52 protein-coding genes, 1 pseudogene and 1 riboswitch (2 of these 54 cut by a window edge) are annotated in these 56285 nt (G+C 69.0%); of the genes and pseudogenes, 25 read left to right on the top strand and 28 right to left on the bottom strand.

Translation table 11 applies throughout. From position 1 onward, the window contains the following. Positions 1-39, bottom strand: partial view of a TerC family protein gene (locus ACFSXZ_RS39805; RefSeq protein WP_378271580.1) — the beginning only. The gene continues 924 nt to the left of window position 1, outside the view; 39 of the gene's 963 nt are visible here — the first part of the coding sequence; the start codon lies at positions 37-39; its stop codon lies off the left edge, out of view. A 241-nt stretch (positions 40-280) separates the two neighbouring features. Here ACFSXZ_RS39805 and ACFSXZ_RS39810 point away from each other — a divergent pair, with 241 nt between their 5' ends. From ACFSXZ_RS39810 to ACFSXZ_RS39840, 7 genes are all read left to right on the top strand, one after another. Beyond that, positions 281-3073 (top strand): alpha/beta fold hydrolase, encoded by a 2793-nt coding sequence (locus tag ACFSXZ_RS39810; RefSeq protein WP_378271582.1) that lies wholly within the window; start codon positions 281-283, stop codon positions 3071-3073. Positions 3074-3221: 148 nt separating this feature from the next. After that, positions 3222-4178 (top strand): ABC transporter permease, encoded by a 957-nt coding sequence (locus ACFSXZ_RS39815; RefSeq protein ID WP_378271583.1) that lies wholly within the window; start codon positions 3222-3224, stop codon positions 4176-4178. 73 nt (positions 4179-4251) lie between these two features. Then, a complete protein-coding gene (locus ACFSXZ_RS39820) occupies positions 4252-5160 on the top strand; it encodes a hypothetical protein (protein WP_378271585.1) in 909 nt (302 codons plus the stop codon). Further along, the gene (locus tag ACFSXZ_RS39825) at positions 5157-5771 is read left to right on the top strand and encodes an AAA family ATPase (RefSeq protein ID WP_378271586.1); all 615 of its coding nucleotides are present in this window, start codon (positions 5157-5159) and stop codon (positions 5769-5771) included. The genes ACFSXZ_RS39820 and ACFSXZ_RS39825 overlap by 4 nt, the downstream gene beginning before the upstream one ends. A 23-nt stretch (positions 5772-5794) precedes the next feature. Beyond that, complete coding sequence (locus tag ACFSXZ_RS39830) at positions 5795-7294, top strand: ASCH domain-containing protein (RefSeq protein ID WP_378271588.1); 1500 nt, start codon at positions 5795-5797, stop codon at positions 7292-7294. After that, the gene (locus tag ACFSXZ_RS39835; RefSeq protein ID WP_378271590.1) at positions 7291-7773 is read left to right on the top strand and encodes a hypothetical protein; all 483 of its coding nucleotides are present in this window, start codon (positions 7291-7293) and stop codon (positions 7771-7773) included. Before ACFSXZ_RS39830 ends, ACFSXZ_RS39835 begins: the two co-directional genes overlap by 4 nt. Before the next feature lie 57 nt (positions 7774-7830). Next, positions 7831-8211 (top strand): VOC family protein, encoded by a 381-nt coding sequence (locus tag ACFSXZ_RS39840; RefSeq protein WP_378271592.1) that lies wholly within the window; start codon positions 7831-7833, stop codon positions 8209-8211. Between the two features lie 93 nt (positions 8212-8304). Here the strand turns inward: ACFSXZ_RS39840 and uvrB are convergent, their stop codons facing one another. The 3 genes from uvrB to ACFSXZ_RS39855 all read right to left on the bottom strand — a co-directional run bounded on the left by uvrB (position 8305) and on the right by ACFSXZ_RS39855 (position 12204). Further along, complete coding sequence (gene uvrB, locus ACFSXZ_RS39845) at positions 8305-10464, bottom strand: excinuclease ABC subunit UvrB (protein WP_378271594.1); 2160 nt, start codon at positions 10462-10464, stop codon at positions 8305-8307. Positions 10465-10545: 81 nt separating this feature from the next. Next, complete coding sequence (locus ACFSXZ_RS39850; RefSeq protein ID WP_378271596.1) at positions 10546-10806, bottom strand: hypothetical protein; 261 nt, start codon at positions 10804-10806, stop codon at positions 10546-10548. Between the two features lie 129 nt (positions 10807-10935). After that, the gene (locus tag ACFSXZ_RS39855) at positions 10936-12204 is read right to left on the bottom strand and encodes a PucR family transcriptional regulator (protein ID WP_378271598.1); all 1269 of its coding nucleotides are present in this window, start codon (positions 12202-12204) and stop codon (positions 10936-10938) included. Positions 12205-12263: 59 nt separating this feature from the next. Here ACFSXZ_RS39855 and ACFSXZ_RS39860 point away from each other — a divergent pair, with 59 nt between their 5' ends. Beyond that, a complete protein-coding gene (locus ACFSXZ_RS39860; RefSeq protein WP_378271600.1) occupies positions 12264-12779 on the top strand; it encodes a DUF402 domain-containing protein in 516 nt (171 codons plus the stop codon). A 65-nt stretch (positions 12780-12844) separates the two neighbouring features. Next, positions 12845-13633 (top strand): class I SAM-dependent methyltransferase, encoded by a 789-nt coding sequence (locus ACFSXZ_RS39865; protein ID WP_378271602.1) that lies wholly within the window; start codon positions 12845-12847, stop codon positions 13631-13633. 195 nt (positions 13634-13828) lie between these two features. On the opposite strand, the gene coaE is transcribed toward ACFSXZ_RS39865, so the two are convergent. The 4 genes from coaE to ACFSXZ_RS39885 all read right to left on the bottom strand — a co-directional run bounded on the left by coaE (position 13829) and on the right by ACFSXZ_RS39885 (position 19788). Beyond that, a complete protein-coding gene (gene coaE, locus ACFSXZ_RS39870) occupies positions 13829-15016 on the bottom strand; it encodes a dephospho-CoA kinase (protein WP_378271854.1) in 1188 nt (395 codons plus the stop codon). Positions 15017-15792: 776 nt separating this feature from the next. Continuing rightward, positions 15793-18111, bottom strand: a complete 2319-nt coding sequence (locus tag ACFSXZ_RS39875) for an ATP-binding protein (RefSeq protein WP_378271604.1) — start codon at positions 18109-18111, stop codon at positions 15793-15795. 51 nt (positions 18112-18162) lie between these two features. Continuing rightward, complete coding sequence (locus ACFSXZ_RS39880) at positions 18163-19011, bottom strand: SMP-30/gluconolactonase/LRE family protein (protein ID WP_378271606.1); 849 nt, start codon at positions 19009-19011, stop codon at positions 18163-18165. Between the two features lie 36 nt (positions 19012-19047). Further along, positions 19048-19788 (bottom strand): FadR/GntR family transcriptional regulator, encoded by a 741-nt coding sequence (locus tag ACFSXZ_RS39885; RefSeq protein ID WP_378271607.1) that lies wholly within the window; start codon positions 19786-19788, stop codon positions 19048-19050. A 168-nt stretch (positions 19789-19956) separates the two neighbouring features. On the opposite strand from ACFSXZ_RS39885, the gene ACFSXZ_RS39890 reads away from it, so the two are divergent. Genes ACFSXZ_RS39890 through ACFSXZ_RS39905 form a run of 4 tightly spaced genes read left to right on the top strand, consistent with a single transcriptional unit; the run spans position 19957 to position 24138 of the window. Beyond that, on the top strand, positions 19957-21081 hold the full coding sequence (locus tag ACFSXZ_RS39890) for a substrate-binding domain-containing protein (protein ID WP_378271609.1): 1125 nt from the start codon (positions 19957-19959) through the stop codon (positions 21079-21081). Positions 21082-21091: 10 nt separating this feature from the next. After that, positions 21092-22126 (top strand): ABC transporter permease, encoded by a 1035-nt coding sequence (locus tag ACFSXZ_RS39895; protein ID WP_378271611.1) that lies wholly within the window; start codon positions 21092-21094, stop codon positions 22124-22126. After that, positions 22123-22884 (top strand): ATP-binding cassette domain-containing protein, encoded by a 762-nt coding sequence (locus ACFSXZ_RS39900; RefSeq protein WP_378271613.1) that lies wholly within the window; start codon positions 22123-22125, stop codon positions 22882-22884. The genes ACFSXZ_RS39895 and ACFSXZ_RS39900 overlap by 4 nt, the downstream gene beginning before the upstream one ends. Before the next feature lie 60 nt (positions 22885-22944). Further along, a complete protein-coding gene (locus tag ACFSXZ_RS39905; RefSeq protein WP_378271615.1) occupies positions 22945-24138 on the top strand; it encodes an aldose epimerase family protein in 1194 nt (397 codons plus the stop codon). Positions 24139-24208: 70 nt separating this feature from the next. Here ACFSXZ_RS39905 and ACFSXZ_RS39910 read toward each other — a convergent pair whose 3' ends face one another. Beyond that, positions 24209-24805: a hypothetical protein gene (locus ACFSXZ_RS39910; protein WP_378271617.1), complete on the bottom strand. Its 597-nt coding sequence runs from the start codon at positions 24803-24805 to the stop codon at positions 24209-24211. Positions 24806-24812: 7 nt separating this feature from the next. Then, complete coding sequence (locus ACFSXZ_RS39915; protein ID WP_378271619.1) at positions 24813-25586, bottom strand: bestrophin-like domain; 774 nt, start codon at positions 25584-25586, stop codon at positions 24813-24815. 721 nt (positions 25587-26307) lie between these two features. Here ACFSXZ_RS39915 and ispH point away from each other — a divergent pair. Next, positions 26308-27576, top strand: coding sequence for a 4-hydroxy-3-methylbut-2-enyl diphosphate reductase (gene ispH, locus ACFSXZ_RS39920; RefSeq protein WP_378271620.1), 1269 nt, complete (start codon positions 26308-26310; stop codon positions 27574-27576). A gap of 60 nt (positions 27577-27636) precedes the next feature. Here the strand turns inward: ispH and ACFSXZ_RS39925 are convergent, their stop codons facing one another. Genes ACFSXZ_RS39925 through ctaD form a run of 3 tightly spaced genes read right to left on the bottom strand, consistent with a single transcriptional unit; the run spans position 27637 to position 30046 of the window. Continuing rightward, positions 27637-27843 (bottom strand): DUF3618 domain-containing protein, encoded by a 207-nt coding sequence (locus ACFSXZ_RS39925; RefSeq protein ID WP_378271622.1) that lies wholly within the window; start codon positions 27841-27843, stop codon positions 27637-27639. Further along, positions 27836-28231: a phage holin family protein gene (locus tag ACFSXZ_RS39930; protein WP_378271624.1), complete on the bottom strand. Its 396-nt coding sequence runs from the start codon at positions 28229-28231 to the stop codon at positions 27836-27838. Before ACFSXZ_RS39930 ends, ACFSXZ_RS39925 begins: the two co-directional genes overlap by 8 nt. Before the next feature lie 48 nt (positions 28232-28279). Further along, complete coding sequence (ctaD, locus tag ACFSXZ_RS39935; RefSeq protein WP_378271625.1) at positions 28280-30046, bottom strand: aa3-type cytochrome oxidase subunit I; 1767 nt, start codon at positions 30044-30046, stop codon at positions 28280-28282. Positions 30047-30339: 293 nt separating this feature from the next. Here ctaD and ACFSXZ_RS39940 point away from each other — a divergent pair, with 293 nt between their 5' ends. Further along, entirely contained in the window at positions 30340-30741 is a 402-nt protein-coding gene (locus ACFSXZ_RS39940; RefSeq protein ID WP_378271627.1) for an ATP-binding protein, read from the top strand. A gap of 150 nt (positions 30742-30891) precedes the next feature. Beyond that, positions 30892-31296, top strand: a complete 405-nt coding sequence (locus ACFSXZ_RS39945) for an STAS domain-containing protein (RefSeq protein ID WP_378271628.1) — start codon at positions 30892-30894, stop codon at positions 31294-31296. 3 nt (positions 31297-31299) lie between these two features. On the opposite strand, the gene ACFSXZ_RS39950 is transcribed toward ACFSXZ_RS39945, so the two are convergent. Further along, positions 31300-31893 (bottom strand): TetR/AcrR family transcriptional regulator, encoded by a 594-nt coding sequence (locus ACFSXZ_RS39950; protein WP_378271630.1) that lies wholly within the window; start codon positions 31891-31893, stop codon positions 31300-31302. A gap of 85 nt (positions 31894-31978) precedes the next feature. On the opposite strand from ACFSXZ_RS39950, the gene ACFSXZ_RS39955 reads away from it, so the two are divergent. Beyond that, positions 31979-33622 carry a tannase/feruloyl esterase family alpha/beta hydrolase gene (locus ACFSXZ_RS39955; protein WP_378271631.1) on the top strand — a complete coding sequence of 548 codons (1644 nt, stop codon included), beginning with the start codon at positions 31979-31981 and terminating at the stop codon, positions 33620-33622. A gap of 5 nt (positions 33623-33627) precedes the next feature. Here the strand turns inward: ACFSXZ_RS39955 and ACFSXZ_RS39960 are convergent, their stop codons facing one another. Further along, positions 33628-34845 (bottom strand): glycosyltransferase, encoded by a 1218-nt coding sequence (locus tag ACFSXZ_RS39960; RefSeq protein WP_378271633.1) that lies wholly within the window; start codon positions 34843-34845, stop codon positions 33628-33630. 209 nt (positions 34846-35054) lie between these two features. On the opposite strand from ACFSXZ_RS39960, the gene ACFSXZ_RS39965 reads away from it, so the two are divergent. After that, on the top strand, positions 35055-35828 hold the full coding sequence (locus tag ACFSXZ_RS39965; RefSeq protein ID WP_378271635.1) for a SigB/SigF/SigG family RNA polymerase sigma factor: 774 nt from the start codon (positions 35055-35057) through the stop codon (positions 35826-35828). Between the two features lie 38 nt (positions 35829-35866). Then, positions 35867-37963: a catalase gene (locus tag ACFSXZ_RS39970; protein WP_378271636.1), complete on the top strand. Its 2097-nt coding sequence runs from the start codon at positions 35867-35869 to the stop codon at positions 37961-37963. Between the two features lie 258 nt (positions 37964-38221). Here ACFSXZ_RS39970 and ACFSXZ_RS39975 read toward each other — a convergent pair whose 3' ends face one another. Further along, positions 38222-39058: a dihydrodipicolinate synthase family protein gene (locus tag ACFSXZ_RS39975; RefSeq protein WP_378271638.1), complete on the bottom strand. Its 837-nt coding sequence runs from the start codon at positions 39056-39058 to the stop codon at positions 38222-38224. Positions 39059-39118: 60 nt separating this feature from the next. On the opposite strand from ACFSXZ_RS39975, the gene ACFSXZ_RS39980 reads away from it, so the two are divergent. The 3 genes from ACFSXZ_RS39980 to ACFSXZ_RS39990 are packed head-to-tail and all read left to right on the top strand — an operon-like array spanning position 39119 to position 42613. Next, positions 39119-39469 (top strand): ArsR/SmtB family transcription factor, encoded by a 351-nt coding sequence (locus tag ACFSXZ_RS39980; protein WP_378271640.1) that lies wholly within the window; start codon positions 39119-39121, stop codon positions 39467-39469. Positions 39470-39515: 46 nt separating this feature from the next. Next, on the top strand, positions 39516-40247 hold the full coding sequence (locus ACFSXZ_RS39985) for an HAD family hydrolase (RefSeq protein ID WP_378271641.1): 732 nt from the start codon (positions 39516-39518) through the stop codon (positions 40245-40247). After that, complete coding sequence (locus tag ACFSXZ_RS39990; protein ID WP_378271643.1) at positions 40247-42613, top strand: glycoside hydrolase family 65 protein; 2367 nt, start codon at positions 40247-40249, stop codon at positions 42611-42613. The genes ACFSXZ_RS39985 and ACFSXZ_RS39990 overlap by 1 nt, the downstream gene beginning before the upstream one ends. A 16-nt stretch (positions 42614-42629) precedes the next feature. Here ACFSXZ_RS39990 and ACFSXZ_RS39995 read toward each other — a convergent pair whose 3' ends face one another. Both ACFSXZ_RS39995 and ACFSXZ_RS40000 read right to left on the bottom strand, forming a co-directional pair. Beyond that, on the bottom strand, positions 42630-42977 hold the full coding sequence (locus ACFSXZ_RS39995; RefSeq protein ID WP_378271644.1) for a DoxX family protein: 348 nt from the start codon (positions 42975-42977) through the stop codon (positions 42630-42632). Positions 42978-43225: 248 nt separating this feature from the next. Further along, positions 43226-43399 (bottom strand): hypothetical protein, encoded by a 174-nt coding sequence (locus ACFSXZ_RS40000; RefSeq protein WP_378271645.1) that lies wholly within the window; start codon positions 43397-43399, stop codon positions 43226-43228. A gap of 70 nt (positions 43400-43469) precedes the next feature. On the opposite strand from ACFSXZ_RS40000, the gene ACFSXZ_RS40005 reads away from it, so the two are divergent. Further along, a complete protein-coding gene (locus ACFSXZ_RS40005; protein WP_378271646.1) occupies positions 43470-43847 on the top strand; it encodes a nitroreductase family deazaflavin-dependent oxidoreductase in 378 nt (125 codons plus the stop codon). Positions 43848-43879: 32 nt separating this feature from the next. On the opposite strand, the gene ACFSXZ_RS40010 is transcribed toward ACFSXZ_RS40005, so the two are convergent. The 3 genes and pseudogenes from ACFSXZ_RS40010 to ACFSXZ_RS40020 all read right to left on the bottom strand — a co-directional run bounded on the left by ACFSXZ_RS40010 (position 43880) and on the right by ACFSXZ_RS40020 (position 47177). Beyond that, positions 43880-44920 carry an LLM class F420-dependent oxidoreductase gene (locus tag ACFSXZ_RS40010; RefSeq protein ID WP_378271648.1) on the bottom strand — a complete coding sequence of 347 codons (1041 nt, stop codon included), beginning with the start codon at positions 44918-44920 and terminating at the stop codon, positions 43880-43882. 70 nt (positions 44921-44990) lie between these two features. Then, a pseudogene (locus ACFSXZ_RS40015) lies at positions 44991-45403 on the bottom strand (DUF885 family protein); the annotation flags it as partial. 121 nt (positions 45404-45524) lie between these two features. Beyond that, the gene (locus ACFSXZ_RS40020; protein WP_378271649.1) at positions 45525-47177 is read right to left on the bottom strand and encodes a DUF885 domain-containing protein; all 1653 of its coding nucleotides are present in this window, start codon (positions 47175-47177) and stop codon (positions 45525-45527) included. Between the two features lie 61 nt (positions 47178-47238). Between ACFSXZ_RS40020 and ACFSXZ_RS40025 the strand changes: the two genes are divergently transcribed. Further along, positions 47239-48231, top strand: coding sequence for an AsnC family protein (locus ACFSXZ_RS40025; RefSeq protein ID WP_378271651.1), 993 nt, complete (start codon positions 47239-47241; stop codon positions 48229-48231). A gap of 54 nt (positions 48232-48285) precedes the next feature. Here ACFSXZ_RS40025 and ACFSXZ_RS40030 read toward each other — a convergent pair whose 3' ends face one another. From ACFSXZ_RS40030 to ACFSXZ_RS40055, 6 genes are all read right to left on the bottom strand, one after another. Beyond that, positions 48286-49209 carry an RluA family pseudouridine synthase gene (locus ACFSXZ_RS40030; RefSeq protein WP_378271653.1) on the bottom strand — a complete coding sequence of 308 codons (924 nt, stop codon included), beginning with the start codon at positions 49207-49209 and terminating at the stop codon, positions 48286-48288. After that, entirely contained in the window at positions 49206-49763 is a 558-nt protein-coding gene (gene lspA, locus ACFSXZ_RS40035) for a signal peptidase II (RefSeq protein ID WP_378271655.1), read from the bottom strand. The genes ACFSXZ_RS40030 and lspA overlap by 4 nt, the downstream gene beginning before the upstream one ends. 64 nt (positions 49764-49827) lie before the next feature. Further along, positions 49828-51165, bottom strand: a complete 1338-nt coding sequence (locus tag ACFSXZ_RS40040) for an aminotransferase class V-fold PLP-dependent enzyme (RefSeq protein WP_378271656.1) — start codon at positions 51163-51165, stop codon at positions 49828-49830. Positions 51166-51199: 34 nt separating this feature from the next. After that, a riboswitch (SAM riboswitch) is annotated at positions 51200-51314 on the bottom strand. Between the two features lie 27 nt (positions 51315-51341). After that, positions 51342-52820, bottom strand: coding sequence for a potassium/proton antiporter (locus tag ACFSXZ_RS40045; RefSeq protein ID WP_378271658.1), 1479 nt, complete (start codon positions 52818-52820; stop codon positions 51342-51344). Between the two features lie 69 nt (positions 52821-52889). Next, positions 52890-53159, bottom strand: a complete 270-nt coding sequence (locus ACFSXZ_RS40050; protein WP_449224305.1) for a DUF167 domain-containing protein — start codon at positions 53157-53159, stop codon at positions 52890-52892. Then, positions 53156-53845 carry an ArsR/SmtB family transcription factor gene (locus ACFSXZ_RS40055; protein WP_378271659.1) on the bottom strand — a complete coding sequence of 230 codons (690 nt, stop codon included), beginning with the start codon at positions 53843-53845 and terminating at the stop codon, positions 53156-53158. The genes ACFSXZ_RS40050 and ACFSXZ_RS40055 overlap by 4 nt, the downstream gene beginning before the upstream one ends. A 65-nt stretch (positions 53846-53910) precedes the next feature. On the opposite strand from ACFSXZ_RS40055, the gene ACFSXZ_RS40060 reads away from it, so the two are divergent. Further along, the gene (locus tag ACFSXZ_RS40060; RefSeq protein WP_378271660.1) at positions 53911-55305 is read left to right on the top strand and encodes an MFS transporter; all 1395 of its coding nucleotides are present in this window, start codon (positions 53911-53913) and stop codon (positions 55303-55305) included. On the opposite strand, the gene ACFSXZ_RS40065 is transcribed toward ACFSXZ_RS40060, so the two are convergent. After that, positions 55215-56285: the 3' portion of a penicillin-binding transpeptidase domain-containing protein gene (locus tag ACFSXZ_RS40065; RefSeq protein WP_378271661.1), read on the bottom strand. It continues 480 nt past the right edge of the window; 1071 of the gene's 1551 nt are visible here — the last part of the coding sequence; the start codon falls outside the window, past its right edge; the stop codon is at positions 55215-55217. The genes ACFSXZ_RS40060 and ACFSXZ_RS40065 overlap by 91 nt on opposite strands.

The following is a 56285-nucleotide window of genomic DNA, read 5'->3' on the forward strand; positions in this document are numbered from 1 at the left end:
TCCGACGGTGGCGGCCCACAACCACAGCGGCACAGTCATCGAGTGCGATACCTCCGGTTAGCGCGCATGGCGACTAGCCGGAGGTCTCTTCCGCCGGTTCACCGGCCGCCGGTGCCGGGCCCCTGCTGGAGAAGCCGTGCTGACGACACCGACGCGAAGGAATACTCCCCTCCACGTACCCCCTCATGATTCCCCATGAGCGAGTAAAGATCCAGCTTAGGTAAGCCTTATCACCCCGCGCCATCGCGAACTCTCAGGAAAGGTCACCTAGGGTCATAGGGTGCCACGCATTCCCCTTCCGCACACCCGCCGCGCGCGCGTCCTCACGCTCGCCGCCGTGGTGGTGGTGCTCGCCGCCGCAGGGCTCTTCTGGGTTTCCTCCGGCCGCCAGAGCGCTCCCGTCGCCACCCAGGACGCCGTGCTCGACGTGCCGGCGGCTCCCGGTTCGGCCGCCCGCGTGCACCTGGACACGACGCTGTACCTCCCGTCGCGGACCCCGGCTCCGGCGATCCTGCTGGCCCACGGGTTCGGCGCCGACAAGACCAGCGTTGCCGACCAGGCCCAGGAACTGACGCGGAGCGGTTTCGTGGTGCTCACCTACTCCGCGCGCGGATTCGGTCACAGCAGTGGCCAGATTTCGCTCAACGATCCGGATTTCGAGGTGGCCGACGCCTCGCGCCTCATCGACTATCTCGGCACCCGGCCCGAGGTCCGCCAGGACGGGCCTGATGATCCGCGCGTCGGCGTGACCGGTGCCTCCTACGGTGGCGCGCTGGCGCTGATGGTGGCCGGCGCGGACCGCCGGGTCGACGCGATCGCCCCCGTGATCACCTACAACGACCTGGCGCAAAGCCTCGTGCCGAACGGTGTCTTCAAACGGAACTGGGCGGCGTTGCTGTTCTCGGCGGGCGCCTCCGTCTCCGCGGGTTCCTCCGGTGGCAACCCGGCCCTCGGCAACGACGCGCCCGAACCCGGACAGGAGACCACCGGCAGTGGCTCGGGAGGTGCGGGGGGCGGCGGTTCGTCGACGGCGGGAGCCGCGGCGGGCGCGCCTGCTCAGGCACCCCCGGATCAGCCGGCGGCAGGCGGCGGATGCGGCCGGTTCACCGCCGAGATCTGCCAGGCCTACGTCGAACTGGCGACCACGGGCGCGGCGAGTCCGCGCACGCTCGCCCTCCTGCACCGCCTCTCCCCCGACTCGGTCACCGGGAACATCAAGGTGCCCACCCTGCTCGTGCAGGGTGAGAACGACACGCTCTTCGGGCTGGACCAGGCGGAGGCCAACGCGCGGCAGATCAGCGCGGCGGGCGGCCGGGTCCAGCAGATCTGGTACGCGGGCGGGCACGACGGCGGCAAGCCGGGCCCGCAGTTGCGCGGCAAGATCGGCGACTGGCTGCGCTACCAGCTCACCGCCGAGGGCACCGACCCGGTCAGCGGTTTTCCTTATGACGTCCAAGGAACACTGCGCGCTTCGGGCACACCGTCGGTCCGCGTCGTCGAGGCCTCCGACGCCACGCCGAAGCCCGAATCGCTGTTGCTCGCCGGAAACGAGCAGACGATCATGAACCCACCCGGCGGGGTCCCGGCCGCGGTGAGCGGGCTTCCCGGCCTCAACTGGCTGGCCGGTTCCTCACGGGTGACCGGTCTGTTCGGTGTCGACCCGCCGGGCCAGACAGCGCGGTTCACGTCGGCACCACTCGGCTCGCAGGTCCTGGTGGCCGGGGCGCCGTCCCTCCGCCTGCGGGTGTCCGGGTCGGCTCCCGAGGCCGTGCTGTTCGTCAAGTTCTACGACGTGAGCCCGGATCGGAACCTGAGCCTGCCGGCGAACCAGGTCATGCCGGTCCGCGTCGCACTGCCCCCGGGCGGCGGCGCGGTGGAGGTCCCGGTGACGCTGGCCGGCATCGTGCGGCCGGTCGAGTCGGGGCACATGGTGCAGATCGCGGTCACCACCACCGACCAGGGCTACGCGACGCCCACGGCACCGGCGTCGTACCGGGTGTCCCTCGTCGGTGACCTGACCGTCCCGACCATGCCGGGCCACGCCGTCGGCAACGGCTGGCCCGTGGGCGACCTGCTGGGCATCGCGGGCTTCCTCGCCGCGGCGCTGGCGGTGGCGGTGGCCGGCGGGATCCGGCGTCGCCGGGCGCACGGCGTCGATCCCGCGCTCACCGAGGTTCCGCTCGTGATCGACGGTCTGACGAAGGCCTACCCCGGCGGCCTCACCGCGGTGAAACAGCTTTCCTTCCGCGTCGAGCCAGGGCAGGTACTCGGCCTCCTCGGTCCGAACGGCGCGGGCAAGACGACCACGCTGCGCATGCTGATGGGCCTGATCACCCCGACCGCCGGAGAGATCCGGGTGTTCGGGCACCGCGTGCGGCCGGGTGCGCCCGTGCTGTCCCGGATCGGGTCCTTTGTGGAGGGTTCGGGCTTCCTGCCGCACCTGTCCGGCGAAACGAACCTGTTGATGTACTGGGAAGCGACCGGAAGGCCCCGGGAGAAGGCGCGTCTGGCGGAGGCGCTGGAAATCGCCGGGCTGGGCGACGCGATCCACCGCAAGGTGCGGACCTACAGCCAGGGCATGCGGCAGCGCCTCGCCATCGCGCAGGCCATGCTCGGCCTGCCCGAACTGCTCGTGCTCGACGAGCCGACCAACGGGCTCGACCCGCCCCAGATCCATCAGATGCGAGAGGTGCTGCGGCGCTACGCGGCGACCGGCCGCACCGTGCTGGTGTCCAGTCACCTCCTCGCGGAGGTCGAGCAGACCTGCACCCACGTCGTGGTCATGCATCGCGGCGCGCTGGTCGCCGCGGGCGAGGTCGCCGACATCGCGGCGGCGGGTGGCGAGGCCACCTTCCGCGTGGACAGCCCCGGCACGGCGGCGGACACCCTGCGCACCTTCACCGGCGTGTCCAATGTGGACATCGAAGGCCCGTTGGTGCACGCCGATCTCGACGGGATGCCGCGCGCCGACGCGGTCGCGGCGCTGGTGCGCGCCGGGGTCGCGGTCGAGCAGGCGGGCCCGAGGCGGCGCCTGGAAGACGCGTTCCTCAGACTCGTCGGGGAGGACGGATGAGCTTACCATCGCGCAGCCCCAAGTTCATCCGGCCGACCGGGTGCGGGTGTCCCGCAAGTCACCGAGGACGGATGAGCTTACCATCGCGCAGCCCCAGCTCGTCCGGCCGACCGGGTGCGGGTGTCCCGCGGAACACAGCGGAGGACGGATGAGCAAGACGGACCAGGCCGCGAACGCGGCCCTCGACACCGGGGTGCACACCGACCCGGCCGCGCTCGACGAACTCGCCGAGGCGGCCCGGCAGGAGCGCACCGAAATCGGACCGGACGGCGGCGTGCTCGGCTACCGTCCCCGGCGCACGCTGCGGCTGGGCGTGGAACTGCGACGGCAGGTGCGCCGCCGCCGGACCCAGCTGGTGCTGGGTTTCGTGGTCCTGCTGCCGTTCATCCTGGTGCTCTCGTTCCAGATCGGCCGGTCGAGCCCGAACCGCCGCTCCGGCGGATTCGTCGACCTGGCCACCGCGAGCGCGCCGAACTTCGTGATCCTGGCGCTGTTCGTGGCGGGCGGCTTCCTCCTGCCCACGATCGTCGCCCTGTTCTTCGGGGACACCATCGCGAGCGAGGCGTCCTGGTCGAGCCTGAAGTACCTGCTGGCCATCCCGGTGCCGCGGCACCGGGTACTGCGCCAGAAGGCGATCGCGTCCGGGCTGCTGTCCCTGCTGGCCCTGGTGGTGCTGCCCTTGGTCTCGCTCGTGGTGGGCTTGCTGTGGTACGGCACGGGGGACGCGATCAGCCCGACCGGTGACGCGATCCCGTTCGGGAAGAGCCTGGTCGCGATCGCGATGGCGACCGGTTACATCGTCCTCCAGCTGGCTTGGGTGGCCGGGCTCGGCCTGCTGCTGAGCGTGCTCACCGACGCCCCGCTCGGCGCGGTCGGCGGCACGGTGCTGGTGGCGATCCTCTCGCAGATCCTCGACCAGATCACCACACTGGGCACCCTGCGCGACTACCTGCCGACGCACTACTCGTATGCCTGGATGGACCTGATCGCCAGCGACATCGACTGGACGAACATGGCCGCCGGGGCACTGTCCGCGGTCGCCTACGGCACGGTGTTCTCGCTGCTCGCGGCGCGCCGGTTCGCCACGAAGGACATCACCAGTTAGGCCTCACACACCATTGGTTACCTACTGCGAATGACCGCTGGGCTTTTTCTGGGCATTGTGCTTCACTCCTGACATGTCCAGAAAAAGCCCAGCCGACGCACAACTGGTCGCGGCGGTGCGTCGGCTGCTCCGGTACGGGTTGCCGGTAACTCCCGCGAGCGCGGACGCCGTACTGCTTGACCTGCGCGGGGTCGTGGCCAGGGCGGTCGACCCCACTGACACGGCCAGTCTCACCACGGCGCTGGACGGCACCCTGCGGGGGCTCCTGGCTCGGTTCCCGGACGTCCGATACGCCTCGGCTGCACGAGCGCTGTTCGGACTGTCACCGGCCGAGCCGGGACAGAATCTCACCGTCCGCCGCGACCTGGCAGCCGAACAAGCCGGTCACGAGGCGCATCATTTCCGCAAGCGGGTCGAGCCGAAGCTGATCGAGAAGATTGCCTGGGAACTGCTCACTGACGCCGACCGGTTCACCCGCTCACCGATGATCGCACCCAGGCTGGCCCCGGTCGGCCACCGACAATTGGTACAGGCGGACCCTTTCGCCTGGGAGGTCGCCGAACACGAGGAACACTTGGCCCGCTTGTGGTCGGCGATTTACGCGGCCCGCGCCGAGTTGCTTGCCGTAGAGCGGCTGATCAGTCTCCGCGCCGACCGGATGGAGATCCTCCGGACGGCGGTGACTGCTGCCTGGCGGTGGGCCACTGCCCGTGCGGAGGCAATCAGCTACACCACCGCGTTCGTCCCCGAGGCCGGAGTCTCGGCGGACGAGGTGGTCGCCCTCGCCGGATGGACGCCGGCTCTGACAGCGGCACAAGCATCCCGGCTGGTCGAGGCGGCTACCGGCGGAGCCAGCCGGGAACAGTTTGTCGCCGCACTGCACGGCGAACCTGGGTTGGGCAACGCTTGGACCGAGGGATTTTTCTCCCCTCCGGCATCCCCTGAGATCACTCCCGATGAACAGAACGGACAGTTGCCGTGACTACCACCAACCCGGCGCTCGCCGCCGCCCTCGATGCCGCGGCGACCGGTGACCCGCGCCGCTATGTCGTCACCGGCGGCCCGAGTTCTGGCAAAGACGATCTGATCGAAGCGGTCCACGCCGCCGGAATCCCCTGCATGACCGAGGAACCCGGCCGTGAGATCTATCGCAAGCACCGCAAACGATTGGGCCGGCACTTGCGCAAAGAAGACCGCCGTGAGTACTCCCTGGAAGTGCTGGAGGCGTTCATCGCCGAATACACCGCACACACCAGTGGGATTCGCTTCTACAACCGCGGCATCCCCGACGGCTACGGCTGGGAAGGTTTTTTCGGGCTACGCCCGACACCACAGCTGGAAGAAGCCACACGGCTCTACCGTTACGACGCCATCTTCGTGCTCGATCCGCTGGACACTTTCGAGGATCCCGACGACATCGTCTGGGCCAAGGACCGCGAGATCCGGCGCGTTCACGAACTCATCGTGCAGGGCTACTATGACGCCGGCTATGAGCCGGTGTTCGTCTCGGCGGACTCGGCTAGTGCCCGGCTGGACTTCATCTGCGCCAACCTTCGCCTGCCCAAACCCAGCCGAGGAGCGCGATCTCGTTGAACCGCACCGGGAAACCATCATTGATGCTGTCCCCGAACAGCATCTTGGCCAACGCGCTGTTGCGCTCAATCGACTTACTCCGGCCTCGCGTCCTCGCGACGCGGCCGAACCGGATCGAGTTCGTGGTCGGCACACAGATCAACGGCGCACCCCACCTGGGCACGAATCTGGTGCAGACCGCAGCGTTCCTGCTGGCGAAGATCGCTCGCCGGGAATTCTCCATCGACACCCGCGTCCGGTTCAGCGCACTCGACAACGCCCCCTACGACGTGGTCCTGGACCCGGAGACGCACACCGCCTACCAGCAGACCTACTTTCACGCCCTGGGCAAGGAAAAGATCGCCGAACTGATCGAGGGCTACTACCGGGCATTCTTCGCCTCCCTCTCCGAAGCCACCGACACCGATTACGCGGTCGAGACCTACACCTGGCAGCAGGCCACTTCCGGGTTTCGGGCCGAGTTCTTGCGGACGCTGGAGCGGATCGAGGACATCCGCTGGTGGATGGCCCCTTCACACGGGGTCGTCCACATCCGCGTCCCGTGCCCCGAATGCGGCTGGGCCGAGAAGCGGGGTGACCGCACCAAACTCGCCCACCTCGACGAGGACGGCGCCACGTTCACCGCAGTCTGCTTCGACCACGGTCCCTACGAGGCGCACATTGACCCCGAAGACGACCAGCCCTACCTGGATCTGGCCACCCTGTACCGCAACCTGGTCAAAGAGCGCGCTTTGGGCCGTGCCACCGGCACGCTGCACGTGATGATGAAGGGTGGAGATTGGGCGTTCGGCTGCCAGCTGGTCGATGGTGCGCTCGGCGCCCTGGACACCCCGCCGACAAACATGCCGATGCGGATCTTCACGCCCCAGGTGCTCGCCCCGACCGGGGCAAAACTGTCCAAGTCTCTCCTTCGCGAGCAGGGTAAGGGTGTCCTGCCGACCGATGTCGAGCCCTGGATGCTCGACACCACCACCTGGCCGGGCGGTGTTGACAACTACGTCGACGCCCTGGTCTGGCTCGTCGGCGAACTGCTGACCGACCCCAAGCACTTCTTTCGCTCGTTCACTGTCAAGGAACTTGGCCGGCTCATGACCGCACGCCCCACCGAAGCCGTTGTCCGTGCCCACGAAATGGGCATCTACAAGCGCTACTTCGATCTCATCGCTACTGGCCGGAAGACCACCGAAATCAGGGTCAACGACTCCAGCCGCAAGAAGATCAAAGTAGGCTCACTGATCCGGTTCCGCTGCCAAGGCGACGAGATTCTCACTCGCGTCACCCGTGTCGTGCGCTACGACAGCTTTGACGCGATGTTCGACCACGAATCCGTCTCCTCCGTCAATCCCTTGGCGACCAGAGAGGAGCAACTCGCGAACATTCGCCAGATTTATCCGCCCGAACGCGAAGCCCTGGGCGTTGTCGCCATCGGCATCGAGCTCGTCGATCCACGCCGGACGGCGCCCAGGGACGCCGCATCGTTTACGACCAATTCTGGCGCTCCCGGCCGTACACTGCAGAGGTGAGCCAGGACACACCGGCCTTGGAAACGTCGCACCCGCCCGAAGCCGTGCTCAAGGTGCTGAACCCGGTGATGCGCGCCCTGCTGCGCACGCCGCTCGGCCGGCGCATGGGCACGCTGCTGGTGCTCGGTTTCACCGGTCGCAAGACCGGGCGGCGATACGAGATCCCGCTGACCGCGCACCGGATGCGGGACGGGTTGTACGTGCTGACCGGGGCGCCGTGGCGGCACAACTTCGACGGCGGCCGTGACGTCGAGGTGACGGTGGACGGGCGCACCGTGCCGATGCGTGCGGTCCCCTTGGCCGATCCTGGACAGATCGCGGACGTGTACGCGCGCCGGATCGCCGAACTCGGCGTGAAGAACGCGCAGCGGCAGATAGGGATCAGGATCAACGTTCCCCGCACGCCCACCGGCGAGGAGGTCGCCGAGGTCGTGTCGCGCGAGCATCTGGCGGCGATCCGGCTGGAACCTCGCCCCTGAAGTGTCGGACACCGGGCGGGCCGGGAACGTCCCGTCCTGCTCAGCGAGGAGGCGCGGATGCCTCGTCCGGTTCATTTCGAGGTCCACGCGACCGACCCTGAGCGAGCGATCACCTTCTACGCCACGGTTTTCGAGTGGTGTTTCGAGCGCTGGGGCGACCGTCCGTACTGGTTGATCAGCACCGGCCAGGGCCCCGGCATCGACGGTGGCCTGGTGCCACGCGAGGGCCCGCCGCCGGAGGACGACGCGCCGGTCAACGCCTTCGCGGTCACGCTGGCGGTCGACGACGTCGACCTCACGACCCGACACGTCGAACAGGCGGGCGGCACGGTCGTGATGCCGCGAAGCGCGATTCCCGGTGTCGGCTGGCTCGCCTACTGCAAGGACACCGAGGGCAACGTGTTCGGTGTCCTGCAAAGCGATCAGGACGCCGCCTGAGGCGCGCGGCCGGCTCAGTGCCTGTCTTGAAACCCGGGAGGCGGGTTCGACCACTCACCTTGACCAGGCACCTCCCGTTTCGAAGACGGGCTCTCAGTGCACGCCCGCGGCGTCCATGCCGCGGAGCTCCTTCTTCAGGTCGGCGATCTCGTCCCGCAACCGGGCGGCCAGCTCGAACTGCAGGTCGCGAGCGGCCTGCATCATCTGGTCGGTCATCTGCTGGATGAGGTCGGCCAGTTCGGCCCGCGGCATCGCGGAGACGTCACGGTCGACCAGGACACCCGAGCTGCGGCCGCCACCGCCCTGCTCCGGCTTCTTGCCCCGTGAGACGTTCCGGCCCGAACCGCCGACCTCCACCTCCTTCTCGGAGTCTTCCGCCTCGGTGTAGACGCGGTCGAGAATGTCGGCGATCTTCTTCCGCAACGGCTGCGGGTCGAGTCCGCGCTCTTCGTTGTAGGCGACCTGCTTGGCGCGGCGGCGGTTCGTCTCGTCGATGGCGTACCGCATCGAGTCGGTGATCTTGTCCGCGTACATGTGGACCTGGCCGGAGACGTTCCGCGCCGCACGGCCGATGGTCTGGATCAACGACGTGCCGCTGCGGAGGAAGCCCTCCTTGTCGGCGTCGAGGATCGCGACCAGGGACACCTCGGGCAGGTCGAGCCCTTCCCGGAGCAGGTTGATGCCGACCAGCACGTCGAAATCGCCCGAGCGCAGCTGGCGCAGCAACTCCACCCGCCGCAGCGTGTCCACCTCCGAGTGCAGGTAACGCACCCGGATGCCCAGCTCCAGCAAATAATCCGTGAGGTCCTCGGCCATCTTCTTCGTCAGCGTGGTGACCAGGACCCTCTCGTCCTTCTCTGCCCGCTCGCGGATCTCGTGGACCAGGTCGTCGATCTGGCCCTCGGTCGGCTTGACGATCACCTCCGGGTCGACCAGCCCGGTGGGCCGGATGACCTGCTCCACGAACTCGCCCCCGGTCTGGCCCATCTCGTACGGCCCCGGCGTGGCCGACAGGTAGACCGTCTGGCCGATCCGGTCGCTGAACTCCTCCCAGGTCAGCGGCCGGTTGTCGAGCGCGCTCGGCAGCCGGAAGCCGTGCTCGACGAGGGTGCGCTTGCGCGAGGCGTCGCCCTCGTACATGCCGCCGATCTGCGGGACCGTCACGTGCGACTCGTCGATGACCAGGAGGAAGTCGTCCGGGAAGTAGTCGATCAGGGTCGCCGGGGCCGAGCCCGGCGCCCGGTCGTCGATGTGCCGTGAGTAGTTCTCGATGCCGGAGCAGAACCCGACCTGGCGCATCATCTCGATGTCGTAGGTGGTGCGCATCCGCAGCCGCTGGGCCTCCAGCAGTTTGCCCTGTTTCTCCAGCTTGGCGAGCTGCTCCTCCAGCTCCGCCTCGATCCCGCGGATGGCCCGCTCCATCCGTTCCGGGCCCGCGACGTAGTGGGTGGCCGGGAAGATGCGGACCTCGTCCACCTCGCGCACGATCTCGCCGGTGAGCGGGTGGAGGTAGTACAGCTTGTCGATCTCGTCACCGAAGAACTCGACGCGGATCGCCAGCTCCTCGTAAGCCGGAATAATCTCGACCGTGTCGCCGCGCACCCGGAAGGTGCCGCGGGCGAACGCGAGGTCGTTCCGGGTGTACTGCACGTCGACCAGCGCGCGGAGGAAGACATCGCGCTCGACCTCGCCGCCGACCTCCAGCTTGGCCGACCGGTCCAGGTAGGACTGCGGGGTGCCCAGACCGTAGATGCAGGACACCGAGGCGACCACGATCACGTCCCGCCTGGACAGCAGGTTCATCGTGGCGGAGTGCCGCAGGCGCTCGACATCGTCGTTGATCGACGAGTCCTTCTCGATGTAGGTGTCGGTCTGCGGGACGTAGGCCTCGGGCTGGTAATAATCGTAGTAACTGACGAAGTATTCGACCGCGTTGTGCGGGAAGAGCTCACGCAGCTCGTTGGCCAGCTGGGCGGCCAGGGTCTTGTTCGGCGCCATCACCAGGGTGGGCCGTTGCACCCGCTCGATCAGCCAGGCCGTCGTCGCGGACTTGCCGGTGCCGGTGGCGCCGAGCAGGACGACGTCCTTCTCACCCGCCTTGAGCCGGGTTTCCAGAGCCTCGATGGCCGCGGGCTGGTCACCGGCGGGGCGATAATCGCTGACCACTTCGAATCGCCCGTCGCTCCGGGGGATCTCGGAGACCGGGCGGAACTCGGACTGGGCGAGCACGGGATGTTCTGTCGCGAAGGCCACGTCACCAGAGTAGGCGCGGGTACCGACATTTTTCGGCCGGGGGCGACGGCTGCTCCAGGGTCCCGCCGCCCCCGCGGCCCCCTACCAGAAGGAGCGGTACCGCCCGCGCGATGACCTGGCAAGACAAGCTTCACAGGGCATCCCGCAGATGCGGTTCATGACTTCGGCATCCCCGGGCGCGATCGGTTCGCCGCACAGCGCGAGAAGTTCGTGGGGCACCGGCCCGCTGCCAGGGATCGGCACCAGGTGGCACACCCTTCTGCGCTCGCCGACCACACCGCGGCGCAGGCGGACGATGGCCACCACTTCTTCGGCCGGCTCGGCGTAGGCGACGTTCGTCATGCGAGAACCATAATCCGGAATAATCGCGGAATCTTCGTGCCGGGGACCCAACGTTGTGCCACCCGGCTGGTACCGCAGACCGAAAAAAGTTAGCGCCATCACGCCGCTTCCGGGGAGGTTCCGCCGACCTCACGCCGCCTTGGGCGCCAGCACCGCCGCGCCCAGCCGGTGGCACAGCTTGAGCGCCAGCTCGATGTCCAGGCGGTTCTCCGCGATCGGCCGGCCGAGCAGCTCCTCGGCCTTCCGCACCCGGTACTGGACGGAGTTCTTGTGCATCATCAGCTGGCCCGCGGCGGCCGTGTAGCTGCCACCGGAGGCCAGGAACACGCGCAAGGTCTCCCGCAGGCGCTCGTGCTGGCCGTCGTCACCGGCCAGCACGCCCAGGGTGTCGCCTACCCAGAGCCGGGCCGCGTTCAGGTCCGCGGTCATCAGCGCGATCGCGCCCACGTCCCGGAAGAACAGCGCACGGTCACAGTTCTCGCCCGCGGCCAGTGCCAGCGCGTGCACGCGCGTGGCCTGACTGTGACTGCGGCGGAAGCCCTCGATGCCGTCGCCGGGTTCGCCGAACACCAGCCGGACGCCGGGCTCGACCGCACTCAGGATCCGCTCGACGTGCTTCTCCTCCGGGACGGCCGGCCTGTCGAGCGGGAACCACACCCAGGCGCACAACTCGTCGTTCGGCACGAACAGGGGCGAGCCCGAGCCGTCGAGGGTCGCGCCGATCTCGCTCGTCACCGATTCCAGCTTCCCGAGGCCGTTGCCGGACACCGTTCCCGGCGCGCACCACACGATCATCGCCAGGTGCGTGCCGCGCAACCGGTAACCGAGGTCGGTCGCGCTGGCGTCGACGTCGGCATCGCCCTCCCCCAGCAGCGCCCGGACCCGCGCCGTCCGTGCCGCGCTCCGGTTCTGCACCCAGCGGTCGCGCTCCTCCTGGTAGGCGGAGATCACCTGCTGGATCACGCGGTCGACGAAGGCGAACCCCACATGGAGTTCGTGGCGGACCATTTCCGTCAGCAGGGTCGCGTCACCTCCTGCCAGCTGACCCGCCGCCGTCACCCCGTGGTCGAGAACGGTGTTCTGGGCGACGTAGTAGGCGCGGATGAGGTCGATCACCTCGGTGCCGCGCTGGGCCAGCCGTCGTGCGTACTCCGTCGCCGCGGCGGGTGCCTCGACACGGGCCGGATCGATGTCGTGCTGGAGCACCTGCAGCACCGTTTCGAGGTTCTGGAACAGGCTCGCGGACAGGAGACTGACCACGCTTTCGTCGTCCTGCACCAGATGCGGGAGTTCGCGTGCGTACAGCCCGAGCAACTCGACCGTCAGGTCCTCCGTGCGGTCACGGAGGATGCCCGCTACCTGCGCGACCTGATCGACGACGACGCTCTTCTCCACCACATGATCACTCTAGCGGCGAAGCACTCGTTTTCGTACGACAAACCGGGAGAATCGTGGGTATGACAGCGATCCACCCGCCGAAGATCGAAACGTTCGACACAGTCACCGGGATCAACACCGATCCCAAGGGGATCGCCCGCGAGATCGAGGAGTTCCGGGTCGAAGACTTCGGGCTCTACGTCGCGCGGCCCACACCGGGACGCGCGCAGTTCAGTTACCTCGAATCGTGGCTGCTCCCCGGGTTGGGGTTGCGGCTGACCGACTTCTGGTTCACCCCGGGTCATGAACGGGACCAGGACTTCTACTTCGACGTGGTGAGCGTCGAAGTGACCGGAAAGGTCTGGCGCACCACGGATTGGTACCTCGATCTCGCGTTGCGGGAGGGTCGTGGTCTCGACGTCCTGGACACCGACGAGCTGCTCGCCGCGTCCGCGGCCGGCCTGGTGACACCGTCCGAAGCGAACCGCGCGCTCGAAGTCGTTTACCACACTGTGGAAGGTCTCGCCTCGCACGGTTACCGGCTGCACGACTGGCTTTCCGGCCTGGACATCTCCCTGACGTGGCGGAGACGCTGACGAACGTTTCCTATTATATGGGATAGTGCTCCCATTATCCGGGAGGACGGCGTAGCGTGCTCACCATGCCGATCTATACGCACGGGCATCACGAGACCGTGCTGCGCTCACACCGCTCGCGCACCGCGGAAAACTCCGCCGCCTACCTGCTGCCCCACCTGCGTTCCGGCCTGTCCCTCTTGGATGTCGGATGTGGCCCTGGAACGATCACCGAGGACCTGGCCCGCCTGGTCGCGCCCGGCCGGGTCACCGCGATCGAACCGACGCCGGAGGCGCTCTCGGTGGCGAAACGGTCGGTCAAAACCGGAGACATCCGTTTCGAAACCGCGGATGTCCACGACTTGCCTTACGCCAACGAAAGTTTCGACATCGTGCACGTGCATCAGGTTTTGCAGCACGTGCACGACCCCATTCGCGCGCTCCGGGAAATGCGGCGGGTCACCGTCGCCGGCGGTATCGTCGCCGCGCGAGACGCCGATTACGCCGCGATGACGTGGTATCCCGAACTGCCCGCACTCGACGAGTGGCTCAGCGTCTACCGCCGCACCGCCCGGCACAACGGCGGGGAGCCGGATGCGGGGCGTCGGCTGCTGTCATGGGCCCGCGATGCCGGGTTCACCGACGTGACGGCGACGGCATCGGTGTGGTGCTATGCCACCGCGGAGGAAAGGCAGTGGTGGAGCGGAATGTGGGCCGACCGTGTCGTGGAGTCGGCGCTGGCCGGCCAGGCCGTTTCCTACGGCTACGCCACCCGCGCGGACTTGGCGCGCATGTCCGCGGCGTGGCGCGAGTGGGGCCAGGCCGAGGACGGCTGGTTCGCGATCCTGCACGGCGAGATCCTGGCCCGGCCCTGACCGGCTCCGGAACGCTTTACCAATCCGACCAAAAGTAGGCGGAGACGGACCGGAGCCAATCTGACTGTATAGACCCGTTTCCGCCGTGGCTGTGGTCGGATTGGTAACGATCGGCACAGTAGGTCAAGGAAAGTCGCATGACCTGATGGGCAAGAACGCCCGCACGAAAGGGCAATCCGGTGCGGGAGCGCGGCTTCAGGCGTTCTCCGGCTCCCAGCCGGTGGCCTGGACCCAGGCCTCGGCACGACGGAAGGCGGCGTTGACCCAGCCCTGCTTCGCGGCGGCATAGGCCTCGGTAGTGTCATGCGCGCCGGCGAGTTCGTTCTTGAGCCTGGCGTAGGCGTCACGTTCGGACGGATTCGCCCGCATCCACGCCGTGAAGACCAGCGAGAGGCGCCACGCGGGCGTGTCGAGGGACCGCACGTGCAGGTTGACGGGCCGTGCCGGGTCGGCTCCGTAGTGGAACCGTTTCGGCCACCGCTGAACCGATCCGTCCTGCGGTTCGTCCCACCATGGTCCCTCGGCCCGGGGGAACCCGGCGGCGGACAGCGCTTCCTCCACCGCGTCCGCTTCGTCCAAAGTGGACACCGTGAGCTGCAGGTCCAGCACGTCCTTCGCGGGCAGGCCGGGCACCGCCGTGGAGCCGATGTGGTCGGCCCGCACGGCCCGCTCCCCCGCCGCGAGGCGGACCCTCGCCAGGGCACGGGCGGCCTGGCCCCGCCAGGCGTCGTCGTGGGGCACCAGCCGCGGCGCCGTTCGTGGGCGCGGCCGGCGCAACCGGATGTTGGCCTCGAACGGCACCAGCCGGTCCGCCCACAGGCGGTCCACCTCGGCCAGGATGACGTCCGGGAAGCCCGAGTTGTCCAGCCACACGTCCGCGGCGGCCCGGCGCGCGGCCTCGTCCGCCTGCGCGGCGATGCGGGCGCGGGCGTCCTCTTCGGACATTCCCCGGCTCTCCACCAGCCGCCGGACCCTCGTCGCGACCGGCGCGTCCACCACGATGACCAGGTGGTAGCCGGCGCCGAGGCCACCCTCCACGAGCAGGGGGATGTCGTGCACCACGATCGCGTCGGGCGCGGCGCCCGCGGCCAGTTCGGCGGTACGGGCACCGATCCGGGGATGCAGGATCCCGTTCAGTTTCCGGCGCTCCTCCTCGTCGCGGAACGCCTTCGCCGCCAGCGCGGACCGGTCCAGCGCGCCCTCCGGCGTGAGGATGCCCTCACCGAACGTTCCGACCAGTTCGGCCAGTCCCTCGGTCCCCGGCTCGACCACCTCGCGGGCGATCGCGTCGGCGTCGATCAGCACCGCGCCGTGCTCGGCGAGCCGGGCGGCGACCGTGGACTTGCCCGCTCCGATACCTCCGGTGAGCCCCACGCGCAGCATGTCCGCATTCAACTACGGATCGTTCCGCGCCCGTCGGGCGGCCCGCCTGGCGTCTGGGTGGGACGACCGTGACCGAGCGGGCAGTCCCCGCGGATTTCCGGGCGATTCTCGGACGTGCACACACCGTCACGACTCGCCTGCGGGCAGGGTGGAGCGATACCGGGTACCGCGACCACCAAGGACACGGTCGCGGCCTCGGGGCGAATACGTACGTACTCAGATCCGTAGGTTTCCCGGTCTATTCCGACGTGCGTCCGGCCATCCTGGAATGGACGCAAGATGGAGGAAGGCCATGAACGTGGACTCGCCACCGCAGCCCTGCCCGAGGTGCCAGCGCCCCGTACTGCTGGCCGGATTCAGCTGGGGCCGGCAATGGGTGCATCTGGGCACCTGGCGGCCCCAGTGTGGACCGCCCGCCTGGGTCACCAAACCTGAGCCGGTGACCAGCACGCCAAGGGCGTCCTGACCGGCCGGCCGGCGCCGCCCTCCCCTCGCGCGCCGACCGGTAAGAGCGCGGCGGGCCCTCCTGCCTGGTCCGCCCGCCGCGCTCATTCCTAGTTTCATAGTGCGCGCGATCGGATTCGGGTAGCCAGGCCGTGGCTTCGAGCGACCGTCACCACGGTAGGTAGGGCGGGCCGCCTCCCCAAATCCGAGGCCTTCGGCACCCGCGCGCCTCTGCTCGCCTCAAGCGAAAACGCGGACTTCGAGACCCGCCCCAGTCTTGCGGCGGCCCGGCATGGTGTGCGGCACGTGCCGGGTCGCCGCTAGCCAATGTCTCAGGTCGCGAGCGCTCGCCGCTCGCCCAGCCATGCCGCGATCTGCGCGCGTGAGGTGAACCCCAGCTTCGCCAGGATGTTCTCGACGTGGGTCTCGGCCGTGCGCTGGGCGATCACCAGCCTCGCCGCGATCTCGCGGTTGGACAGCCCGTCCGCGACCAGCTCGGCGATCTCCCGCTCACGCCGGGTGAGCTCACCCGGCCTGCCCGCTCGCCGGCCTTGCGGCCGGGGGCGCACCGGGCTCCGCTTTTCGTCCAGTGCGAAGGCGATCGCCTCGTCGAGGCTCGCCCGTACCATCGCGCCATATGCCTTGACGAACGCTTCGGCCCCCAGTTCGGCCCGGGCCCGCGCGGCGCATCGCTCGTCGAAGGCCGCGTACGGACTCGTCTCTTCGGCCGGCGCACCGCTGTGCCGCCAGGCCGATTTCGCGGCGCCGAGCAGTCCCGCGGCGCGCTCGTGCCTGCCCTGCGCTCCCGCACACCAGGCCATCGCTTCGAACGCGTAGGCGAGTTGGGCGCGGTCGGCGGCCGGTGTCGCGGTCGCCTCCCGGAGCAGCGCGCTCGCCCGCCGGGCGTCACCCCAGCGCCATTCCTGGACCGCCAGGGCCCATCGCGCGTAGGTCTTCGACCAGCCGGCGCCGTGCTCCTCCGAAAGGCCCAGGGCGTCCGACGAATAGGGGGCCGCCGTCGGCAACTCCTCGTCGACGAAGAACGCCAAGGCCGCCAGCAAGAGCAGAGTGGTGAAAATCTGGGGAAGATCGCCGGCGGAGCGGTAACCGGCCAGCGCCTCGTGCAGCAGCGTGCGCGCCCCGGCGAGGTCGCCTGTCGCGAAGGAGACCATGCTCCGGCCCCTGGCGTAACCCGCCCGCAACGCATCGTCACCGAACTTCTCGGCCAGCACCCGTGTCTCGTCGAGCATCCGCCGCGCGGGTTCCAGTTCGCCGATCTGCGCGGCCAGGAGCGCGCAGTGCTGCAGCGCTTCGGCTCTGGCCCGGGTCGGCGCGGTGTCGAACGACAACGCCTTGGCGAGCCAGCGGTGCCCTTCGAGGGCGCGGCCGCTCGCGTAGAAGTAGCTCCACAGGCCCGAAGCGATCTCGGTCGCGTTCCGGGCCAGATCGGGATGAGTCAGGCAGTAGGCCAGCGCGAGCCGCAGGCCCTCGTGTTCGCGCCCCAGCCGTTCGGCCCATTCGAACTGCCGCGGGCCGAACCAGTTCTCCCGGTAACGGCGCGTCAACGCCACACAGTAGGCGACGTGCCGGGCACGCACGGTCTCTTCCCGGCCCGACTCCGCCAGCTTGCCCCGGCCGTATTCGCGGACCGTCTCCAGCATGCGGTACCAGGCCGTGCGGCCGTAGGTTCCGCTGCGGCGCGCGAGAATCGACTTGTCCACCATCCCGGCCACCAGGTCGAGCACGCTGTCCCGCTCGATGCCGTCGCCCGCGCACACCGCCTCCGCGGCCTCGAGGTCGAAACCGTCCGGGAAGATCGAAACCGCCGCCCACACCCGCTGTTCCGCCCGCGTGCACAGCGCGAAGCTCCACGTGACCGCCGCCTCCAGGGTCCGGTGCCGCGGTTGCGCGGTGCGGCGCCCGGTGGTCAGCAGGCGGAACCTTTCGTCGAGCCTGCTCAGGATCTGGTCGAGGGAGAGCACCTGCAACCGCACCGCGGCCAGCTCGATGGCCAGCGGGATGCCGTCGAGGCGGCCGCAGATCCGGTCCACCTTCTCCCGGTTGGCCGCGTCGATTTCGAAACCGTGCACCACCGCGGCGGCCCGGTCGGCGAACAGCGTCACCGCCTCGCGGTGGCCGTTCTCCCCCCGTTCCGGGGCGGCGAGCGGCAGCACGGGCAGCACCCGCTCGCCTTCGGTGTGCAGAACCTGCCTGCTGGTGGTCAGCACCCGGAGGCCGGTGGTGGCGGACAGAAGCTTGCCGGTCAGCGAGGCGCAGGCCGAGACCAGATGCTCGCAGTTGTCGAGGACGAGCAGGAGCCGCTTGTGCTCGAGGTAGTCGGCCAGGCCCCCGACCGCACACGTCGCGGCGTTCTCGCCCATGCCGAGCACATCGGCGACGGTGACGGGCAGTGATTCCGGATCGTGCAGCTCGTCCAGCGGGACGAACCACACGCCGTCGGGGAAGGCACGGCGGATTTCGGCCGCGACGCGCAGCGCGAGCCTGGTCTTGCCGACACCGCCCATGCCCGTCAACGTCACCAGGCGCGTGGTGGACAGCAGCCGTTTGACGTCAGTCAGCTCACCGCGCCTGCCCACGAAACTCGTCAGCTCCGCGGGCAGGCTGCCAGAGGTTCTCGGCGGGTCCGCCACGAGGAGAAGTGTAAGGCGGTACAGCCTCCGTGGTGTCGCACTCGCGTTGGTCTACCCGAACGTGAGCACCGGAATTCCGCGTACCCCCGGACGATAGGAGAAGAGCGCACCCGCCTCGGGCTGCTCGCCATCGCCAATCCCTTGCCGTGACGTGGTGATGAAGAGTTCGTCGAGGTCCGGACCGCCGAAGGCACAGGCCGTCACCTGCGTGACGGGCAGCGTCACGCGCTCTTCCAGCTTCCCTTCCGGTGTGTAGCAATGCACCGCGCTTCCGCCCCACAACGCGACCCACAACCGTCCGTCCGCGTCGACCGTCATTCCATCGGGTGCACCGGCCTCTGGGGGGACAAGCACCGCCGGCCGTCGGCCCGTCAGCTCACCGTCATAGTCGAACCGGTCGATTCGCTGCGAGGGCGTGTCGATGTAGTACGCCGTGGTGCCGTCCGGACTCCAGGCCAGGCCGTTGGAAATGGTGACGCCGGTGAGCACGGTGCGCACCGTGCCGCCGGCGTCGAGCCGGTACAACTTCCCCGCACCGGCCCGCGTGTCGTAGGCCATCGATCCACAATAGAATCTTCCGTCCGGGTCACACCCGCCCTCGTTCATCCGGACTCCGCTGTCGGACCACAGTTCTCCCAGCGGTTCGATCTCGTCCAGAGAATGGTTCGCGAGCGCGAACCCGCGTTCGACGGCCAGCACCGCGCCACCGTCCGGTCGCGGCCGCAGGGCCGCCGCGACCGTGCCGACGTGGTGCCGGGACACCTCCCGCGTGACGGCGTCCAGTTCGAGCACGTCACCCGCGAGCATGTCGACCCAGCGCAGACCCGGCCATCCGGCGAACCATACCGGACCTTCCCCGTGGTAGGAAAGCGGATCCGTCACCTGGTCCACTGTAGACATTCCGGTCTCCTCTTTTCCCCGCCGCGGCGGAGGTGTTCAGGCTGGACCCATCGCCTCCGCGGCCTCGGCCGTGGTTTCGATGAGTTTCTTCATGGCACGTGACGCACCGAGCGGCCGCCTGCCGCGAACGGCCGAGAGCACCGCCTGGTGCAGCGGCAGGGTCGCGGTCACGCCGCCCGGCGCGTGCGAAGTCGTCTCGAGACCGTGGTACAGACCGGTCTCCAGCAGGCGTCCGAGTTGCTCGATCAACTGGTTGCCGCTCGCCTTGAGCAGGATCAGGTGAAAGCGCAGGTCGGCTTCGACGAAGGCCCGCACGGTGTCCGGCATGCCGGGCACGTCACTGGCGTTCGCCCCCATCGTGGAGTAGGCCTCGTCGAGCGCCGCGAGCTGGTCGCGCGTGGCGCGTTCGGCGGCGAGCGCGGCCGCGCCGGGCTCCACCATCAGGCGCAGCTCCAGCAGGTCGGCCACGAAGGCGCGGTCCGCGATAAGGCCGTGCCAGTCGAGCACGTCACGGTCCATCAGGTTCCACTGTTCGCGCGGGAGCACCCTGGTGCCCAGCCGCGGCCGCGCTTCCACCAATCCCTTGGCGGCCAACGCTTTCACGGCCTCACGGACCCCGCCCCGGCTTACGTTGAGCTGAGCCGCGAGGTCTGCTTCGTTCGGCAACTGCGCGCCGTAGGGGAACTCGCCGGAGACGATCCGGCGGCCGAGCAACTCCACCACCCGGGTATGGATGGTGCGGTGACGTCCCAGGGGGCCGTCCCTGTTGGTGCTCATGGAGTAATCCTCGAATCATTCATCCATCATGTCAATCACTTCTCCGTTTCCGAATCGTTACTTTCCGACCGGACCCGCTTCTGGGCAAGTCTTGACTGTATCGACGAATCATCCAATGATTCAGACGCCGAACCCGGGTTCCCCGCAGATGTGGATGGGTGGTCATCGATGAGTGAAAGCACTTTCAACGCACCGGCCGAGGACGGCGCGACCTCGCGCCGCACCGCACTGAGGTTCCTCGGGGCGGGCGGCGGCGCGGTCGCGGCGGGCGCACTGCTGGCCGCTTGCAATGGTGTGCAGGGCGGGTCGAACTCGTCCACGTCCGGTTCCGGCGCGTTCCCGGCCACACCGGCCTGGAAGTTCGTGTTCATCAACCACGTCACCACGAACTCCTTCTTCAACCCCACCAGGACGGGGCTCGCCGACGCCGCCAAGATGCTCGGGCTGCCCACACCACAGTGGACCGGCTCGACGGAGGGCAACGTGGCCGAAATGGCCAGTGCCTTCTCCACCGCCATCAACCGCGGCGCGGACGGCATCGCCGTCGCGCTCACCGACAACAACGCCTTCGTGGAGCCGACCAAACTCGCGTTGAGCAAAGGTATTCCGGTGATCGCCTACAACGCCACCGCGGCCGGAAACTACCCGCTCACCTACGTCGGGCAGGACCTCTACCAGTCCGGATTCCTGATGGGACAACGGATCGCGAAGGACGTCACCTCCGGCACCATCCTCGTCGGCATCTCCCAGCCGGGCGGCAACAACGTGCAGCCGCGGCTGGACGGCATCACCGCGGCGCTCAAGCAGGCCGCCCCTGGGGTCAACGTCCAATCGATCAACACCGGCGCCGAGCAGGCCAACGAGCTCAACGCGATCACCGCCGCCTACGACGGCAATTCGGGCGTGAAGGGCCTCTACGCGGTGGACGCCGGAAGCACCGCGTCGATCGCGCAGCTCATCAAGACCCGCAGCCTCCAGGGCAAGATCCACGCCGGTGGTTACGACACCCTCTCCGACACGCTCAATGGCGTGCAGTCGGGCGCGCTGGACTTCACCATCGACCAGTCCGCCTATCTCCAGGGTTTCCTGCCGGTGCTGTACATGTACCTCTTCCGGCTGTCCGGGACGCTGGTCGCGCCGCCGTTCACCGACACCGGCCTGACGTTCGTGACCAAGGAAAACGTCGGCCCGTACGTCTCGGCCAACAGCAAGTTCGAGGGTGGCCCGAAGGGCGACCTCATCCCGATGCCGCCGTCGATCCCGCTGCCCGCCGCTTCGGCACCGAGCCACTAGGAATTCCCCCATGACAGACGCGCTCACCGGAAAGCAGGAGGACCAGACCTCCCAGCCGGCAGGCACTCCGCGCGGCCCGGGGCCGCTGTCCCGGTTGATCCGGGTCAAGGAGCTGTCCATCCTGGTGGTCACGGTCGCCGCGGTGATCTACTTCGTGGCGGTTTCCGGACCGGGCTTCACCACCCCGGAGAACTATCACACGATCGCGCAGTACGTGGCGCCGTGGGCGATCGTCGGCGCCGGTGAGGTCCTGGTGCTGATCTGCGGTCAGATAGACCTGTCCGCCGGCTTCGTGTTCACCCTCTCGCCGTTCGTGCTGATGTTGTTCTACAACAACGGCTGGCCGCTGTTCCTGGCGGTGCTCGGGGCGATCGTGGTCAGCGGGCTCATCGGCATGGTGAACGGCCTCATCCACACCGTGTTCGGCCTGTCCGCCTTCATCACCACCCTGGGCATGGCGTTCCTGCTGTGGGGCCTGGAACTGATCATCTCGGGCGGCTCGCCGGTGAGCGCGCCCACCGACAGCTGGGTGGTGTCGGTCTTCGGCGGCTCGCGATGGTCGGAGTTCATCTGGGCGCTGGTGGTCGTCGCGGTGATGCAGACCGTGCTGTCCACCACCCGGTTCGGCATCTCCACCCAGGCCACCGGCGGTAACCCGATCGGTGCCTCCGAGGCCGGTATCCGGACCAACCGCGTCAAGGTCGCCGTGTTCACCATCGCCGGTGCGCTGGCCGGGCTCGCCGGCATCCTCCAGGGCACCCGGGTGGGCTCGTACGACCCGACCAACGGCGGGTTCAACACCATGTTCTACGCGGTGGCCTCCGCCGTGATCGGCGGCACCGCGCTGCTGGGCGGATCCGGCACGGTGATCGGCGCCTTCCTCGGCGCGCTGCTGCTGGGCCTGGTCTACGACGGTTTCAACCTGATGGGCATCAGCGCGAACGCCTTCTACATGGTCCTCGGCGGCGCCATCCTCGTCGCCGCGCTCCTGAACGTCTATGTGACGGTGGTCCGCAAACGCTTCGGGACAAGGGGGCGCGCATGAGCGAGGCCGAGGGCGGCGAGGTCATCCGGGCCGAGCACGTCAGCAAGCGATTCGGGCCGGTGCGGGCGCTCGCCGACATCAACCTCAACGTGCGCCGGGGCGAGGTGCTGGGCCTGATCGGCGACAACGGCGCCGGGAAGTCCACGCTGATCAAGATCCTGACCGGCTACCACCAGCCGGACGGCGGGCGGTTGCTGTTCGAGGGCCAACCGGTGCAGCTCAAGTCGGTGACGCACGCCCGGTCGCTGGGCATCGAGACGGTGTTCCAGGACCTTGCGCTGGTCAACGACCTCCCGGTCTACCTGAACCTGCATCTGAACAAGGAACTGGTGCACAAGCCGCTGCCGTTCCTGCGGCGCAAGGAGATGAAGCGCCGGGCCCGCGAGGCGCTCGACGCGGTGGGCATCAACATCCCGTCGGTGACCGCCGAGGTCGCCCAGCTCTCGGGCGGGCAGCGGCAGGCCATCGCGGTGGCCCGCTCGGTCTACTCGAACAACGCGAAACTGCTGCTGCTCGACGAGCCGCTGGCGGCGATGGGCGCCAAGGAGGGCGGCATGATCCTCCGCCTGATCGACGAGCTACGACGGCGTGGCGACCTCGCGATCATCCTCATCGCCCACAACTACAGCCAGGTGGTCGACGTCTGCGACCGGGTGAACCTGTTGCAGCACGGCGAAATCACGTTCGACAAGCGATCGAAGGAGACCTCGGTGACCGAGCTTCTCGAGCTCGTGCACGCCGAGTACAGGGTGCACTAGAGGAGGAAGGCCGCTCGCGACCGGGTAGGCGCGGGTGTCTCGCGGAGAACTGGAGGATCAATGTCGATCTCAAGGCGCGGCCGGGCCGCGCTCGCGGTCATCGCCGCGGCTGTCATGGCGCTAGGGTTCACCAGCGTGACCTCTTCCGCCGCCCCCGATTCCAGCGCCAGACCACCGACGGTGAGCAAGGAGTACTTCGGTCAGGCCGACGGCAAGGCCGTCTACCGGTACACGCTGGCCAACGCCCGCGGCATGCGGGTCCGGATTCTCAGCTACGGCGGCATCATCCAGACGCTCGACGTGCCGGACCGGCATGGCCACACCGCCAACGTGGTGCTCGGTTTCCCCACCCTGGCCGACTACGTGGCCAAGAACAGCCCCGCCGCCGGCGGCGGCACCTACTTCGGCGCGCTGATCGGCCGCTACGCCAACCGGATCGCCAAGGGGACGTTCACGCTGGACGGCACGACCTACCACGTGCCCGTCAACAACAACGGCAACAGCCTCCACGGTGGCACCGACGGGTTCAACCAGCGGGTCTGGGACGTCACGGAGGTGCCGGGCAAGGGCACCGCGGGTCTCCGGCTGACGCTGGTCAGCCCGGATGGCGACCAGGGCTACCCCGGTACGCTCACCGCGACCGTCGAGTACACATTGGACAATCAGAACCGGTTGAGCATCAACTACCACGCGACCACCGACAAGCCGACGGTGGTCAACCTGACCAACCACACGTACTGGAACCTCGACGGCGAGTCCTCGGGTGACATCTACGGCCAGAAGCTGATGCTCAACGCCGACCGCTACACGCCCACCGACTCGACGCAGATCCCCACCGGGGAGCTGGCGCCGGTCAAGGGCACGCCGTTCGACCTGCGCAGGCCCACGGCCATCGGCGACCACGTGGCCGACAACGACCCGCAGCTGCTCACGGGCCAGGGCTACGACCACAACTGGGTGCTCAACCGTGAGGACGGCACCTCGCTCGCGCTCGCGGCCCGGGCCAGCGATCCCGAGAGCGGGCGCGTGCTGACCGTCCTGACCACCGAGCCCGGAATCCAGTTCTACTCCGGCAACTTCCTCACCGGGACGCTGGTCGGCACCGGTAACAAGACCTACCGGCAGGGCTACGGCTTCGCGCTGGAAACCCAGCACTTCCCGGATTCGCCCAACCACGCGAACTTCCCGAGCACGGTGCTGCGGCCCGGTCAGACCTACCAGCAGACCACGGTCTTCGCGTTGAGCACCGACTGACAACGACAGATATCGAAGCGGGGCCGGCCTTTTCGAGGCCGGCCCCGCTTCGTGTCCGGGGTTGACCCGCTCACGGGGACGGATCACGGAAGATCCGCCGGATGGCGATGCTCGCGCCGATGACCACGACCAGCACGGCCACGGCCCAGCGTCGCTCCGTCTGGACCTCGTCCTGTTTGGGGGCGGCGATCGTCCGCTCCGGGACCGCCGATGGCGGCGCCTCCAGCGGGTCGTTCGCCGGCGCGGGCTGCGGGCAGGGCGGGTTGGGGGACGGTGCCGCGACCAGCTGCATCGGTGCCACGCCGAGCGCCTCCGGAACGGCGGTCACCGGCCGTCCGGCGGGGACACGGGAGGAGGGCCGCTGCGGCGAGGGGCGCGACAGCGGGGGTGCCGGCGAGGTCGGGGGCGGGGTCCCGGGCGGTGTCGTCCCAGGCGGTGCGGGAACGGGTGGAGCGGGAACCGGCGGCGACGGTACCGGGGGTAAGGGCGAGGGCATCGGGCGAGGGCAGTGCCGGACTGAGGCGATCGCGACGTCCACTGTGGACTTCAACTCGAGCGGCGGGAGCCGCACGTCGGCGACGACACAGATTTCGACCGCGGACGCCGGTGCCGGGATGAGCCAGCACAGTGCCGAAAACGCGGCGACACTCACGGATCGGACGACCACTTCCCTCTCACCCCAGCCGCTCGATCGCCTGGTTGAACGGTTCCGGCCCGGTCTTCGTGCCGCCCCCGTAGGGGTTCTGCAACTGGTAGATGGCGAAGCAGAGCAGCGCGGTCGCGGCCGCGAGCGCGGACACGATGATGATGTGGGTGATCGGCTTGGTGCCGCCGAAGAGATTCGGCAGCAACACGAAGATGAGGCTGCCCACGGCGAGCACGAACCACAGCACCGAGCCGACCTGGTTGTCCTTCACCGCGTTGAGCCGGGCCTGCCGGATCTGATAGACCTCGACCAGGTCGGCCTGTGCCTCGACCTTGCGGCGGACCATCCAGTCGTTGCCGGGCTGGACCACCGGCACGGCGCTTTCCACGGTGGTGCGCATCTGGTCCAGCAAGGCCCAGCCTTCGCCCGGTATTTCGGTCCCCTGCTGCATGTGCGGCCATTCCTGACGCACCACGGTCCGCGCGTAGTCCTTCGCGAGCTCCCGGACCTGGCCCGGCACGGAACCCGGCAGGGAATTCGCCGCCCAGGTCGCGGCCACCAGGGAACGCGCTTCGACGTTCGCCCGTTCCCGGGCCTGGACGGCGGCGTCGAACAGGGAGATGAGGACGAACGCGACCACGACGGCATGCAGGCCACCGATGATCGTGAACGCCTGCCCCGCGGCGTCATTGTTGTCCCGGCGTCCTTCGTCGAGACCGTAGCGGCGTACGGAATACGCGATCAACGCGCCGGCGATCACGGCGCACACCACCCACAAAAATCCGGATACGTAGACGTTCACCGGGCAAAGTTAACCGTGGTCGTCATTGCGCGACAACGAAATTCACCCCGTTCATCCTGGTGGCCGCGACCGACGATTTCCCGCTCACTGATTTGGAGCATCGAGAAAGCCGGGAGCTTATTTCCGGGGTCAGTTGACGTCGGGCCAATGCTCCGGTGGAGGGCAGGCTCGTACAACGGTGCCGCGGTCGTCACGGTGAGGTCAAATACCGCCTGTGCCGCCTTCCCCTCGACGGGAAGATGTTGGCCCGATTGGAGCAACGACCCAGGTCGACCTGACCAGAAATCGCTTGTCAACCTGAATGCGCGGGACAGCACTGGTCAGTTCGAGGGATTGCCCGGGGGCCCGGGTCACGGTGCGTTCACCGAATCCAGGAATTGCCTCCGACCACACGGACGAGTGACTGTACTCCCTCTCGCGGCCGGTGCTAACGTCGTGTTCACCGACGACCGGCCGGTCGCCGGAAGACCAGGCATACGAACCATTTTCCGGGAAAAGACTCCCCTCGGCAGAGCCGCTCGCCGAATTTCCGGCCCCGAAGATTGGTGGTTCTCCCCATGATGCGGACATGAGGATTCTGCTCGTCGTCTCCGTTGTCCACCGAGCCCTCGCCGGACCGTTGGACATTCCACAATAGACAGTTCCGGTCCGGCCCGCTCCGGCGCCGCGCCCCGTACCGGACACCACTGATTCCGCGAACGGTCGAGATCGGGTATTCGAGATGAGGAGAGACAGCTTGTTCACCGCCGCCCAGAGCATCATCGCCGCGAACAACCCGGGCCGCGCCGACCCGGGGGTCGTGCTGGTCGCCGACGGCCTGCTGTGGCCGCACCGTCCCGCCGTCTCGTGCCCGGCCGCGGCCCTGCTCGAAGGAGAACTCCGCCGTCGTGGCGTCCGGACCGACCGGGGGCATCTGCACGGCGATTCGGAGGACCAGCAGTCGTTCTCGTTGCGTGCCGTGCTGCCGGGCATCGGCGGTCTGGGCGCCTCGGTGACCCTGCCGACCCCGCGGGTGACCGAGGCCGTGTGCGGAGCGGTGGCCGCCTGCCTGGCCGTCGCGGGCCCTCCCCGCCGGATCCTGCTCGCCGCGCCGCGCTCGTTCTGCGCCGGTGTCGAGCGGGCGATCGAAGTGGTGGAACGGTTGCTGAACGAGCGCGGCGGACCGATCTACGTCCGCAAACAGATCGTGCACAACATCCATGTGGTGCGCGATCTCCAGGGGCGCGGTGCCGTGTTCGTCGACGACCTCACCGAGGTACCGCGCGGGGCGACGGTGGTGTTCTCCGCGCACGGCGTTTCCCCCGCCGTGCGGACCGCCGCACGGCGCCGCCGGCTCGACGTCGTCGACGCGACCTGCCCGCTGGTCACCAAGGTGCACGCGGAAGCCCGCCGCTTCGCGGGCCGGGGCGACACGGTCATCCTCATCGGGCACGCCGGGCACGAGGAGGTCGAAGGCACCCTGGGAGAGGCGCCGGAACGGATGGTGCTGGTGCAGTCGGTGGAAGAGGCGCGGCGGGTGCGGGTGTCCGACCCGGCCCGGGTGTCCTACCTGACCCAGACGACCCTCAGCGTGGAGGAAACCGCGGAAGTGGTGGACGAACTCCGCGCCCGGTTCCCGGCGTTGAGGGGACCGGGCTCGGGCGACATCTGTTACGCCACCACGAACCGCCAGGACGCGCTCCGGGCGATCGCCGCCGAGGCGGACCTGGTACTGGTGGTGGGCTCGAAGAACTCGTCCAATTCGGTCCGCCTCGTCGAACTCGCGCGCCGCGCCGGCGCGGCGGCGCATCTCATCGACGACGCGACCGGGATCCAGCCGCACTGGCTGGCCGAAGTGCGCACGATCGGCTTGACGGCGGGCGCTTCGGCGCCGCCGCGCCTGGTCGAGTCGGTGGTACGAACGCTCGGCGGACTCGGCCCCGTCACCACGGAGGAGCGCGAAACCGCCCGGGAGACGGTCCAGTTCACGCTGCCTTCCACCGTGCGCTGACCCGCGCGGGCTTGGCCCCCGCGCGGGCTCGATCCGCACGGGGGCCCGGCTCGCGCAGGCTCACCTCCGGTTCATGAACCTGCGCAGCACCAGTGAGACGACAAGAAACACGGTCAAGGCAGCGCCCGCGCCCACCGCGACCCGCTGATAGGTCGTCTTCAGTCGCGCCGTGAGCTCCTGCACGGTTTCGCCCAGTTCCTGCCGGGTCAACTCCGCGTCGAGCCGGGCCTGGTCGGCGTCATGGGGAAAACCGCGCTGTTCACTCATGGCCACGCACCGCCTTGACGTCCTTGACCACGCCTTCCGCGGCCTCTCGTGGTAACGGTGGCGTCGCCGTCTTGATGGAGTGCCTGCCGGCCATCCCGGCCGCTCCGCCGATGAGCAGCAACACCACCCCGATCACCAGTGCCGAGAGCCAGAGGGGCAGCACCAGGCCGAGCGCGATGACGGCCGTGGCCACGAGCGTCAGCCCGCCGTACAGCGCCATCACCCCGGCAAACCCCGCCAGGCCCGCGCCCCTGCCCGCACGCTTGCCCTTACGGCGCAGTTCGTCCGTGGCCAGCCGCATCTCGTCACGCACCAGCCGGCGCACCTGGTCCGACAGATCCTGCACCAGTTCCGCGATCGAGCGGTCCTGGACCGAGCGCTCAGTCATGTGTCCCTCCCGAAGTTCCTTGGACGGACTACCCCGGGACGACCTGCGCTAATCGTCGTGACCGGAGCTGGGCGAAGTCACTTTTTCCGACGGCGTTTTTCTGGCCTCGTGATGCGGGATCGCTTTTCCGGTCAGCGTGATATGGCCCTCGTCGTGCAGTCGTTCCACCATATGCGGATAATGCAGTTCGAACGCGGGCCGCTCCGAGCGGATACGGGGCAGTTCCAGGAAATTGTGCCGCGGCGGCGGGCTGGTGGTGGCCCATTCCAGGGAATTGCCGAAGCCCCACGGGTCGTCCACCTCGACCTTTTCGCCGAACCGCCAGCTCCGCACCACGTTCCACACGAACGGAAGCATCGAGGCACCGAGAATGAACGCGCCGATGGTGGACACGGTGTTCAGCGTCGTGAAACCGTCACTGGGCAGGTAGTCGGCATACCGGCGGGGCATGCCTTCGTCACCGAGCCAGTGCTGCACCAGGAACGTCGTGTGGAAACCGATGAACGTGGTCCAGAAATGGAGCTTCCCCAGCGATTCGTCGAGCATTCTCCCGGCCATCTTCGGGAACCAGAAATAGATGCCCGAGAACGTGGCGAACACGATCGTGCCGAACAGCACGTAATGGAAGTGCGCCACCACGAAATACGAGTCGGTGACGTGGAAGTTCAGCGGTGGCGAGGCGAGCAGGACCCCGGTGAGGCCGCCCAGCAGGAACGTCACCATGAACCCCACCGCCCACAGCATCGGCGTGTTGAAGGTGATCTGGCCCCGCCACATCGTGCCGGTCCAGTTGAAGAACTTGATCCCGGTGGGCACCGCGATCAGGAACGTCAGGATGGAGAAGAACGGCAGCAGCACCGCGCCGGTGGCGAACATGTGGTGCGCCCAGACCGCGAACGACAGCGCGGTGATGCCGATCGTGGCGAAGACCATCAGCCGGTAGCCGAACAGCGGTTTCCGGCTGAACACCGGGATCACCTCGGTGACGATGCCGAAGTAGGGCAGCGCGACGACATAGACCTCCGGGTGCCCGAAGAACCAGAACAGGTGCTGCCACAGAATCGCCCCGCCGTTGGCCGGATCGAGCAGGTGCGCGCCGATCACGCGGTCGGCGCCCAGCGCCATCAGGCCCGCGGTCAGGATGGGGAACACGGCCAGCACGAGGATGCTGGTGAACAGGATGTTCCAGGTGAAGATCGGCATCCGCCACATGGTCATGCCCGGGCAGCGCAGGCACACGATCGTGGTCACCATGTTCACCGCGCCCAGGATCGTGCCCAGACCGGCCACGACCAGGCCGAACACCCACAGGTTGCCACCGATGCCCGGGGAATGGATCGCGTTCGACAACGGCGTGTAGGCGGTCCAGCCGAAGTCCGCGGCCCCGCCGGGAGTCATGAAGGAGCCCAGCACGATCAGGCCGCCGAAGAGGAACAGCCAGTAGGAGAAGGCGTTCAGCCGCGGGAACGCGACGTCCGGGGAGCCGATCTGCAGCGGCAGGATGAGGTTGGCGAAGGCGAACACGTTCGGCGTCGCGTAGAGCAGCAGCATGATCGTGCCGTGCATGGTGAACAGCTGGTTGTACTGCTCGGTCGACAGGAACTGCAGCCCCGGCCGGGCCAGCTCGGACCGCATCAGCAGGGCCATCGCCCCGCCGACCATGAAGAACGCCAGGGACGTGAACAGGTAGAGCCAGCCGATCACCTTGTGGTCGGTGGTCCGGGCGATTTTCAGCAGGGCGGTCCCGCGCCGGTGCCGGGCGGGCAGTTCGTACTGGTTTCCCAACACGATAGGCCGTGCTCGTAGCTCCGTCATTCCGCTCCTCCGCTTGGTCGCGCACCGTGCAGAGCCCGCCTACCCACTGTGCTCCGGAAGGAAACCGGAATCAAGCCCTAACCCGGAGCTGGTGAAAGCACCTGGCCGAAGATGGTGGAAGCACCTGGCCCGCGCGGTCCATTTCGGACGGTTCGGCGACCTCTCCCCCGGATGCGGGGCCGGACAATGTGGACAATTACCGGCCTGACCTCCGCCGACGGTGGTTCGCCCACCCGGTTTCGCCCTCCCCGGGGCCGGGTATTTGGCCCTTATCAGAACAATGGGAGAGTCGAATGCGACGCCATAGGCGGGTCACCCTGACCCGGGCGCCGGACGCGGGGCGCCAAGCTCGTCAACTGGTCGCGACGGCCTGTGCGGACTGGCGGATCGCCGGAGTGGAGTCCGACGCGGAGATCGTGGCCACCGAACTGGTGGAAAACACCTTGCAGCACACAACCAGCGTGCCCCAGTTGGGGCTCCTGCTTCAGGAAGGAGAACTGACGGTCGCCGTTTCCGACGACGGCCCGGCCGCCCGTTTCCTGGCGGACACCCGATCGCGGCACCGCCAGGGACTGGGGACGTTGCTGGTCTCCCGGCTGGCCAAGACGTGGGGATGCACACGCGCTGGAAAGGGCAAGACGGTCTGGGCGGTGCTCCCCGCTTCGACCCTTACCCGAGGTGATCACGCTTGGTAATGCGGCGGTGACGGACTCTTGTCAAGGTCAGCGTGTAGTCGTACGGTCGTGGAGAGCGGTTGGTCAAAAACAGCCGTGCGGGAGTGAACGCACGCGACCGGCGGGAAAGGTGAAAGCCTGTTCGGGTGCGTGTCTGGTGCTCTCACCCTGATGCTCGTCGGACAGGGAGACGCCGTGCACGCGACCACGAATATCCGCATCCGCCTCGAAAAGCGCCGCGATGGGATTCAGCTCGCCCGCACCGCCGGTGATCTGGACGCCCTGGGCGCGCCGGTGCTGCGCGAGTACCTCGACGAACGCATCCTCCCCGGCCACGATTTCGTCCTCGACCTCGACGAGGTGACGTTCCTCGGCTCCGCCGGCATGAAGGTGCTGCTCGACACCGACGACCGTGCCGCCCGCCGCCATGTGCGCTGGGCCCTCGTGGGCAACAACCGCCCGGTCGCGCGGCCGTTGTGGGCCACGGGGCTGTCCGACCGGCTTCCCCTGCAGCCCGACGTGCCCGCCGCGATCCGGGAACTCACGTCACAGCCCCGCGTACTGCACGCGCTTTGACCCCTAGGTCCGCTCGGAAACCGTGTCCGTTCGCGAGCGGCGGGCCGGCTTGAGCACGGCGAGCAAGTCGGTGGCGCAGTCCGCCAGCAGTCGCGCGTGGTCGGCGTTCTCGTCGGCCATCCACCGTTCGCTTGCCAGGCGGAGAATGGCCATCCCGGCATCGGTGGCCAGCCGGGCCGTCTGAGCGTCACACCCACGCTTCTCCAGTGCGGCGGTCAGGGCCTGCGAAAGGGCAGCGAGTTTGATCAGCTCGCGCTCCCGCAGGGGTGGGTTGGCGGCGACCACTTCCCCGCGTTTCCGGAGGAAATCGCGAGGGCGGATCACCTCCGGCGCGGTCTTGAACGCGGCCATCAGCATGGTCAGTGGATCCGTGCCCTCTTCGGCGGCCTCGATCGCGGCGACGAAACGCTCCTCGAGTTCGTCGCCGCCGAACAGCACCTCGCGTTTGTCCCGGAACCAGCGGTAGAACGACCGCTCGGTGAGATTGGCGCGCTGGGCGATCTGCGCGACCGTCGTGCGGTCGTAGCCCTGCTCGGCGAACAGGTCCAGCGCCGCCTGTTCCAGGCGGCCCCGCGCGTTGCCTTCCCATCGGACCATGCCGGAAGTATATCGACAGCAGATGCTGTCGTCAGTTAACGTGGATGACGACAGCATCTGCTGTCATCACATTCAGGAAGGCCTCATGCGCACTCTTCGCTTCCACGAACACGGACCCGCGCTCGCGGTGGGTCTGGCCGCGGTCCTCGCCGTGTCGATGCTCAGCCCGCCCGCGGGAGCGAGCGCCACCGGCGGTGGAGTCGTGGTGAACGGCGCCGCGGCCGCATGCGCCGCCCTGTCCGGGACCAGGATTCCCGCGCACGACATCGGGCTGCCTACTCGCGGTGCCGTCGTCGACTCGGCCGGACTCGACGCGGCCGACCCGGCCAAAGGCACTCCCGAATTCTGTCTGGTGACTGGGCACGTCATCGGCGTCGACCCGGCGGCACCGCCGGTGAACTTCGAGGTCAATCTGCCGACCGACTGGAACCTGCGGACGCTGCACCTGGGCGGCGGCGGGCTGGACGGGACCGTCGTCACCGGGCTGGCCGCCTTCGGAACGGCGATCGCTCCGGGCCAGGTCCCCGCGATCGATCTTGGTTACGTGACCTTCGGCAGCGACGGTGGCTCGTCGGTCGGGACGAACCCGCCGGGTTCGTTCGCGCTCAACGCGACCGCACTCGCGAACTACTCCGGTGAGGCCGTCAAGCGCACCCGCGACACCGCGATCACGATCGTCAGACGGTACTACGGCCGCTCGCCGAACCACCAGTACTTCGCGGGCGGATCCAAAGGAGGCCAGGAAGCCCTGGCGGCCGCCGAACGGTACGGCGAGGACTACGACGGCATCGTCGCCTACTTCCCGGCGGACCAGCAGACGATGGACCTGTCCTGGTATCACCTGCAGCAGGTGGCCTACGGTGCGCCGGGCGCCTACCTCGACCCGGCCAAGCAGCAACTCTTCGAGCAAGCGCTCCTCGGCACCTGTGACGGGCTCGACGGAGTCGTGGACGGCGTCATCTCCGACGTGTCGACGTGCCGGAAGTCGTTCAGGTTCACCAAGCTGCGCTGTCCCGGTGGCGCGGACACCGGTGACGCCTGCCTTTCCGACCTTCAGATCGCCACGCTCGAGGCGGGCGAAGCGGCCTACCGGGTCGCGTTCCCGTTGGCCAACGGAGTGAGAACCGTCGGCGGCTTCCCGATCCTGGCCGGCGGCGCGTTGAGTCCGTATTGGCTGGACTCGGCGGGCCAGGGCACGTCGACTCTGTACAACGGCCTCGACCAGCCGGTGAACAACTACTTCTACCGGCAGCTGACCACACCACCACCGGCGCTGGACCTGTCGTTCGACTACCGGCGGTACCAGGCACGGATCCAGTCGGTCTCCGCCGAGTACGACACCACCGACCCCGATCTGGACCGGTTCGCCGGACACGGCGGCAAACTGATCATGGTCCAGGGCGACGCGGACATGCTCGTCCCGCCGGCGGCTACCGACGCGTTCTACGACAAGGTGGCCGAGCGGTACGGCGCGAAGACGAAACAGTTCACGCGCTACTACAAGGTGCCCGGTTACGGTCACGGTTCCGGCGTGTTCAATCTCGCCTGGGACTCGGTCGCCGCGCTGGACAGTTGGGTCACGAAGGGCGACGCGCCCGAGCATCCGGTTGCCTACAACGGAACCACCCCGGGTCAGACCCGCCCGTTGTGCCAGTACCCCGGCTGGCCGAAGTATCGCGGCCACGGAGATGCCGGCGTGGCGTCCGGTTTCCGCTGCGTCACGAGCTGATCCGTTCAGCCGGACCTGTCGTCACCGCTCTGAGAAATCAGCTCGCGTCCGGGTCCGGGGGCGGCCTTCTCGTAGACCCTCACCATGTCGGTGGCGATCCGGTCCCACGAATAGCGCGAGCGTGCCCGGTCCGTCGCCGCCGTGCCGTACGCCTCACTCAACGCGGGATCGTCCACCAGCCGCCGCAGGGTGGCCGCGAGTGCGCCGGACCGCTCGGGCGGAACCAGTTCGCCCGTGACGCCGTCGACGACGATGTCGTTGAGGGCGCCGACCGCGGTGGCGACCACCGGCACGCCACACGCCATCGCTTCCAGCGCGGCGACGCCGGACAGCTCATACCAGGGTGTGCACGCCACCAGGCCGGCGGAGCGGAGCAACGCCGGCATGTGGTCGTGGGACACGCGGCCGAGCAGACGGACCCGGTCGGCGACTCCGGCGCGGCGGGCGGTCTCGCGGAGCCGGCGGGCCTCGGGATCGTCGGCGAGACGCTCCTGTTCCGGACCGCCCGCGATGACGAGTTCGGCGCCGGGCACGGCCGCGAGTGCCGAAATCGTGGTCGCGAAGCCGTTGCGCGGTACCAGTTTCCCCACGCCGACGATCCGGCGGAGTTCCCCGGTGGACTCAGCCGGACCGTGGGTGGTGAACCGGTCCACGTCGACCCCGAACGGCACGACCGACATCCGTGCCCTGGGCAGGCCGAGCCGCGCCAGTTCGAACAGCTCGTCCGTGCTGCAGGCCACGATGCGGGACACGCTCTTGCCGATCACCCGTTCCAGCCGCAGTCGCTCGGGCGTGGTGGCGCCCGCCCGGCCCTGGTGCCGGCGCTCGACCGCATCCAGCCCGTGAAAGGTCTGCACCATGGACAACCCGAGACGCCGCACCGCGAGCGCGGAGGCCAGCCCCGACAGCCACCGGTGCGCGTGCACCACGTCCGGGATCTCCCGTCCCCACTCGCCGACCAGAAACCGCGCGAACTCGGAGATGTGCCCCAGCACGTCCTCGTCGTTCGGCAGGTGTCCCGCCGGCCCGGCCAGAACACGCACGACGCGGTATCCCCCTTCGGCCCGCACCGTCCTCCGTTGCCGGGGGCCGTTCTGTCTTGTGTAGACGACGACCTCGTTCCCGTGCCGGCAAAGCTCTGAGCACAGCGCGGCCACGTAGGCGTTCCGGCTGCCGGTCCCCTCCAGCGGATCGGCGTTGACGGACACCATCGCGATCTTCATCGGCCCCCTGCCCCGAACCCGGCCGGCCGGTGGACGAGGACGTCCCTCCACGAAGTGCGGCCACGCCACACGAGCACCCATGCCATACCCTCAGTCTTGCCGGGGAGGATGAAGTCAAACGGGCCGGCGCCACTTCTTTTCCGGTGGGCCGGATCGCGCGGTCGGCGGCCCGCAGGTGTGAACTCACCACGGGCGGGGTAGCCCGGGCCATGCGCGGCTCAACTACGACGGCACCGTGTGCCGAAAAATTCGCCGAGCTGTCCGGGATCTCCGGGGAGGACGAACAGCATCGGCGCAGGAGGCTGCGCGATGAACTGGTCACAGAGTATCTGCCGGTGGCCGAACACATCGCCCGCCGGTTCAGCGGCCGTGGCGAAGCCTTCGACGATCTCGTCCAGGTCGCGCGGGTCGGCCTGATCAACGCGGTCGACCGGTTCGAACCCGAGCGCGGGAGCGACTTCATGTCCTTCGCCGTGCCGACGATCATGGGGGAGGTCCGTCGCTACTTCCGCGATTCGAGCTGGTCGGTGCGGGTACCGCGGCGGTTGAAGGAACTGCATCTGCAGATCGGCCACGTCAGCGGTACCCTCGGGCAGCGGTTGGGACGGGCGCCGACGCCCACCGAAATCGCCCGCGAGCTGGACCTGACCGTGGACGAGGTCAGCGAGGGACTGCAGGCGGGAAACGCCTACTACGCGGTCTCGGTGGACAAACCCGCCGGTGACGACGGTGAAGCCGCCTCGCTGGCCGACACCCTCGGCGAAGAGGACGGCAGCCTGGAGTCGGTGGAAAACCACGAGGCGCTGCAACCCCTGCTGCGTGCGCTCCCGCCACGCGAACGCACGATCCTCATGCTCCGCTTCTTCGGGAACATGACCCAGTCCCAGATCGCCGAGCGGGTCGGCATATCACAGATGCACGTCTCGCGCTTACTCGCGCAGACGCTGGAAAAGTTACGCGCCAAGCTCACCGAGGAGTTCTGACCCCGTTTCCGTGCGGCCAGGCCGGGTAGCCGATCGGCATGCCTGAGGACGCAAAAGACCAGCAACTACAGCCAGTACGGGCCGACCTCGAAGACACTTACCTTACTACACAACAGGGAGTGCGTGTCGACCACACCGACGACTCTCTCAGCGTGGGTGAACGCGGCCCCACCCTTCTCGAAGATTTCCACGCTCGCGAAAAGCTTACACATTTCGACCACGAACGTATTCCCGAACGTGTCGTGCACGCGCGCGGGGCCGGCGCCTACGGATATTTCCAGGCCTACGACGACTCACTCTCCGAATACACCGTGGCCGATTTCCTCACCAGCGGTGAACAGATCCCGGTGTTCGTCCGTTTCTCCACTGTCGCGGGCTCGCGCGGCTCCGCCGACACGGTGCGCGACGTACGCGGCTTCGCCACCAAGTTCTACACCCGGCAAGGAAACTACGACCTGGTCGGGAACAACATGCCGGTGTTCTTCATCCAGGACGGCATCAAGTTCCCGGACTTCGTGCACGCGGTGAAACCCGAACCGGACAACGAGATCCCGCAGGCCGCCTCCGCGCACGACACGCTGTGGGATTTCGTTTCCCTGCAACCGGAAACGCTCCACACGATTCTGTGGCTGATGTCCGACCGGGCACTGCCGCGCAGCTACCGGATGATGCAGGGCTTCGGCGTGCACACCTTCCGGCTGGTCGACGCCGAGGGACGGGGCACCTTCGTGAAGTTCCACTGGACCCCGGTGCTCGGCACGCATTCCCTGGTGTGGGACGAAGCCCAGAAGATCGCGGGCAAGGACCCGGACTTCAACCGCCGCGACCTGTGGGACGCCATCGAGGCGGGCCAGTTCCCCGAGTGGGAGCTCGGCGTGCAACTGGTGGACGAGAACGACGAGTTCGCCTTCGACTTCGACCTGCTCGACGCCACGAAGATCATTCCCGAGGAACAGGTTCCGGTGCGGCCGGTGGGACGGATGGTGCTCAACCGCAACCCGGACAACTTCTTCGCCGAGACCGAGCAGGTCGCCTTCCACACCGCGAACGTGGTGCCGGGTATCGACTTCACCAACGACCCACTGCTCCAGGCGCGCAACTTCTCCTATCTGGACACTCAGTTGATCCGGCTGGGCGGCCCCAACTTCGCGCACCTGCCGGTCAACCGGCCGGTCGTCGAGGTGGCCCACAACCAGCGTGACGGGTACGGCCAGCACGTCGTCCACAAAGGACGGACGAGCTACTTCCCGAACAGCCTGGGCGGCGGCTGCCCGGCGATCGCGGACGAGGACATCTTCAGGCATTACACCGAGCGCGTGGACGGCCGGAAGATCCGCGAGCGCAGCGAAAGCTTCAAGGACTTCTACAGCCAGCCGACCCTGTTCTGGAACAGCATGTCCGAAACCGAACGCGAACACATCGTCAGCGCTTTCCGGTTCGAACTCGGCAAGGTGACGAGCAAACAGGTCCGGGCAAGGACGGTGACCGAGCTGAACCACGTCGATCACCAGCTGGCCGCCCGGGTGGCCGAGGGAATCGGTGTCGTCGCGCCCACCGAGGAAGTACGGCCGAACCATGGCCGGAGCTCGCCGGCCCTGTCACAACTCACCGCACCGACGAACCGGATCGCCACGCGGCGGATCGCGGTGCTGGCCGCCGACGGGGTGGACGCGATCGGTACCCGGCGGCTGATCGACGACCTGACCAAACGCGAAGCCGTGGTCGAGGTGCTCGCGCCGGCCGACGGTGAGCTACGAGCGGCGGCGGGTGAGCCACTGGAGGCGGACCGGCAGCTCAACACGATGGCGTCGGTCCTCTATGACGCCGTGGTGGTGGCGTGCGGGCCCGACAGCGTCGAGACGCTCGGCCACGACGGCTACGCGCTGCACTTCGTCGCCGAGGCCTACAAGCACGTCAAGCCGGTCGCGGCCTTCGGCGCGGGGCGCGACCTGTTGCGGCAGGCCGGCGTGACGGGCCCGATCGCCGAGGCGGACCTGCAGGTCGTCGCCGAGGAGGGCGTGATCACCACCACCGCCGCCAGGGAGGACCTCGACACCGAGTTCTTCGACGCCCTCGCCACCGAGGTCGCCCGGCATCGCGCCTGGGAACGCCGGACGGACGGGGTGCCGGCCTGAAGCCGACGGGGGTATGCCGATGAGGGCCAAGGACGTGATGACCAGGCCCGTCATACGGGTCATGCCGGACACGTTCTTTCAGCCGCCGGCCACCGGCCGTGGCAGGTCTCGGTCACCGGTGGCATGGTCACGCTGACCAGCGAGGGGGCCGACGAGACGGACCGCCACATCGCGACCGTGGTGGCCGCCGGCCTGCCCGGCGTGGTCGGGGTGCGGGTGGTCGAGGCGCGGCGCCGAGTCAGCCGAAGCCGGCCGGCGTCAGCCGAACTCCTCGATGAAGGACCGGAGGACGACCTCGGCACCGGGTGGCGCGGGCTCGACCGCCATCCGGGTGTCCGGGCGGCAATAACCGCGCAGCGCCCAGGTCTGCTTCATCAGCGGGATGCTCGCGGCGAAGAAGGCGACGAGGCGACGAATTCGCGGGGCGAGAACCGCGACCTTCTCGTCGTCGCCCGTGCGAAGGGCGGCGGCGAGATCCGCGAAGGGGACGGGAAAGGCCGACGAGACGCCCGAGACGATGCCGGCGCCGCCGCCGGCGGCCATCTCGGGCAGCATTCCGTCATCGCCCGAGTAGAGCCGCTTGCCTTCCGGCACGGCGGCGCGGTATCCGGCGAACCGGGCGGCGGCGCCGCCGCTGAGCTTCGCACCGGTCAGGTCGCAGTCGGTCAGCAGGCGAGCGAGCCGCTCGGGGCCGAGATCGAGGCCGGTTCGCTCGGGGAACAGGTACGCATAGACCTCGCCGTCACCGGCGGCTTCCCGGATCCGGCGGTAGTAGGCATCGACCTCCGTGTCCTCGGAGGGTGTGATGGCGGCGAATCTCCGGGCACCCAGTTCCCGTGCCCTGACCGTGAGCCCGGTCGCGTTTGACCCTCCACAATGGACAATCACGCGGTCGGCCGGGCACACCGAAAGCGCGGTCTCGAACAGCGCCAACCGCTCCGGATCGCTGAGCACCGGGAACTCGCCCGTGGTTCCGGCCACGAAGAGCCCGTCCAAACTCGCCCCCAGTACGGCGAACCGCTCCTTGACCGCGGCCAGGTCCACGCCGCCCGTCGCGTCGAACGGCGTGGGCACGGCAACGATCACCTCGGGCACGCCCCCATGGTAAGGCCAGGGAGGTGCGTGCGCGGGCGTCCGGATGAGACCATAACGCGGGTGAAAGCGGAATCGGGTCGACGCAGGGTGATCGACCCCCAAGCGGTCGACGCCGCGCTCGCCGGTCTCGGCGATCGTGCCGTGGTCCAGCAATGGGCGGAGCGCTTCTCGGTGCTCGCCGACCCCTCCCGGCTCACCCTGCTGGTCTGCATCCACTACGCCCGCGAAATCAGCGTCTCGGACCTCGCGGTCGCGGCGGGCATGACCGACACCGCGGTCTCCCAGGCGTTACGGCTGCTCCGGGCACACGGCCTGGTCACCGGGCACCGGTCCGGCCGGATAGTGCGTTACCGGCTGGCCGACGCCACCACGCACGAGCTGATCCACCAGGTGCGGCCGCACGACGGGTGAGCCCGGCTCTCGGCAGGACCGGCCGTTCGCCGGTACGGTCGGAGGCATGATCGGCCTACCCGAGGGGATCACCGCCTGCCTGTTCGATTTGGACGGCGTGCTGACCGGCACCGCGGAGCTGCACAAGGAAGCCTGGAAACAGACATTCGACGCGTTCCTGGCCGAACGCGACGGAGACGGTTTCCGGCCGTTCACCGACCACGACTACGCCGAGTACGTGGACGGGCGCCCCCGGCTGGACGGCGTCCGGCGGTTCCTCGCGTCGCGTGAAATCGAACTGCCCGAAGGCGCCGGAGAGGATCCGGTCACCGCGCACACCGTGTACGGCCTGGCCAACAAGAAGAACGAACTGGTCCTGCACATCATCACCGAGCGCGGGGTGAATCCCTACCCTGGCTCCGTGCGGTACCTGGAGGCCGTTCAGCGTGCCGGCCTGGCCATCGCCGTCGTCACCTCCTCCGCCAACGCGGCCACCGTGCTGAAGGCGGCCGATCTCGATCGGTTCGCGCAGGCGCGCATCGACGGCCTGGTGATCGTCAAGGAACGGCTGCGCGGCAAGCCCGCGCCCGATTCGTTCCTGGCCGGCGCCCAAGCACTCGGGGTGAAGCCGAAGCAGGCCGCGGTGTTCGAGGACGCGCTGGCCGGCGTGGAAGCGGGCAAAGCGGGCGAGTTCGGTTACGTGGTCGGGGTCGACCGCGAAGGCCAGGCGGAGGAGTTGCGCGCCCACGGCGCCGATGTCGTGGTGCGCGATCTCGCGGAGCTGCTGGAGCAGGGGTAATGGTCGAAAAGGGCTACGAAACGTCCCCGTGGGAACTGCGCTGGCGCACCCTCGCGGTCGACCAGCTGCACCGGACCGAGTCGACCTTCGCGCTGTCGAACGGGCACGTCGGGATTCGCGGCACGCTCGAAGAGGGTGAACCACGCGGGCGGCCGGGCACCTACCTCAACGGCTTCTACGAGGAACACGAGCTGCCCTATGCCGAGGCCGGTTACGGCTATCCCGAGGCCGGCCAGACGATCGTGAACGTCACCGACGGCAAGATCATCCGGCTGCTGGTCGAGGACGAGCCGTTCGACATGCGCTACGGCAACGCGACCCGGCACGAGCGGTGGCTCGACTTCCGCGCGGGCACGCTGTCCCGGCTGACCGAGTGGGTCTCCCCCACCGGGCGCCAGGTGCGGGTGCGCACGCAGCGGCTGGTGTCGTTCACCCAGCGCGCGGTGATCGCGATCCGGTACGAGGTCGAGCCGCTCGACGGCAAGATGCAGTTGGTCGTCCAGTCCGATCTCCTGGCCAACGAGCCGATCGAACCGGAGACCAAGGACCCGCGCCAGGCCGCCGCGTTGCAGTCCCCGCTCGCCGCCGAGTTCACCCTGGCCGAGGATCAGCACGCCGTGCTGGTGCACCGCACGAAGAACTCCGGCCTGCGCATGGCGGCCGCGATGGACCACCAGATCGAAGCGCCCGGCGAGTTGCGGAGCGACATCAGCGTCGAGGACGACCTCGCCCGGCTGACCGTGGCGGTGGACGTCGAAAAAGGCGACCGGCTGGTGGTGACGAAGTTCCTCGGCTACGGCTGGTCGGCCCAGCGCTCGATCCCGGCGTTGCGCGCGCAGGTCTCGGCCGCGCTCGCCGGCGCCCGGCAGACCGGCTGGCAGGGCCTGCTCGACGAACAGCGGGCCTTCCTCGACGACTTCTGGGACACCGGTGACATCCAGATCGACGGCGATCCCGAACTGCAGCAGGCCGTCCGGTTCGCCCTCTTCCACATCCTCCAGGCCGGGGCTCGCGGGGAAAGCCGGGCCATCCCGGGCAAGGGACTGACCGGCCCCGGCTACGACGGGCATGCCTTCTGGGACACCGAAAGTTTCGTGCTCCCGGTCCTCACCTACACCGTTCCGGAGTCGGCCCGCGACGCGTTGCTCTGGCGGCACAGCACCGTGCCCAAGGCGCGGGAACGCGCCGCGCAGCTCGGTCTCCACGGCGCCGCGTTCCCCTGGAGGTCCATCAACGGCGCGGAATGCTCGGCCTACTGGCCGGCCGGCACCGCCGCGTTCCACGTCAGCGCCGACATTTCCGACGCGGTGGCGCGCTACCTCGCCGCGACCGGCGACACCGAGTTCGAGCGCCAGTGCGGCACCGAAATCCTCGCGGAAACCGCGCGACTGTGGTTGTCGCTCGGGCACTTCGACATCCACGGCAGATTCCGCATCGACGGCGTGACCGGGCCCGACGAGTATTCGGCGGTGGCGGACAACAACGTCTACACCAACCTGATGGCACGCCGGAATCTGCTGGAGGCGGCCGACTCGTGCGAGCGCGTGCCCGAGGTGGCGGGCGCGCTCGGTGTCGAGGAGGAAGAACTGGCGACGTGGCGTCTGGCCGCCGAGCGGATGTTCATTCCCTACGACGAAGAACTCGGCGTGCACCCGCAGTCCGAGGGTTTCACCAAGCACGACGAGTGGAACTTCGGCGTCTGCTCGGCCGGGGACTACCCGCTGCTGCTGCACTTCCCGTACTTCGACCTTTATCGCAAGCAGGTCGTCAAGCAGGCGGACCTGGTGCTCGCGCTGCACATGTGCGGAGACCGCTTCACCGCCGACGAAAAGGCGCGCGATTTCGCCTACTACGAGGCGAGAACGGTGCGGGATTCGTCCCTCTCGGCGGGCACGCAGGCGGTGATGGCGGCCGAGGTGGGCTTTCTCGATCTGGCCTACGACTATCTCGGCGAAGCAGCGCTCACCGACCTGCACGACGTGCACAACAACGTGCGCCAAGGCCTGCACATGGCTTCACTGGCGGGCGCGTGGCACGGTGTCGTGGCGGGGCTCGGCGGCATGCGCGACCACGGCGGCGAGATCACCTTCGCGCCCCGCCTGCCGGACGAGCTGGACCGCATCGAATTCCGGATGTGCGTACGGGGCAGCCGGTTCGCCGTCGAGGTCCATGCCGACCGGGCGACCTACCGCCTGGTGGCCGGCGAACCGGTGGAGATCACGCACCACGGCAGGCCGTGCAAGGTTTCCGAGCACCCGGTCACGCTGCCGATCCCCGCGGTCGTCGCCGGCGAACCACCGTCCCAGCCGCCCGGCCGGGCCCCGTCGCGGCGGCACCCAGAACGCCTGCGCCGCCACGACTTCTGAGGCTTCAGGCGCCGCTTCAGGCGGTCAGGCGCAGCACCAGGACGGCGGCGGAGAACACCAGGAACACCGCCGCGGGCGGCATGCCCTTGAAGTCGCTCTTCCGGATATGGGCGCCGACCGCGCCGAGGAAGTAGAGCACCACGCCGATCGCGGCGGCGATACCCAACGGCTTGATCCAGATCCCGGCGACGAGGCCGATCGCGCCCGCGATCTCGCAGGCCGCCAGGAAGGGATACATCCGAGGCGGCACCCCGACCGCGTTCATCGAATCGACGACCTGCTGGGCACGGGTCAGCTTCCCGAAGGCGGAGCCGACGAGGACGACGGCCAGGACTGCCCCGGCGATCGTGTAGGCGACAGACATGCCGGGAGATTAGCGCCGACCGCACCCAACGCGAAGTATCTTCAGTGAAGTGGTCCCCTTCCGTCACTGTGCCCCGCCCACGGTTGCGCGGCACGTTCTCCGGCAGGGACAGCGGGCCGGCCACTGCGCATCGTGGAATCCGCCAAGGCGCCCGCATGTCCCGTTCGCTCGGTTTAGTTGTACCCAAAAGTGCCTAAACACATGTTCGATACGTCGGTATGCTGGGCACTGGGCAGCCGGCGCGGCGCTCAGCCGGGCGGCTCCGGGTGGGGAAGATCGGGTTTGACGTCGTCTTTGTTCGGCGGCTCCTCGACGTCTTCGGTCTGACCGGTCTCGAGGTCGGGGTGCGTGAGGTTGGGGAAGTTCGGCCCCAGCGGCGGTTCAGGACTTCGGCGCTCGGCGCGTTCACGTTCGGTGCTCATAAGACCGGAATACCCCATCCTGCCGATCCGTCAACCCGTAAAATTCAGCAGTTGTTGATATGCTGGGGGCATGGTGCTTCCGAAGAGGCTCGCCCGGTTCAACCGGGTGGCCACCAACCGTGTACTCGGCAAGCTCACACCCCACGTCGCCGGATTCGGCACGATCGTGCACCAGGGACGGCGTTCGGGGCGCACTTATCACACGCCGGTGAACGTGTTCGAGGAACCGGGAGGTTACGTCGTCGCGCTCACCTACGGCGCCGGCGCCGACTGGGTGCGCAACGTCCTGGCAGAGGGCGGCTGCGAGCTGGTGACCAGGGGCCGGACGGTGAAGCTGACCGCGCCACGCGTCACACACGGCGAGTCGCCCAAGGCCGTCTCGGCGGCCGCCCGTCCGGTGCTGCGGTTGATCGGCGTGCGGAACTATCTGCACCTTCGCCGCGCGTAGATCAGCCGGCCGAGCCGCCGGCTCGCGGTAGGTCAGCCGGCCAGCTCACGCAGTTCGCGGACGAGCGCGGTCCGGTTCTCGGTGCCCGGCTGCAGCGGCGTCACCTGGAGCGTGGTCACGCCGGCCTCGGTGAAGGCCGCGAGCCGTTCCTTGACGTGACCACGCGGGCCCACCAGCGAGATCGCGTTCAGCAGATCGGCCGGAACCGCGGCGGCGGCCTCGTCCTTCTTGCCGTCGAGGTAAAGGTCCTGGATCCGCTTCGCCTCGGCCTCGTAGCCGTAGCGGCAGGCGAGTTCGTTGTAGAAGTTCTTGCCCCGCGCGCCCATTCCGCCGATGTAGAGCGCGAGCACGGGCCGCACGTAGTCGACGAGGGGAGCCACGTCGTCGCCGATCGCCACCGGCACCATGACCGAAGTGTCCAGCGGCCCCAGGGCCGGGTCACGCTTGGCCATGCCTTCGGCCAGCGCCGGTCCCCACACCTCGGCGGCCTTCTCGGGATGGAAGAAGATGGGTTGCCAGCCCTCGGCGATCTCCGCCGTCATCGCCACGTTCTTCGGGCCGATCGCGGCGAGCATCACCGGGATCCGTTCGCGGACCGGCCGGTTGATCAGCTTCAACGGCTTGCCCAGCCCGGTGCCCTCGTCCGCGGGAAGCGGGATCCGGTAGTACCGGCCCTCGTGCACCACGCGCTCACGCCGCCACACCTGACGGCAGATCTCCACGATCTCGCGCGTGCGGCCGAGCGGCGCGTCGTAGCGGACGCCGTGGAAACCCTCGATGACCTGCGGCCCGGACGCGCCGATCCCGAGCGTGAACCGGCCGTCGGAGACGAAGTCGAGCCCCGCCGCGGTCATCGCGGTCAGCGTCGGTGTCCGGGTGTAGATCTGGAGGATCCCGGACGCGATGCCGACCCGCTCGGTCTTCGCCGCGATGTAGCCGAGCTGGCTGACCGCGTCGAAGGAGTAGGCCTCCGGGACGAACACGATGTCCAGGCCGGCCTTTTCCAGCTCGACAAGATCCGCCACGCTCTCGGCGAAGCCGCCGGCGTAGTCGATCTGCATCCCGATCCGCATCGCCCATCACCTTAGTTTCCGCGAGCCAACGAGGTAAGCGACCGCTTAGCCCGCCTCACCCTACCCCACAGTCCCGCCGCTCCACCCACCGTGAGACCACGGCGGCCCGCAGGCGCTGGAGCTCCAGCCGTCCCACCAGGTACCCGAGCGCCTGACCGGGACACCCCACGTAACGGTCGATCTCCTGCTCGATCTCCACCGGAGCCATCGGCGTGCTCTCGGTGAGGTAGTCCACGGCCTTCTGCCTGCTCCAGCCAAACGCATGCACCCCTGTGTCCACCACGAGGCGGGCCGCGCGCATCGAATCCTGGGTCAGCATCCCGAACCGGGACAATTCGCTCGAATACAACCCCATCTCGTCGGCGAGCCGTTCCGAGTACAGGCCCAGCCCTCGGCGTAAGCCGTGCACTCGATGATCCGGCGCACCAACGGAAGCCCGTCGAGGCTCAGCGAGGTCGCGACCTGGAGATGGTGACCTGGCACCGTCCCGGTGTCCGGTGACGGCAGCCGGTCGTGCGGGCCCGGCAGGCCGTACACCGAAGCCCACAGGGGTCCGCTTCGCACCGGAGGCCGAGGAGTTCGTCCGCGAGCGCGTCGGCGTCGGTCATCCGGCCGTCCGGACGACCCATTCGCCGACCACCGATTCCAGCACCGACATCGGCAGCGAACCGCCGCCGAGCACGACATCGTGGAATCCGCGGATGTCGAACTTCTCGCCCAGCGCCCGTTCGGCTTCCCCGCGGATGCGCTGGATCTCCAGCCGTCCCACCATGTACGACAACGCCTGCCCCGGATAGGCGATGTAGCGGTCGACCTCCGATTCGATCTCCACCTTCGGCATCGGGGTGTTCTCGCGCAGGTAATCGACCGCCTGTTGCCTGCTCCAGCCCTTCGCGTGGAGGCCGGTGTCCACCACGAGGCGCCCCGCGCGCATCGAGTCGATCGTGAGCATGCCGAGAAGCGCGATGTCGTCGGAGTAGAGCCCCATTTCCTGTGCGAGGCGCTCGGTGTAGAGGCCCCAGCCTTCGGCGTAGGCGGTGAAATTGCCGATCCGGCGCAGCAGCGGCAGATCGGTGAGGCCGAGCGCGGTGGACAGCTGGAAATGGTGCCCCGGGATGGCTTCGTGGAACGCGGTCACCTCGGCCGTGTGCCGGAAGCGTTCGGTGACCTGGTGGGTGTTCGCGAAATAGATACCGGGCCGTGAGCCGTCCACCGACGGCTGGAGGTAGTACGCGGGCGGGCCGCCCGGCGCTTCGGCGGCCGGCACCGGCTCGACCACCCACGGGAACGACGGCACGTGACCGAACCAGTCCGGCGCGGCACGCTCGGCGCGGGCGATCGCCGACCGCGCGGTGTCGAGGAGTTCGTCGGCGTTCTTCCAGCGCAACGCCGGATCGGTGCGCAACCGCGTGAAGATCTCCCGCAGTTCACTCGTGCCGAAGACACGCGAACCGATTTCGCTGTACTCGCGGGCGAGTTCACCGATCAGCCGCAGGCCGGTTTCGTGCAGTTCCCCCGGATCGCGATCGGTGGTGGTGTGGAAACGGACGAGCGCCGCGTAGATTTCCTTGCCCTCGGGCAACCAGCACACGCCGGCTTTGTCCTCGGTCCTGCCGTGCGGCTCGATTTCGTCCGCGAGCGCGTCGCGGTACGCGGCGAAGGCCGGGCGCACCGTCTTCTCCAGCAGCTCCGCCCGGCGGGTGGCGAAGTCCTCGTTGGGCGCGGGCTGGCGCAGCAACGGGTCCGCGGACGGATCGGCGAGGTAGCGGTCGAGATGCGCGATCGCGGCCCGGACCAGATGCGCGACCGGTGTCCGCCCGGCCGCGACGCCGGCCCGATGCCGCTCGGCGGCCTGCGCGAGGTAACGGGGAATGGCGGCGAGACGCGTGAGCTGCAGGCGCGCCTGCTCGTCGTCGGCGACACCGACCATGGGCAGCACGGTGAGCAGACCGACCGCGGGAGAGACGAACAGATCGCTGACCGTGAACTCGGCCATGTGCGTGCCCATCTGGTCCAGAGCACCACGGGCCTGGCTGATCAGCACCTCGCGGGTGACCTCGTCGGTGCCCTGGGCGTCGAGTTCCTCGGCCCGCCGGATGAACTCCTCCAGCTGCCGGCGGCGATCGTTCTCGGCCTCCTCGGACAGGTCTTCCAGGCCTTCGCGGGTGGATTCGATCCCCAGGAGCGCAGGCGCCACCGGCTCGGCGTCGAACAGCGCTTCCACGAACTCGTCGGCCAGCGCGGCAACATCACTCATGTCGTCACCCTAGGCTGGGTTTCAGGAAGCGCGCGATCGGAACGCGGTAGCGTTGCCAGCCGTGGCCCTGACCGATCCCGTGGATGCCCGCTTGCTGGCCGCTCTGGCAGAAGTCGGCAAGGTCGCCGTCCATGAACTGGCCGCTCGGCTCGGGATGGATCCCCGCGAGGTGGCCTACCGGCTGGTGGCCCTGTCGGGCAGCGGCCTTCCCCTGCTCGTCGGGGTGGAAAGCGACCCCAACGGCCTGCGCGCCGCGCTCGCCGCGGCCAGTGGCTGGGCGCGGCCGCCGCAGCCGTCACCCCCTTACCCGCAGGCGCCGTACGCGCCCCCGCAAGGCGTGCCCAGCGGCCCGTACTCAACCCAGCAAGGCGTGCCCAGCGGTCCGTACTCGGCGCAACACGGTGTACCCAGCGGTCCCTACTCAACCCAGCAGGGCGTACCCAGCGGCCCGTACTCGGCGCAACAGGGCGTCCCCAGCGGTCCCTACTCGGCCCAACAGGGCGTACCTGCCCACCGGTACGCGACGCCGGTCCCCGCGCCCCCACCCGCCGACCCGGTGATGAGTACGTGGGGCCCGCCGCAGACCGCGTCCTGGGCCCGTGGCGACCAGCGCCCGCAAGCGCCGGCCGCTCCCCGCCAGGGCCGGACCGGCGACGTGCTCGCCACCGAGGGCCTGGACGGCGAGCAGCTCACGGTGCAACTGCTGGAGGTACAGGATCCGGCCGACTTCCTGTTCACCGCCGCGGGCTACCGGCTCGACGAGGGCGAACGCGCCGTCGTGGTGCACACCGAGATCACCAATCGTGGCACCGTCCCCTACGCGTCCCTGCCCGACAACTACCTGGAACTGATCACCGCCGAGGGCACGCCGGTGACGAAGGCCCCGGTCTCGCTGACTTCACGGCCACCGCACAAGATCGGCGTCCAGCCCGGCGAAACGACCGGCGGCCACACCGTCTACGTGGTGGGCGAAGCCACGCGGATCGTCGCCGTCCGCTGGAGCCCCCGTCCCGAGCCCGACGAGCGCACCCTCACCTGGTCACTTGATTTTTGAACCAGCTGTCGCGCGGAGCGCCTCCTTTGAGGGTGGTGGTGGGAGACGGGTGGGTCACTCGGCGCGCAGGATTTCCAGGGCGTAGGCGAGGTCTTCGGGGTAAGGGGCTTCGAACTCGACCCAGCGGCCGTCGGCGGGGTGAGCGAACCCGAGCGCGCGCGCGTGCAGCCACTGGCGGTTCAGGCCGAGTTTGCGGGCCAGCACCGGGTCCGCGCCGTAGGTCAGGTCACCGGCGCAGGGGTGCCGCACCGCCGCGAAATGCACCCGGATCTGGTGCGTGCGGCCGGTTTCCAGCTTGACGTCGACCAGCGACGCGGCCCGGAACGCCTCGATGACCTCGTAATGCGTGATGCTCGGCCTGCCCCCGGCCACCACCGCGAACTTGTAGTCGTGGCGCGGATGCCGGTCGATCGGAGCGTCGATGGTGCCCCGCGTCGGATCGGGATGCCCCTGGACGACCGCGTGGTAGCGCTTTTCGACGGTGCGTTCCTTGAAGGCACGCTTCAACACCGTGTACGCGTGCTCGCTCTTGGCCACCACCATGACGCCGGTGGTCCCGGCGTCCAGCCGGTGCACCACACCCTGCCGTTCCGCCGCCCCCGACGTGGACACCCGCAGTCCGGCCGCCGCGAGCCCGCCCACGACGGTCGGCCCCGACCAGCCGGGGCTCGGGTGCGCGGCCACCCCGACCGGCTTGGACACCACCACGATGTCGTCGTCGTCGTGGAGGATCCGCAGTCCCTCCACCGGTTCGACGACGACCTCGACGGGATTGTCCGGCTCCGGCAACCGCACTTCCAGCAGTCCACCCGCGGCCAGCCGGTCGGACTTCCCGGCGGGCCGCCCGTCCAGGAGCACCTCGCCGGACTCGGCCAGCTCGGCGACCACAGTCCGGGACAGTCCGAGCAGCTTGGCCAGCCCGGCGTCCACTCTCATCCCGTCCAGGCCGTCCGGCACGGGCAGCATCCGGACGCTCACTTCTTCGCGCTCCGGACCGAGCCGTCGTAGTCACGGCCGAGCAGGGACAGCAGCACGATCAGCACGCCGCCCACGCAGATCGAGGAGTCGGCGATGTTGAACACCGGCCACACGTCGCCGTCCGGGGCGAACACCGAAATGAAGTCCACGACGTGACCGCGAAACGGTCCGGGCGCGCGGAAGATGCGGTCGACGAGGTTGCCCAGGGCCCCGGCCAGCACGAGCCCGAGCCCGAACGCCCACCACCCGGAGCGCAGCCGCCGGGCGAACCAGATCAGCGCGATCACCACGGCCATCGCGACCAGCGCGAGCACCCAGGTCATGCCGGTGGCCATGCCGAAGGCCGCGCCGGGGTTGCGGATCAGCTGCAGGTAGACCAGGCCACCGAGTACCCGGACCGGCTCATGACCCTCCAAAGTGGACGCGACGATCGCCTTGGTGGCGAGGTCGAGCCCGAACGCGGTCGTGGCGACCACGGCCAGGAGGCCCACGCGCCGCTTCGGTGGGGCGGGAGGGGCTTCGGTGTCCGGCTGCGATCCCTGTTCGGTGCTCACCCGGTCATTGTCCACGCCGCTGTCCGGGGCGCCCCGCCGTGGGTCCCGGACGCACCCACAGCGCTCAGCTCGCCAGGAAGGACGGCCACTCCCGGGGATCCGGGCTTGGCTCCCACCGGCCGTCCGAGGTCGTGTAGGCCCAGTGAGCGCCCTCGGTGACAATGCGCCGGAGTGCCGTCACCAGCCGGTCCACGTGCTCTTCGGTGGTGCCCAGGCCCAGGCTCACCCGCAGCGCCCTGATCCCCTCACCGCCGGCCACCGAGATCAGCCGGCGAGCGGCGACATGCGCGCAGAACGCTCCGTCACGCACGCCGATCCCGTACTCGGCGGACAGCACCGCGGCCAGCAGCCCGGGGTCGAACCCGTCGACCACGAAAGCGACCGTGCCGACCCTGGCGGCCTCACCGTCGAACAGACGCAGCTCGGCCAGTCCGGGCACGGTGCGCAGCCCCCGGCCCAGCCGGTCCAGCAAGGCGTCTTCGTGCGCGATCACGGCATCCCAGTTCGCCGCGAGCCGAGCACAGGCGACGCCGAGCGCATGGACACCGACCGTGTTCGGGGATCCGGCCTCGTGCCGCTCCGGTCCCGGATTCCATTCCACCTCGAGGCCACCGGCGGCCTCGTCGCTCACCCGCACCGCCTTCGTCGCCCCGCCTCCGGCGAGATACGGCCGCGCCTCGCTCAGCCAGTCGGCCCGGCCGACGAGAGCGCCCGCCCCGAACGGCGCGTAGAGCTTGTGTCCCGACAGCGCCACGAAATCGACATCGAGCTCCCGCAACGAAATGGGCCGGTGCGGCGCGAGTTGGGCGGCGTCGAGCGCTACCCGCGCGCCGTGACGCCGGGCCACCGCGGCGATCTCGGCGACCGGGAGCAGTTCACCCGTCACGTTCGACGCTCCGGTGACCACGACCAGGCGCGGTCCCTCCGGACACGCGGCCAGTGCACTGTCCACAACGGACACAGCGGCCGCGCGGGTGCGCGGAGCGGGCACGCGGATCACGTTCGGGCCCCGCCACGGCAGGAGCGCGGCGTGGTGCTCGGTGTCGAACAGCACCACCGAAGTGTCCCGGGGAAGGGCGCGGGCGAGCAGGTTCAGCGCGTCGGTGGTGTTGCGGGTGAAGATCACCAGGTCGTCGTCGCGGGCGGAAGTGAAGCGGCGCAGCACATCGCGGGTTCGGTCATAGACCTTCGTGGACACGCGTGAGGCGAAACCGGCACCCCGGTGCACGCTCGCGTACCACGGGAGGAACTCGTCGACGGCACGGCGCACCGCCTCCAGGCAGGGCGTGCTCGCCGCGTGATCAAGGTTCGCGTAAGCGATCTCCCCACCGGTCACCAACGGGACCGGCGGTTGACCGGTGACCTGCGGAACGACGATCCTGGGCGTGAAAGCGAGCGTCACGATGCCTCCCTGGCGGCCATGGGACCCACCACGGGGCCCGCGCTTGCTCACGGCACTTCGCCGCGAACCAGGTCCTCACCCGGGGCACCCCACCGCGGTAGGAGGGTTGCCGGCCAGCGAGCCGGGGCTTCGCGCTGGCACTCATGACCTTGGCCAGGACCCTAACACCACCGCCGTCAATCGCCTGATTCGCCCCGCCACCGGGCGAGACGGCCCGCGCGGTCGACCGCGCGCAGGCGGCGTTCGGCCGCGTCACGCGAACCCTCGGTGGCGACGACGAGCAGTTGGTCGCCCTGCTGCAGGCGGCTCGTCTTCTGGGGCGTGAAACTGACGCCTTCCCTGACGATGAGGCTGAGCGACGCGCCCACCGGCAGTCGCAGTTCGGCCAGGTAAACGCCGTGGAGCCGGGATCCGGGCTGGATGCGCACCTGCAACAGCGCGGCGTCCAGTTCGTCGAGCGCGGCGACGTCGACCTCGATCTCCTCGGCCTGACCACGGACGCCGAGGCCGAGGAACTTCGCCATCGGCGCCAAGGTCCAGCCCTGCACCAGTGTGAGCACGATCACCAGGACGAACACGGCGTCCACCAGCCGTTCGGCGTCGGGCACCCCCTTCGCCAGGGGGATCATCGCCAGCACGATCGGCACCGCGCCTCGCAGCCCCGCCCAGGACAGGAACGCCTGTTCTCGCCACGGCAGCCGGAAGGGCGCGAGCGACAGCAGAACCGAGAGCGGTCTTCCCAACAGCAACACCACACCCCCGGCGATGAGCCCCGCCACGATGCTCTCCAGCAACCGCTCCGGCGAAGCGAACAACCCCAGCAACACGAACAACCCGATCTGCGCGAGCCATCCGAGCCCTTCGGCGAAGGAGATCGTGTCGGACCGGTGCGGCAGCCGCGCGTTGCCGAGCACGAGCGCGGCGACATAGGTGGCGAGCAATCCGGAAGCGTGCGCGAACTGGCCGGAGGCGTAGGCGACCACGCAGACGGCCACGGTGGCGAGCGGATAGAGACCGGTGGCAGGCAGCGCGGCCCGTCTGAGCGCCCACGCCCCGGCGACGCCGAGGAGCAGGCCTATCCCGGCGCCCGCGGCGAGTTCGTAGATCTCCAGCAGCGGCAGCGACCAGTCGAGCCGCGTGCCCTCGGCCAGCACGACCACCGCGATGTAGGCGGGGGCGTCGTTGATGCCGGACTCCAGTTCGAGCGTGCCGACGAGCCGCTGGCGGATGCCGACGGTCCGCAGCACCGAGAACACGGCCGCCGAGTCGGTGGACGACAGCACCGCACCCCACAGGAGCGCGATCCGCCACTCGAGGCCGAGCAGCCAGTGCAGCGCGGTGCCGGTGATCGCGATGGCCAGCACGACACCCACTGTGGACAGAAGGATTCCCTGTGCCAGCGCGGGTTTCACGGTCGACCAGCGGGTGGTCAGGCCACCTTCGGTGAGGATCAGGACCAGCGCGGCCAGCCCCAGCGACTGGGTGAGCGAAGCGTCGGAGAAGCGAATGCCGAAACCGGCCTCGCCGAGAAGCACGCCGATGCCCAGGTAGAGCAACAACGACGGCAGCCCGAGCCGCGTGGACAACCGGACCGCGAGGACGGAAGCCAGCAGTACGGCCGCGCCCAGTCCCAGCACGACTGGAAGCTCCGCCACCAGCAACCTCCCCTACCCCACCACCCGGTTCGCACTGTCCAGCATAGAGAACCGGTGCGGGGAGGCCGGTCACCCCAGTCGCAGTGTGGTCAAGAGCTCCTCGGTGCCGGGCGGTGGGTCGGCGAGATCGATCACCTTGTTGCGCGCGCGTTCTCCTTGCACCACAACGAGATCCCGCGCACGGACGCCGAGTGCGGCGGCCAGGACCCGGCGCAGGGCCTCGTTCGCCTTGCCGTTCACGGCCGGGGCCCGCACCGTGACGACGAGCGCGCCGTCGAAGTCCCCGCCGACCGCGTCTCGCCTGGCGCCGGGCTTGACCCGGACCGGGATCCGCATCATGCCGCTCCCGGCCAGGCCAGTTCCCCGCGCTCGACCCCGAGTCGCGCGAACGGTTCGACGGCGTGGACCCGGACAGCGCGGTGCGGCTCCCGCGAGAGCCATCCCGCCGCGACACCGTGGGCCAGGATCGCGGCGGGCAGGGCGCCACCGAAATGCTCCCTGCGCTCGGTCCAATCGAGACACTCGCGCAGTAGCGGACGGCGCCCGCCGTCCGGCACCGCGACGCCCAGCCCGGACAGCACGTCGCGGCCGCGAGCGGTAAGCGTCAGCCCGTCCCGGAGATCGACCAGGCCGGTGCTCACCATGCCGTCCCGCAGCGCGACCGCCAGGACCCCGGCCAGGTGGTCGTAGCAGGTGCGGGCGAACTTCAGGCGCCGCGCCCGGACCGATTCGCGGAGTCCGTGGACCGGCCGGTGTTCGGCGTGCTCGGCCAGGCGCTCGATCAACTCGGCGACCCGTGGGTCGCTGATCCGGACGTAGCTGTGCCTGCCCTGGCGAACACCCGAGACGAACCCGGCGTCCCGCAGGCGTGCCACGTGCTCGCTGGCCGTGGACGGCCGGATCCCGGCCGAACGCGCGAGTTCGCCGACGGTCCAGGCCCGGCCGTCGAGCAGGGCCAGGCACATCGCGGCGCGGCTCGGATCGGCGAGCGCCGAGGCAACTTCCGCGAGCTCAACGGTCTCCATACCCCCACGCTAGGGCACCGTCGTTTCGGTCCGCGCCGAAACTTCCCGTTCCTAGCATCGGCCACATGATCAAGCGAATCACCCTCGTGGCCATGTGCCTCGGCCTGTTCCTCGCGCAGACCGACACGACCGCGGTCAACCTGGCGCTGCCGTCGATCGGCCGGGACCTGCGCGGCTCCCTGGCCGATCTCCAATGGGTGATGGACGCCTACAACGTCACCTTCGCGGCGTTGCTGCTGACCGGCGGCACCCTGGGCGACCGCTTCGGCAGGCGACGGCTTTTCCGTTGCGGCATCGCCACTTTCGCGGCGGGGTCGGCGCTCTGCGCGGCCGCCCCCGGCCTGGCCGCGCTCGTCACCGGACGGGCCCTCCAGGGCGCCGGCGCGGCGCTGACGATCCCGCAAAGTCTGGCGATCCTCTCGGTGGTGTTCCCCCAGGGACGCGAGCGTGACCGGGCGATGGCCGCGTGGTCGGCGGTCACCGGAATCGCCCTGGCCAGCGGTCCGATTCTGGGTGGCCTGCTGGTCCAGGTGACCGGCTGGCAGGCGATCTTCTGGCTGAACCTGCCGATCGGCGCCGCCGCGCTGGCGCTGAGCATGGCCGTGCCGGAGTCGGCCGGCCGGCAGGCACGCCGCGTCGATGTCGGCGGGCAGGTCCTCGCGATCGCCTTCCTGACCGCGCTCACCTACGCCATTGTGGAGACCGGCCGCTCGGGTTGGGCCTCGCCAAGGGTCGCCGTCGCGACGGCGATCGGTGTGGCCTGTCTCGCCGCGTTCGTCGCGGTGGAGCGCCGTCCCGGGCCGATGCTGCCGCTCGGGCTACTCCGGCGTGGCCCGCTGCCGATCGCCGCCGTCGTCGCCCTGTGCATGACCTTCGGCGCCTACGGCGAACTGCTGCTGGCGGGCCTGGTTCTGCAACGGCACGCCGGCGCCCTGGTGGCCGGGTTCCAACTGCTTCCCCAGCCACTCATGATCATGGCAGGTTCCCCGGTCGCGGGCAGGCTCGCGACCCGGTTCGGCCCACGACGGCCGATGACCGCCGGGATGACGCTGCTCGGCGCGGGCCTGCTCACGCTGGCGGTCGCGGGTGCCGACGCGCCGGTACCCGTGGTGGAACTCGGCTTCGCCGTGACCGGGCTGGGCATCGGCTTCAACGCCGGTCCGGTGATGGGCGTCGCCGTGTCCGCGGTGCCGCCGGACCGGGCGGGCCTCGCCGGTGGCGTGGCCAACCTGGCCCGCATGGCCGGAGTCGGTTTCGGGGTCGCGGTGATGGGCGCCGTCTTCGCCGGTCACGGCTACCGTGCCGCGCTGCTGGCCGGCACGGCGGTCGTGGCGCTCGGCGCGGCGGCCGCCTGGCGGGTGCCGCGCGCTCAGCGCAGGAACGCCGCCGCGACCGAGACCGCGGGCTTCGACGAGTTGGAACCCAGCAACAGCACGGAAAAAGCGAGGTCGTCACGGTAGCCGGTGAACCAGCCGTTGGCCTGGGTGCCGTCGCCGAACTGGGCGGTGCCGGTCTTTCCCGCCACGTTGCCGCTGCCGGCCAGTCCGGTCGCGGTCCCGTCGGTCACGACCTCGCGCATCATCGAGCGCAACTGGCCGACGACCGCGTCCGGCGGTGCCTGGTAGGGCGTGTTGATCGTGGTGTCCAGACCGTGCCACAACCTGGGCGTGATCGCCTTGCCCGCCGCGACCGTGGCCGCCGCCAGGGTGAGCCCGAACGGACTGGTCTGCACCTTTCCCTGTCCGATGGCCGCCTCGACCTGTTCGGCCGAATTCGCGGGCGCCACCACCTTGCCCGCTTCGGTGGCTATCCCGGGAATGGTGAAGTCCGCGTTGATGCCGAGCTGGTTCGCCGCGTCGACCAGCGCGTCGGCGGGCAGCCCGGAAGCGAGCTGCGCGAAGGTGGTGTTGCAGGAGTGCGCGAACGCCGAATGCAACGGCAACGGGGGCAGCGAGAAGTTGTCGTCGTTGGGAATGTTCCTCTGTCCTATTTGGACCGAACCGGGGCAGGGCAGCACGGTGTCGGAACTCGCCGCGTTCCGTTCCAGCACGGCGGTGGCGGTGGCCATCTTGAACGTCGACCCCGGCGCGTACCCGCCGGTGAGCGCGTTCGGCGCGGGTCCGGCCGCGGCGTTCTGCGCGACGGCCAGGATGTCACCGGTGGACGGCTGGATCGCGACCAGCATCGCCGGGAAGCTCGCCCCGTCCACCGCCGTCTGCGCTTCCGCCTGCACCCGGCTGCTCAGCGTGGAGGTCAGCGGAGGGCCGGCCGGCCGCCCGAAGAGGACCTTGTCGTCCTCGCCGATCCGGATCACCACGGTCTTGCTCGCCGCCGCCTTTTCCGTGGCCACCCGTCCCAGCCCCGGCGTCAGGATCGGCGCGAAGTTCCCGTCCACCGCTTGCGGCTGGTCGGCCTGCCAAGCCAGTAAGGGTTTCCCGTC

Origin of the sequence: Amycolatopsis pigmentata (genome assembly GCF_042684065.1) — a bacterium.
Lineage (GTDB): Bacteria > Actinomycetota > Actinomycetes > Mycobacteriales > Pseudonocardiaceae > Amycolatopsis_E > Amycolatopsis_E pigmentata.

Coding starts and splice junctions, on each gene's coding strand:
- ACFSXZ_RS39925 (WP_378271622.1), bottom strand. CDS start 27,843: ATGAGTGAACAGCGCGGTTTTCCCCATGACGCCGACCAGGCCCGGCTC.
- ACFSXZ_RS40005 (WP_378271646.1), top strand. CDS start 43,470: ATGGTGCTTCCGAAGAGGCTCGCCCGGTTCAACCGGGTGGCCACCAAC.
- ACFSXZ_RS39890 (WP_378271609.1), top strand. CDS start 19,957: ATGAGTGAAAGCACTTTCAACGCACCGGCCGAGGACGGCGCGACCTCG.
- ACFSXZ_RS39945 (WP_378271628.1), top strand. CDS start 30,892: ATGCTCGTCGGACAGGGAGACGCCGTGCACGCGACCACGAATATCCGC.
- ACFSXZ_RS39820 (WP_378271585.1), top strand. CDS start 4,252: ATGTCCAGAAAAAGCCCAGCCGACGCACAACTGGTCGCGGCGGTGCGT.
- ACFSXZ_RS39900 (WP_378271613.1), top strand. CDS start 22,123: ATGAGCGAGGCCGAGGGCGGCGAGGTCATCCGGGCCGAGCACGTCAGC.
- ACFSXZ_RS40020 (WP_378271649.1), bottom strand. CDS start 47,177: ATGAGTGATGTTGCCGCGCTGGCCGACGAGTTCGTGGAAGCGCTGTTC.
- ACFSXZ_RS40060 (WP_378271660.1), top strand. CDS start 53,911: ATGATCAAGCGAATCACCCTCGTGGCCATGTGCCTCGGCCTGTTCCTC.
- coaE (WP_378271854.1), bottom strand. CDS start 15,016: ATGCTGCGCGTGGGGCTCACCGGAGGTATCGGAGCGGGCAAGTCCACG.
- ACFSXZ_RS40000 (WP_378271645.1), bottom strand. CDS start 43,399: ATGAGCACCGAACGTGAACGCGCCGAGCGCCGAAGTCCTGAACCGCCG.
- ACFSXZ_RS40010 (WP_378271648.1), bottom strand. CDS start 44,920: ATGCGGATCGGGATGCAGATCGACTACGCCGGCGGCTTCGCCGAGAGC.
- ACFSXZ_RS39885 (WP_378271607.1), bottom strand. CDS start 19,788: ATGAGCACCAACAGGGACGGCCCCCTGGGACGTCACCGCACCATCCAT.
- ACFSXZ_RS40050 (WP_449224305.1), bottom strand. CDS start 53,159: ATGATGCGGATCCCGGTCCGGGTCAAGCCCGGCGCCAGGCGAGACGCG.
- ACFSXZ_RS39940 (WP_378271627.1), top strand. CDS start 30,340: ATGCGACGCCATAGGCGGGTCACCCTGACCCGGGCGCCGGACGCGGGG.
- ACFSXZ_RS39815 (WP_378271583.1), top strand. CDS start 3,222: ATGAGCAAGACGGACCAGGCCGCGAACGCGGCCCTCGACACCGGGGTG.
- ACFSXZ_RS39995 (WP_378271644.1), bottom strand. CDS start 42,977: ATGTCTGTCGCCTACACGATCGCCGGGGCAGTCCTGGCCGTCGTCCTC.
- ispH (WP_378271620.1), top strand. CDS start 26,308: ATGAGGAGAGACAGCTTGTTCACCGCCGCCCAGAGCATCATCGCCGCG.
- ACFSXZ_RS39990 (WP_378271643.1), top strand. CDS start 40,247: ATGGTCGAAAAGGGCTACGAAACGTCCCCGTGGGAACTGCGCTGGCGC.
- ACFSXZ_RS39930 (WP_378271624.1), bottom strand. CDS start 28,231: ATGACTGAGCGCTCGGTCCAGGACCGCTCGATCGCGGAACTGGTGCAG.
- ACFSXZ_RS39965 (WP_378271635.1), top strand. CDS start 35,055: ATGCGCGGCTCAACTACGACGGCACCGTGTGCCGAAAAATTCGCCGAG.
- ctaD (WP_378271625.1), bottom strand. CDS start 30,046: ATGACGGAGCTACGAGCACGGCCTATCGTGTTGGGAAACCAGTACGAA.
- ACFSXZ_RS39905 (WP_378271615.1), top strand. CDS start 22,945: ATGTCGATCTCAAGGCGCGGCCGGGCCGCGCTCGCGGTCATCGCCGCG.
- ACFSXZ_RS39860 (WP_378271600.1), top strand. CDS start 12,264: ATGACAGCGATCCACCCGCCGAAGATCGAAACGTTCGACACAGTCACC.
- ACFSXZ_RS39865 (WP_378271602.1), top strand. CDS start 12,845: ATGCCGATCTATACGCACGGGCATCACGAGACCGTGCTGCGCTCACAC.
- ACFSXZ_RS39830 (WP_378271588.1), top strand. CDS start 5,795: ATGCTGTCCCCGAACAGCATCTTGGCCAACGCGCTGTTGCGCTCAATC.
- ACFSXZ_RS39985 (WP_378271641.1), top strand. CDS start 39,516: ATGATCGGCCTACCCGAGGGGATCACCGCCTGCCTGTTCGATTTGGAC.
- ACFSXZ_RS40055 (WP_378271659.1), bottom strand. CDS start 53,845: ATGGAGACCGTTGAGCTCGCGGAAGTTGCCTCGGCGCTCGCCGATCCG.
- ACFSXZ_RS39960 (WP_378271633.1), bottom strand. CDS start 34,845: ATGAAGATCGCGATGGTGTCCGTCAACGCCGATCCGCTGGAGGGGACC.
- ACFSXZ_RS39950 (WP_378271630.1), bottom strand. CDS start 31,893: ATGGTCCGATGGGAAGGCAACGCGCGGGGCCGCCTGGAACAGGCGGCG.
- ACFSXZ_RS39840 (WP_378271592.1), top strand. CDS start 7,831: ATGCCTCGTCCGGTTCATTTCGAGGTCCACGCGACCGACCCTGAGCGA.
- ACFSXZ_RS39880 (WP_378271606.1), bottom strand. CDS start 19,011: ATGTCTACAGTGGACCAGGTGACGGATCCGCTTTCCTACCACGGGGAA.
- ACFSXZ_RS39970 (WP_378271636.1), top strand. CDS start 35,867: ATGCCTGAGGACGCAAAAGACCAGCAACTACAGCCAGTACGGGCCGAC.
- ACFSXZ_RS39850 (WP_378271596.1), bottom strand. CDS start 10,806: ATGACGAACGTCGCCTACGCCGAGCCGGCCGAAGAAGTGGTGGCCATC.
- ACFSXZ_RS39955 (WP_378271631.1), top strand. CDS start 31,979: ATGCGCACTCTTCGCTTCCACGAACACGGACCCGCGCTCGCGGTGGGT.
- ACFSXZ_RS39895 (WP_378271611.1), top strand. CDS start 21,092: ATGACAGACGCGCTCACCGGAAAGCAGGAGGACCAGACCTCCCAGCCG.